48 protein-coding genes, 1 tRNA gene and 3 pseudogenes are annotated in these 57,454 nt (G+C 69.9%); 24 read left to right on the forward strand and 28 right to left on the reverse strand.

Annotated features, from left to right (window positions below; genetic code table 11):
- The 4 genes from efeB to ABT245_RS09145 all read left to right on the forward strand — a co-directional run.
- Positions 1-1,161, forward strand: a 1,161-nt coding sequence (gene efeB, locus ABT245_RS09130; RefSeq protein ID WP_502982089.1) for an iron uptake transporter deferrochelatase/peroxidase subunit, incomplete at its 5' end; no start/stop codon positions are given.
- 97 nt (positions 1,162-1,258) lie between these two features.
- The gene (gene pheA, locus ABT245_RS09135; protein WP_351730740.1) at positions 1,259-2,191 is read left to right on the forward strand and encodes a prephenate dehydratase; all 933 of its coding nucleotides are present in this window, start codon (positions 1,259-1,261) and stop codon (positions 2,189-2,191) included.
- Positions 2,192-2,731: 540 nt separating this feature from the next.
- Positions 2,732-4,009: a serine--tRNA ligase gene (gene serS, locus ABT245_RS09140; protein ID WP_351730743.1), complete on the forward strand. Its 1,278-nt coding sequence runs from the start codon at positions 2,732-2,734 to the stop codon at positions 4,007-4,009.
- Complete coding sequence (locus ABT245_RS09145) at positions 4,006-4,809, forward strand: HAD family hydrolase (protein WP_351730746.1); 804 nt, start codon at positions 4,006-4,008, stop codon at positions 4,807-4,809. The genes serS and ABT245_RS09145 overlap by 4 nt, the downstream gene beginning before the upstream one ends.
- 315 nt (positions 4,810-5,124) lie before the next feature.
- Here ABT245_RS09145 and ABT245_RS09150 read toward each other — a convergent pair.
- From ABT245_RS09150 to ABT245_RS09175, 6 genes are all read right to left on the reverse strand, one after another.
- A tRNA-Ser gene (locus ABT245_RS09150) sits at positions 5,125-5,212 on the reverse strand.
- A gap of 284 nt (positions 5,213-5,496) precedes the next feature.
- Positions 5,497-5,739, reverse strand: a complete 243-nt coding sequence (locus ABT245_RS09155) for an SGM_3592 family protein (RefSeq protein ID WP_351730749.1) — start codon at positions 5,737-5,739, stop codon at positions 5,497-5,499.
- Between the two features lie 80 nt (positions 5,740-5,819).
- Complete coding sequence (locus tag ABT245_RS09160; protein WP_351730752.1) at positions 5,820-6,539, reverse strand: ABC transporter permease subunit; 720 nt, start codon at positions 6,537-6,539, stop codon at positions 5,820-5,822.
- Between the two features lie 10 nt (positions 6,540-6,549).
- Positions 6,550-7,461, reverse strand: a complete 912-nt coding sequence (locus ABT245_RS09165) for an ABC transporter ATP-binding protein (protein ID WP_351730755.1) — start codon at positions 7,459-7,461, stop codon at positions 6,550-6,552.
- Complete coding sequence (locus ABT245_RS09170) at positions 7,458-8,366, reverse strand: ABC transporter permease (RefSeq protein WP_351730759.1); 909 nt, start codon at positions 8,364-8,366, stop codon at positions 7,458-7,460. The genes ABT245_RS09165 and ABT245_RS09170 overlap by 4 nt, the downstream gene beginning before the upstream one ends.
- Positions 8,356-9,321, reverse strand: coding sequence for an ABC transporter ATP-binding protein (locus ABT245_RS09175; protein ID WP_351731233.1), 966 nt, complete (start codon positions 9,319-9,321; stop codon positions 8,356-8,358). The genes ABT245_RS09170 and ABT245_RS09175 overlap by 11 nt, the downstream gene beginning before the upstream one ends.
- Before the next feature lie 339 nt (positions 9,322-9,660).
- Here ABT245_RS09175 and ABT245_RS09180 point away from each other — a divergent pair.
- Positions 9,661-10,884, forward strand: a pseudogene (locus ABT245_RS09180) (SDR family oxidoreductase); the annotation flags it as partial.
- A 720-nt stretch (positions 10,885-11,604) separates the two neighbouring features.
- Entirely contained in the window at positions 11,605-12,171 is a 567-nt protein-coding gene (locus tag ABT245_RS09185; protein ID WP_351730762.1) for an RNA 2'-phosphotransferase, read from the forward strand.
- Positions 12,172-12,407: 236 nt separating this feature from the next.
- Here ABT245_RS09185 and ABT245_RS09190 read toward each other — a convergent pair whose 3' ends face one another.
- On the reverse strand, positions 12,408-13,319 hold the full coding sequence (locus ABT245_RS09190) for an LLM class flavin-dependent oxidoreductase (protein WP_351730765.1): 912 nt from the start codon (positions 13,317-13,319) through the stop codon (positions 12,408-12,410).
- A gap of 541 nt (positions 13,320-13,860) precedes the next feature.
- Between ABT245_RS09190 and ABT245_RS09195 the strand changes: the two are divergent.
- Both ABT245_RS09195 and ABT245_RS09200 read left to right on the forward strand, forming a co-directional pair.
- A pseudogene (locus ABT245_RS09195) lies at positions 13,861-14,241 on the forward strand (LLM class flavin-dependent oxidoreductase); the annotation flags it as partial.
- Positions 14,242-14,323: 82 nt separating this feature from the next.
- The gene (locus tag ABT245_RS09200) at positions 14,324-15,211 is read left to right on the forward strand and encodes an HAD hydrolase family protein (protein WP_351730768.1); all 888 of its coding nucleotides are present in this window, start codon (positions 14,324-14,326) and stop codon (positions 15,209-15,211) included.
- Here ABT245_RS09200 and ABT245_RS09205 read toward each other — a convergent pair whose 3' ends face one another.
- From ABT245_RS09205 to hisC, 5 genes are all read right to left on the reverse strand, one after another.
- Positions 15,212-16,282 (reverse strand): M23 family metallopeptidase, encoded by a 1,071-nt coding sequence (locus ABT245_RS09205; protein WP_351730770.1) that lies wholly within the window; start codon positions 16,280-16,282, stop codon positions 15,212-15,214.
- Positions 16,283-16,449: 167 nt separating this feature from the next.
- Positions 16,450-20,004 (reverse strand): thiol reductant ABC exporter subunit CydD, encoded by a 3,555-nt coding sequence (gene cydD / locus ABT245_RS09210; protein WP_351731236.1) that lies wholly within the window; start codon positions 20,002-20,004, stop codon positions 16,450-16,452.
- Positions 20,005-20,075: 71 nt separating this feature from the next.
- A complete protein-coding gene (cydB, locus tag ABT245_RS09215) occupies positions 20,076-21,083 on the reverse strand; it encodes a cytochrome d ubiquinol oxidase subunit II (RefSeq protein WP_351730772.1) in 1,008 nt (335 codons plus the stop codon).
- Between the two features lie 18 nt (positions 21,084-21,101).
- The gene (locus tag ABT245_RS09220) at positions 21,102-22,610 is read right to left on the reverse strand and encodes a cytochrome ubiquinol oxidase subunit I (protein WP_351730775.1); all 1,509 of its coding nucleotides are present in this window, start codon (positions 22,608-22,610) and stop codon (positions 21,102-21,104) included.
- Positions 22,611-22,941: 331 nt separating this feature from the next.
- The gene (gene hisC, locus ABT245_RS09225; RefSeq protein ID WP_351730777.1) at positions 22,942-24,021 is read right to left on the reverse strand and encodes a histidinol-phosphate transaminase; all 1,080 of its coding nucleotides are present in this window, start codon (positions 24,019-24,021) and stop codon (positions 22,942-22,944) included.
- A 439-nt stretch (positions 24,022-24,460) separates the two neighbouring features.
- Here hisC and ABT245_RS09230 point away from each other — a divergent pair, with 439 nt between their 5' ends.
- The 3 genes from ABT245_RS09230 (at position 24,461) to ABT245_RS09240 (ending at position 27,921) form a co-directional block, all read left to right on the forward strand.
- A complete protein-coding gene (locus ABT245_RS09230) occupies positions 24,461-25,576 on the forward strand; it encodes a LacI family DNA-binding transcriptional regulator (protein ID WP_351730780.1) in 1,116 nt (371 codons plus the stop codon).
- Between the two features lie 217 nt (positions 25,577-25,793).
- The gene (locus ABT245_RS09235; RefSeq protein ID WP_351730783.1) at positions 25,794-26,870 is read left to right on the forward strand and encodes a metallophosphoesterase; all 1,077 of its coding nucleotides are present in this window, start codon (positions 25,794-25,796) and stop codon (positions 26,868-26,870) included.
- A 181-nt stretch (positions 26,871-27,051) separates the two neighbouring features.
- On the forward strand, positions 27,052-27,921 hold the full coding sequence (locus ABT245_RS09240; protein ID WP_351730786.1) for a hypothetical protein: 870 nt from the start codon (positions 27,052-27,054) through the stop codon (positions 27,919-27,921).
- 125 nt (positions 27,922-28,046) lie between these two features.
- On the opposite strand, the gene thiC is transcribed toward ABT245_RS09240, so the two are convergent.
- Positions 28,047-29,882, reverse strand: coding sequence for a phosphomethylpyrimidine synthase ThiC (thiC, locus tag ABT245_RS09245; RefSeq protein WP_351730788.1), 1,836 nt, complete (start codon positions 29,880-29,882; stop codon positions 28,047-28,049).
- 250 nt (positions 29,883-30,132) lie between these two features.
- Between thiC and ABT245_RS09250 the strand changes: the two genes are divergently transcribed.
- Positions 30,133-31,566, forward strand: coding sequence for a YibE/F family protein (locus ABT245_RS09250; RefSeq protein WP_351731238.1), 1,434 nt, complete (start codon positions 30,133-30,135; stop codon positions 31,564-31,566).
- 158 nt (positions 31,567-31,724) lie between these two features.
- Here the strand turns inward: ABT245_RS09250 and ABT245_RS09255 are convergent, their stop codons facing one another.
- The 4 genes from ABT245_RS09255 to ABT245_RS09270 form a co-directional block, all read right to left on the reverse strand.
- A complete protein-coding gene (locus ABT245_RS09255) occupies positions 31,725-32,162 on the reverse strand; it encodes an SsgA family sporulation/cell division regulator (protein WP_351730791.1) in 438 nt (145 codons plus the stop codon).
- Positions 32,163-32,261: 99 nt separating this feature from the next.
- A complete protein-coding gene (locus ABT245_RS09260) occupies positions 32,262-33,116 on the reverse strand; it encodes an IclR family transcriptional regulator (RefSeq protein WP_351730794.1) in 855 nt (284 codons plus the stop codon).
- Positions 33,117-33,316: 200 nt separating this feature from the next.
- The gene (locus tag ABT245_RS09265) at positions 33,317-33,529 is read right to left on the reverse strand and encodes a DUF5326 family protein (protein WP_351730797.1); all 213 of its coding nucleotides are present in this window, start codon (positions 33,527-33,529) and stop codon (positions 33,317-33,319) included.
- Between the two features lie 192 nt (positions 33,530-33,721).
- Positions 33,722-34,039 (reverse strand): cupin domain-containing protein, encoded by a 318-nt coding sequence (locus ABT245_RS09270; protein ID WP_351730800.1) that lies wholly within the window; start codon positions 34,037-34,039, stop codon positions 33,722-33,724.
- A 59-nt stretch (positions 34,040-34,098) separates the two neighbouring features.
- On the opposite strand from ABT245_RS09270, the gene ABT245_RS09275 reads away from it, so the two are divergent.
- The 5 genes from ABT245_RS09275 (at position 34,099) to ABT245_RS09295 (ending at position 37,797) form a co-directional block, all read left to right on the forward strand.
- Positions 34,099-34,479 (forward strand): phage holin family protein, encoded by a 381-nt coding sequence (locus ABT245_RS09275; RefSeq protein WP_351730803.1) that lies wholly within the window; start codon positions 34,099-34,101, stop codon positions 34,477-34,479.
- 7 nt (positions 34,480-34,486) lie between these two features.
- Positions 34,487-34,978 carry a low molecular weight protein-tyrosine-phosphatase gene (locus ABT245_RS09280; RefSeq protein ID WP_351730806.1) on the forward strand — a complete coding sequence of 164 codons (492 nt, stop codon included), beginning with the start codon at positions 34,487-34,489 and terminating at the stop codon, positions 34,976-34,978.
- Complete coding sequence (locus ABT245_RS09285; protein ID WP_351730809.1) at positions 34,975-36,123, forward strand: cystathionine gamma-lyase; 1,149 nt, start codon at positions 34,975-34,977, stop codon at positions 36,121-36,123. Before ABT245_RS09280 ends, ABT245_RS09285 begins: the two co-directional genes overlap by 4 nt.
- 199 nt (positions 36,124-36,322) lie before the next feature.
- Positions 36,323-37,228, forward strand: coding sequence for a LysR family transcriptional regulator (locus tag ABT245_RS09290; protein WP_351730812.1), 906 nt, complete (start codon positions 36,323-36,325; stop codon positions 37,226-37,228).
- A gap of 86 nt (positions 37,229-37,314) precedes the next feature.
- The gene (locus ABT245_RS09295; protein ID WP_351730815.1) at positions 37,315-37,797 is read left to right on the forward strand and encodes an NUDIX domain-containing protein; all 483 of its coding nucleotides are present in this window, start codon (positions 37,315-37,317) and stop codon (positions 37,795-37,797) included.
- A 4-nt stretch (positions 37,798-37,801) separates the two neighbouring features.
- Here the strand turns inward: ABT245_RS09295 and ABT245_RS09300 are convergent, their stop codons facing one another.
- Positions 37,802-39,382, reverse strand: a complete 1,581-nt coding sequence (locus ABT245_RS09300; protein ID WP_351730818.1) for a globin domain-containing protein — start codon at positions 39,380-39,382, stop codon at positions 37,802-37,804.
- Between the two features lie 339 nt (positions 39,383-39,721).
- Here ABT245_RS09300 and ABT245_RS09305 point away from each other — a divergent pair, with 339 nt between their 5' ends.
- Complete coding sequence (locus ABT245_RS09305) at positions 39,722-40,588, forward strand: GNAT family N-acetyltransferase (protein WP_351730820.1); 867 nt, start codon at positions 39,722-39,724, stop codon at positions 40,586-40,588.
- Positions 40,589-40,663: 75 nt separating this feature from the next.
- On the opposite strand, the pseudogene ABT245_RS09310 reads toward ABT245_RS09305, so the two are convergent.
- Positions 40,664-40,951: pseudogene (locus ABT245_RS09310) on the reverse strand (GlcG/HbpS family heme-binding protein); the annotation flags it as partial.
- 28 nt (positions 40,952-40,979) lie between these two features.
- Positions 40,980-42,188 carry an MFS transporter gene (locus tag ABT245_RS09315; RefSeq protein ID WP_351730823.1) on the reverse strand — a complete coding sequence of 403 codons (1,209 nt, stop codon included), beginning with the start codon at positions 42,186-42,188 and terminating at the stop codon, positions 40,980-40,982.
- Positions 42,189-42,327: 139 nt separating this feature from the next.
- Here ABT245_RS09315 and ABT245_RS09320 point away from each other — a divergent pair, with 139 nt between their 5' ends.
- A complete protein-coding gene (locus ABT245_RS09320) occupies positions 42,328-42,786 on the forward strand; it encodes a MarR family winged helix-turn-helix transcriptional regulator (protein WP_351730825.1) in 459 nt (152 codons plus the stop codon).
- 9 nt (positions 42,787-42,795) lie between these two features.
- The gene (locus ABT245_RS09325) at positions 42,796-43,248 is read left to right on the forward strand and encodes a GNAT family N-acetyltransferase (RefSeq protein ID WP_351730828.1); all 453 of its coding nucleotides are present in this window, start codon (positions 42,796-42,798) and stop codon (positions 43,246-43,248) included.
- Positions 43,249-43,299: 51 nt separating this feature from the next.
- Here ABT245_RS09325 and ABT245_RS09330 read toward each other — a convergent pair whose 3' ends face one another.
- On the reverse strand, positions 43,300-44,685 hold the full coding sequence (locus ABT245_RS09330; protein WP_351730830.1) for a serine hydrolase domain-containing protein: 1,386 nt from the start codon (positions 44,683-44,685) through the stop codon (positions 43,300-43,302).
- Positions 44,686-44,770: 85 nt separating this feature from the next.
- Positions 44,771-46,249 carry a replicative DNA helicase gene (gene dnaB, locus ABT245_RS09335; RefSeq protein WP_351730833.1) on the reverse strand — a complete coding sequence of 493 codons (1,479 nt, stop codon included), beginning with the start codon at positions 46,247-46,249 and terminating at the stop codon, positions 44,771-44,773.
- A gap of 459 nt (positions 46,250-46,708) precedes the next feature.
- Between dnaB and ABT245_RS09340 the strand changes: the two genes are divergently transcribed.
- Positions 46,709-48,046: an MATE family efflux transporter gene (locus tag ABT245_RS09340; RefSeq protein ID WP_351730836.1), complete on the forward strand. Its 1,338-nt coding sequence runs from the start codon at positions 46,709-46,711 to the stop codon at positions 48,044-48,046.
- 147 nt (positions 48,047-48,193) lie between these two features.
- Here ABT245_RS09340 and rplI read toward each other — a convergent pair whose 3' ends face one another.
- The 4 genes from rplI to rpsF form a co-directional block, all read right to left on the reverse strand.
- Positions 48,194-48,640 carry a 50S ribosomal protein L9 gene (gene rplI / locus ABT245_RS09345; RefSeq protein WP_351730839.1) on the reverse strand — a complete coding sequence of 149 codons (447 nt, stop codon included), beginning with the start codon at positions 48,638-48,640 and terminating at the stop codon, positions 48,194-48,196.
- 18 nt (positions 48,641-48,658) lie between these two features.
- Positions 48,659-48,895: a 30S ribosomal protein S18 gene (gene rpsR / locus ABT245_RS09350; protein ID WP_003949403.1), complete on the reverse strand. Its 237-nt coding sequence runs from the start codon at positions 48,893-48,895 to the stop codon at positions 48,659-48,661.
- A 57-nt stretch (positions 48,896-48,952) separates the two neighbouring features.
- The gene (locus ABT245_RS09355; protein ID WP_351730841.1) at positions 48,953-49,546 is read right to left on the reverse strand and encodes a single-stranded DNA-binding protein; all 594 of its coding nucleotides are present in this window, start codon (positions 49,544-49,546) and stop codon (positions 48,953-48,955) included.
- Between the two features lie 68 nt (positions 49,547-49,614).
- Entirely contained in the window at positions 49,615-49,905 is a 291-nt protein-coding gene (gene rpsF / locus ABT245_RS09360) for a 30S ribosomal protein S6 (RefSeq protein ID WP_077798159.1), read from the reverse strand.
- Between the two features lie 266 nt (positions 49,906-50,171).
- Here rpsF and ABT245_RS09365 point away from each other — a divergent pair, with 266 nt between their 5' ends.
- From ABT245_RS09365 to ABT245_RS09375, 3 genes are all read left to right on the forward strand, one after another.
- On the forward strand, positions 50,172-50,483 hold the full coding sequence (locus ABT245_RS09365) for a hypothetical protein (protein WP_351730843.1): 312 nt from the start codon (positions 50,172-50,174) through the stop codon (positions 50,481-50,483).
- A 178-nt stretch (positions 50,484-50,661) separates the two neighbouring features.
- Positions 50,662-51,783, forward strand: coding sequence for a peptidoglycan bridge formation glycyltransferase FemX (gene femX, locus ABT245_RS09370; protein WP_351730845.1), 1,122 nt, complete (start codon positions 50,662-50,664; stop codon positions 51,781-51,783).
- A gap of 83 nt (positions 51,784-51,866) precedes the next feature.
- Positions 51,867-52,898: an alanine racemase gene (locus ABT245_RS09375; protein WP_351730847.1), complete on the forward strand. Its 1,032-nt coding sequence runs from the start codon at positions 51,867-51,869 to the stop codon at positions 52,896-52,898.
- Between the two features lie 118 nt (positions 52,899-53,016).
- On the opposite strand, the gene ABT245_RS09380 is transcribed toward ABT245_RS09375, so the two are convergent.
- Positions 53,017-54,525 carry a glycosyltransferase family 87 protein gene (locus ABT245_RS09380; RefSeq protein ID WP_351730850.1) on the reverse strand — a complete coding sequence of 503 codons (1,509 nt, stop codon included), beginning with the start codon at positions 54,523-54,525 and terminating at the stop codon, positions 53,017-53,019.
- Between the two features lie 128 nt (positions 54,526-54,653).
- Entirely contained in the window at positions 54,654-57,308 is a 2,655-nt protein-coding gene (locus ABT245_RS09385) for a transglycosylase domain-containing protein (RefSeq protein ID WP_502982090.1), read from the reverse strand.
- Positions 57,309-57,454 lie beyond the last annotated feature (146 nt).

The following is a 57,454-nucleotide window of genomic DNA, read 5'->3' on the forward strand; positions in this document are numbered from 1 at the left end:
GGGCGGGGGGGGGGGGGGGGGGGGGTGGCGACCCGGCCCGCCCCCGCCCAGGCCAGGCCGTTGACCTCGCTGGGCGCCGGCCGTGCGATGTTTCACGGGAAACATCAGCCCGGCATCACCGAGGGCCTTCAGGCCCGCGGCCATCTCATCGCCTTCGATCTGGCGGCGGGCGCGGGCCGCCGGGAGGCGGCGGCCCTGCTGCGCCGCTGGTCGGCGACGGCCGAACGGCTGATGGCGGGCGAGCCGGCCGCGCATGACGACACCGATGTGGCCCGCGATGCCGGCCCGTCCTCGCTGACGATCACCTTCGGCTTCGGCCACGACTTCTTCACCCGCACCGGCCTGGAGAAGCAGCGCCCGGCCGCCCTCGATCCGCTGCCCGACTTCTCCTCCGACCGGCTCGACAAGGCGCGCAGCAACGGCGATCTGTGGGTGCAGATCGGCGCCGACGACGCCCTGGTGGCCTTCCACGCCCTGCGCGCGATCCAGAAGGACGCCGGCGCCGCGGCCCGGGTGCGCTGGCAGATGAACGGCTTCAACCGCAGCCCCGGCGCCACCGCACGCCCGATGACGGCCCGCAATCTGATGGGCCAGATCGACGGCACCCGCAATCCGAAGCCGACGGACCCGGACTTCGACAAGCGGATCTTCGTGCCCGCGTCGGGCGAGCCCGCCTGGATGGCGAACGGCTCGTACGCCGTCGTACGCCGTATCCGCATGCTCCTCGACGACTGGGAGAAGCTGACGGTCACCGCCCAAGAGGGCGTCATAGGACGCCGCAAGTCCGACGGGGCACCGCTGTCCGGGGGCACCGAGACCACCGAGATGGACCTGGAGAAGGCCGACGACCAGGGCACCTACATCGTCCCCGGCAACGCGCACGCCCGTATCACCCGGCCCGACCAGAACGGGGGCGCGGCGATGCTCCGGCGCCCGTTCTCGTACCACGACGGCCTCGATACGGACGGGACGCCGGACGCGGGGCTGCTGTTCGTCTGCTGGCAGGCGGACCCGCTGCGCGGTTTTGTGCCGGTGCAGCGCAAGCTGGACCGGGGCGACGCCCTGTCGAAGTTCATCCGGCACGAGACGAGTGGCCTGTTCGCCGTCCCGGGCGGAGCGGCGCGGGGGGAGTATGTGGGGCAGCGACTGCTGGAGGGCTGAGGCCCCCGGTGTCGCGCCGGTTCCCGCCCTTCACTCCCTGGAGGGGCTGTGGTGAGACGCGTGGGCCGGGTTCGCCTGCGCCCATTAGGGTGAGGTCATGCCAGCGAGCTATGCGTATCTGGGTCCCGAGGGCACCTTCACCGAGGTCGCCCTGCGCACACTTCCGGAGGCGGCCACCCGGGAGCTGGTCCCGTATGTGTCCGTGCAGTCCGCGCTGGACGCGGTGCGCACCGGTGAGGCCGAGGCCGCGTTCGTGCCCATCGAGAACTCGGTCGAGGGCGGCATCACGACCACCCTGGACGAGCTGGTCGCGGGCACCCCGTTGATGATCTACCGCGAGGTGCTGCTGTCGATCACCTTCGCGCTGCTGGTGCGGCCCGGCACCCAGCTGTCGGACATCAAGACGGTCACCGCCCACCCGGCCGCCCAGCCGCAGGTCCGCAACTGGCTCAGGGCCAACCTGCCGGACGTCACCTGGGAGTCGGCTGCGTCGAACGCGGACGGCGCCCGCCTGGTCCAGGAGGGCCGGTACGACGCCGCCTTCGCGGGCGAGTTCGCCGCCGCCCGGTACGGCCTCGTCCCGCTGGAGACCGGGATCCATGACGCGGAGAACGCGCAGACGCGGTTCGTGCTGGTCGGCCGGCCCGCCCGGCCCGCCGCTCCGACCGGCGCGGACAAGACCTCCGTCGTGCTGTGGCAGCGCGACGACCACCCGGGCGGACTGCGCGACCTCCTCGGCGAGTTCGCCACCCGCGGCATCAACCTCATGCTGCTCCAGTCCCGGCCCACCGGTGCCGGCATCGGCAACTACTGCTTCTGCGTGGACGCCGAGGGGCACATCACCGACCGCCGGATGGCGGAGGCCCTGATGGGGCTGAAGCGGATCTGTCTTCAGGTGCGGTACCTCGGCTCGTACCCGCGGGCGGACATCGGGCCCGACGGGGTGCGGCCCACACCGCCCGGTACGTCGGACGCGGAGTTCGTGGCGGCGGCCGACTGGGTGGCGCGGTGCCAGGACGGTCGTTTCTAGCCAGTCCTACCTGCATATCTTCGTTGTCCACAGGAGTTATCCACAGGCGCTCTTCTCGACCTGGGGACAAGTCGACAAGCGGGCGCCGACCGGTCGACAAATCGTCCTCGGCGGCCCAGGCGGGGCCACCGCCACGCCGGTCACCCTTCGTCCACCCGTTTCTCCTGGTTCATCTTCAGGGGCGACCTGTTTCCACCCGTACGTGGATGTCGCCCCGGTTTGCACCGGGAGTTCTCCGGCTCCAGCGGGAGTTCCGGAGTGATCCATTCCGAAATCCACAGTTCTTCCACACAGCCTGTGGATAACTCTCGGCGGGAGGCGGATCCCTGTGGACAACCGAGCGCCCAAGTCCCGCTTCCCACAAGGGATTCGAGTCAACCCGACGCCTTGCGCCTGCCTCGTCCCGGGGAGTGAGACGGTGCTCATTGACATACTTCGCCACACCCGGCAATTGCCGCACAACGGAACGTAGGTGGCGATCCGGAACGTGCCGGGATAGTGATTCGTGGGCGGCAACCCCGCACCGGTAGCCTTGAGCGCGTGATTGACCTTCGCCTGCTCCGTGAGGACCCCGACCGTGTGCGCGCCTCCCAGCGCGCCCGTGGAGAGGATGTCGCGCTCGTCGACTCCCTCCTGTCCGCCGACGAGCGGCGCAGGTCGTCCGGCGTCCGCTTCGACGAGCTGCGCGCCGAGCAGAAGCAGCTCGGCAAGCTCATCCCCAAGGCGTCCGGCGACGAGAAGGGCGAACTGCTCAAGCGCGCCGAGCAGCTCAAGGCCGACGTGAAGGCCGCCGACGCGGAGCGCGACGCGGCCGACACCGAGACCCAGGAACTGCTGGTCCGGCTCGGCAACCTCGTCCACCCCGACGTGCCCGTCGGCGGCGAGGAGGACTTCGTCACGCTGGAGACGCACGGCACGATCCGCGACTTCGACACCGAGGGCTTCACGCCCAGGGACCATCTGGAACTGGGCCAGCTGCTCGGCGCGATCGACGTCGAGCGCGGCGCCAAGGTCTCCGGTTCGCGCTTCTACTTCCTCACCGGCGTCGGCGCCCTGCTGGAGCTGGCCCTGGTGAACGCGGCGATGGCCCAGGCCACGGCGGCCGGTTTCACGCCGATGCTGACCCCGGCGCTGGTCCGGCCGCAGTCCATGGCCGGCACCGGCTTCCTCGGCCAGGCGGCCCAGGACGTCTACCACCTCGACAAGGACGACCTGTACCTGGTGGGCACCTCCGAGGTGGCGCTGGCGGCCTACCACATGGACGAGATCCTGGACGCCGACCGGCTGCCGCTGCGCTACGCGGGCTTCTCGCCCTGCTTCCGCCGCGAGGCCGGCTCGCACGGCAAGGACACCCGGGGCATCTTCCGGGTGCACCAGTTCGACAAGGTCGAGATGTTCTCCTACGTCGCCCCCGAGGACTCGCAGGAGGAGCACCGGCGGCTGCTGGAGTGGGAGAAGCAGTGGCTGACGTCGCTGGAGCTGCCGTACCGCGTCATCGACGTCGCCTCCGGTGACCTCGGCGCCTCGGCCTCCCGCAAGTTCGACTGCGAGGCGTGGATCCCCACCCAGGGCAAGTACCGCGAGCTGACCTCCACCTCCGACTGCACCGAGTTCCAGTCCCGCCGGCTGGCCATCCGGGTCCGCGACGGCAAGCAGGTCAAGCCGCTCGCCACGCTCAACGGCACGCTGTGCGCCGTGCCGCGCACCATCGTGGCGATACTGGAGAACCACCAGCAGGCCGACGGTTCCGTGCGCGTTCCCGAGGTGCTGCGCCCGTACCTGGGCGGCCGGGAGGTCCTGGAGCCGGTGGCCAAGTGACCTCCCCTTTCCCCTACGCACTCGTCGCCACCGACCTCGACGGCACGCTGCTGCGCGACGACGGATCGGTTTCGCGGCGCACCCGTGACGCGCTCGCCGCGGCCACCGCGGCGGGCGCCGCGCACATCGTCGTCACGGGCCGCGCGGTCCCCTGGACCCGGCACATCCTCGACGACCTCGGCTATCAGGGCCTCGCGGTGTGCGGGCAGGGCGCGCAGGTGTACGACGCCGGGGAGCACCGCCTGCTGACGTCCGTGACCCTGGACCGTCAGCTGGCGGGGGTGGCCCTGGCCAAGATCGAGGCGGAGGTCGGCCCGCTGTTCCTGGCGGCGAGCCGGGCCGGTCTGGACGGCGAGGTGCTGGTCGGCCCCGGGTACGCGCTGACCGGGGCGCTGCCTGCGACACCGTTCACGGACGCGGCCGATCTGTGGGCCGCCCCGCTGAACAAGATCTATGTGCAGCACCCGGAGCTGTCGGACGACGAGTTGGCCGAGGCGGCGCGGGGCGCCGCGGGCGGCTTCGTCACCGTCGCGATGGCCGGCGAGGGCATCGTCGAGCTGCTGCCGCTCGGTCTGTCCAAGGCGACAGGGCTCTCCCTGGCGGCCCGCAGGCTCGGTCTGAAGGCGGCCGACACGATCGCCTTCGGCGACATGCCCAACGACATCCCGATGTTCGGCTGGGCGGCCCACGGGGTGGCGATGGCCAACGCCCACGCGGAACTGAAGGCCGTGGCGGACGAGATGACGACCTCGAACGAGGAGGACGGCATCGCCCGGGTCCTGGAACACCTCCTGCCCTGAGCCACCTGCCGCCCTGCCCAGGTGGAGCAGGGCGGCAGGTGGGCAAGGCGGCAGCGCCATACCCCGGGGCGTGCCCCAGGCCAGCCCTGCTCCCCCGGTGACCGTGGTGCCGGCGGGCGGCGGCGCCCACGGCGTGCGCGGGCGTTCCGGCCCTCGCGTCCGGGTGCGCCGCCGCGCATGCGGGCGAGGTGACAGAGGCGGCCCCCGCCGTCCGACTCGATACCGCGATGGGCAGTCGGCCTCGGCCGGGCCGCCGGGGCCTTCTGACCCCGCCCCGGGCCAAGAAGCCGGCCAAGTCGCAGTGACAACGTCTCGCGGAGGATGCACGGATCGAACGTGCGCGGGCTTTCCAGGCCCGACCACGGCTCAGCAAGCCGGTGCCTTACCACTCGGCCAATCCTCCGGGTGGGCGGCCCACGCGAGAACGGCATCGCGTGCTCGAAGCGGCCGCCCCGGGCAGCTCCCCGTGTGGGGCGGGCTCATACGGAGCGGGTAGTCACTCCGGAGCCAGCCGCGGGCTGCCCTGTCGGGAACCAGACGAACTGTCGTGCATGGACATCGCCCGGCTCCTCTCCCAGAACGCGGCGCCGGGTCCCTCCCGGCGGTGCGGGCACAACCACTGTGCCGGGCTCCCGAATCGGACGCCACCGAATTAACCGGCCGCCGCCACGCCGGACGTGCGCTCGGCTACCGGCGGCGCCATCTGCGTCGCCGGGCCTTGCTGAAGAACCATCCCGCCGGCGGGTCGTCCGACCGCCACGGCTGGGGTTCGGGCTCCTGCGAACGCCAGCGGGCCGCGAGCATACGGGCCCGCGCGGACGGCTCGGAGCGGTCGGCGGCCCGTATGAAGTCGTCGTCCAGGACGACCCCGTCCCACGCCTCGTCCCCGGACCGCCCGCCCCCGTCGTACCGCGGTGCCTCGTCGGTCATCCCCGCGCCTCCCAGCCGTTCGTCCCCTTTGTCACAAGTGTGCCGGGGCCGAGGTGAAGCCCCCGTCAAGAAGGCGGCGCCTACTCCTCGCCGGCCAGCGTCAGCGAGCGCAGCTTCTGCCCCGCGTACCAGGTGGCCAGCACGGTGACCGCGACCAGCAGCACCGTTGCCGTGGTCAGTCCCACGTCCGAGGTGACCAGGTCTCCGCCCGCGACCTTGTGGGCCACGGCCAGCGACCACTGCTGGACGCTGAGGGTGCGCGCACCGGGCACCAGGGAGCCGAACAGCGCCTCCCAGACGAGCGCGTAGACCAGCCCGAAGACCACCGCGTGCCGGGAGACCGTACCGAGGAGGAGGAAGAGGGCCGCGTACGCGATCGAGGCGACCAGCGCGGCCACCGTGTAGGCGACGGCGATCTGCTGCCCGTTGCCGTTCAGGATCAGGCCCGCGATCAGTGTCGGCACCGCGGAGAACACCATGGTCACCGCGATCGCCACGATCAGCTTGGTGAAGATGATCGCCGGCCGCTTGATCGGCTTGGACAGCAGATACACCACGGAGCCGTCGTCGATCTCCGGACCGATCGCTCCGGTGCCCGCGATGACGCCGATGATCGGCACCATGGTGGCGAGCGCGAAGCCGCCCAGCACGTCCGAGGCCGTCTGGTCGTCGGCTCCGGCGAGGGCCCGCACGGCCAGCGAGATCACGATCAGCAGCAGCGGCAGCGCGCCGAGGATGAGGGCCCGGCGGCGGCCGAGCAGGGCCCGGTAGGTGAGCCGGGCGACTGTGGGGTCGTACATATTCGGCCTCCTACGCCGCGACCAGATACGAGAACACGGACTCCAGGGACTCGTCGGACGGCGAGACCGTGAGCAGCCGGATGCCGTGGTCGCGAGCGACCTTCGGCAGCAGGGTGGTGAAGCGGCCGAAGTCGACGGCCTGGATGCGCAGCGCGCCCTCGGTGACGTCCACCTCGATGCCGGCCGTCGACGGGTCGGCGATCAGCGCCGCCGCGAGCGCCCGGTCGTCGCTGGAGCGCACCAGGTAGCGGTGCGGGCGGTCGGTCATCAGGCGGCGGATCCGGCGGAAGTCGCCGCTGGCGGCGTGCCGTCCGGCGACGACGACCTCGATGTGCCAGGCCAGTTGCTCGACCTCTTCGAGGATGTGCGAGGAGAACAGCACCGTGCGGCCCTCGTCGCCCATGCGCCGCAGCAGTTCCATGAGCTGCATGCGCTGGCGCGGGTCCATGCCGTTGAACGGCTCGTCGAGCAGCAGCAGCGACGGGTCGTGGACCAGCGCGGAGGCCATCTTCACCCGCTGGCGCATGCCCTTGGAGTACGTGGAGATCTTCCGGTCCTGCGCGTACTCCATCTCGACCGTGGCCAGGGCACGGCTCGCGGCCTTGTCGCCCAGGCCGTGCAACTCGGCGTTGGCGACGACGAATTCACGGCCGGTGAGGAAGTCGTACATCGCCTCGCGCTCGGGGACGATGCCGATGTGCTTGTAGATCTCCTCGTTGCGCCACACCGGCTGTCCGTCGAGGGTGACCGAACCGGTGGAGGGGGCGAGGAAGCCGCCCATCATGTTGATGAGGGTGGACTTTCCGGCGCCGTTGGGGCCGAGCAGGCCGGTGACGCCGGGCCCGATGGTCATGGTGATGTCGTTGACGGCGACCACGTTGCCGAACCAGCGGGAGACGTGGTCGATGGAGAGCGTGGTCACAGTCCCACCTTCTGGTAGCGGCGCACGAGGAGGCCGTAGGCGGCGGCGATCAGGCCCACCGCGAGGAGCACATGGACCACGCCCTCCCCGCTGGTCGGGCCGACCCCGCCCGGGTAGGCGGAGGTGGCCCCCAGGAAGGCGGACTGCACGCCGTCGATGAGGGTGATCGGCGAGAACAGTCCGATCCAGGGGATCGCACCGGTGCTGCCCTGCGCGTCGGCGATGGCCTGGAGGGTGGAGACCGCGCCGTAGGAGATGGTCAGCACGGCGATCACGGCGGCGATGCCGAAACCGCGGCGCGGGGTGATGGCCGCGATGACCAGTCCGATGCCGGCGAACAGCAGCGAGAGCAGTGCCACGGAGACCAGCCCCTGTGCGTATTCCTTCGTCTGGTGGGCGAACCCGAGCTTGGCCAGCAGCGCGCCCACATAGAGCACGGTCAGCGGGGCCGCGGTCAGGATGAACAGCGCCGAGGCGAGCGCCGCGTACTTCGCGCGGACGTAGTCGGCGGTCTCAATCGGCCGTGAGAAGTACAGCGGCACGGTCTTGAAGCGCAGGTCCCGGGAGACGGACTGGGGTGCCTGCGAGGCGACGTACAGGCTGATGACCGCCTGCATGACGATCGCGTACCGCGTGTAGTCCAGCGGCAGGTCCTTCGCCTTGGTGGCGACGGCGACCGCGACCATGATGGCGGCGGGCACGCACATCACCACGAACAGCAGCATCGGCAGCACCTTGGACTTCACCGAGCGGCCGAGGCCGTAGGCGCCGCGCAGCGACTGCGAGTACAGGGAGCGGCGGGCGTAGGAGCGGCCCAGACGGGGGCCGTCGTAGGTGCGGTAGCCGATGTTGTGGATACGGGTCTGGTTACCCGAGGGCGCGGCTGCCGGGTGCTCAACTGCCATGGCCGACCGCCTCCTTCCGCTGCTCTTCGCCGTCCCGGAACACCTCCGAGATGTGGTGCCTGCGCTGCTCCATGCGCACCAGGCCGAGGCCGAGGTCGGCGACGACGTCGCGGACCAGGTCGTAGGTGTCCTCGCCGGACGCGGTGAGCAGCAGGATGTGTCCGGCGCCTGGCAGGCCGCCGCCCTCTTCCTGGATGTCCACCCCGCGCGCGTGGAGCGCGTCGCGCACCGCGCGGGTGCCGTCGGGGTGGGTGTCGGTGTCGGTGACCTCGATCGCGAGGGTGGTGGTGCTCTGCGTGAAGTCCCGGGTGGAGCTGGAGCGCAGGAGCTTGCCTCCGTCGACCACGACGACGTGGTCGCAGGTGCGTTCCAGTTCGCCCAGCAGGTGGGAGGTGACCAGGACCGAGATGCCGAAGTCCGTGTGGACGCGGCGGATCAGACCGAGCATCTCGTCGCGGCCGACCGGGTCGAGGCCGTTGGTCGGCTCGTCGAGGAAGACCAGCTGCGGGTCGTGGACCAGTGCCTGGGCGAGCTTCACCCGCTGCTTCATGCCGGTCGAGTAGCCGCCGATGGGGCGGTAGCGCTCCTCGTACAGGCCGACGTGGCGCAGGGTGTCCGCGGTGCGCTCGCGCGCGGCGGCCGGCGGGAGTCCGGACATGCGGGCCATGTGGACGACGAACTCGGTGGCCGAGACGTCGGGCGGCAGGCAGTCGTGCTCCGGCATGTACCCGACCCGCTCGCGGATGGCCGCGCCCTCGGTGGCGACGTCGAGGCCGAGCACCTCGGCGCGGCCCTCGGTGGCGGGGGACAGACCCAGCAGGATCTTGATCAGGGTGGACTTGCCGGCCCCGTTGGCGCCCACGAGACCCGTCACACCGGGTCCCACGTCCACGGAGAGCCGGTCAAGAGCGGTCACCCGGGGGAACCGCTTGCTCAGGCTTTCGGTCGCGATCACAGTCACGCTTCGACGGTAGTGACGCGGACCACGGCGGTCGTCAGACCGGAGAGCCGTCTTGGGGTCAGCCTGGAGTAGGACGGGTCCTTAGGGGATGCCCCTCCTGAGAGCTACGCAGAGTTGTCCACAGGCCGCCGCCCTTCTGTTGACGCCGACTCTGACGACTGTCACATTCACCCGTGTCACGTTACGGACGAGTAGCACGACCGGCGACCGGGGTACCCGGAGTCCGCACACGGCCGGGAACACGGGGTACCCGGAGTCCACACCCGGCCGGGATCGCGGGAAAGGCGCGAGCCGGTGCGTGCGTGGGAGGCCGGGGTGCTGGGCGGAGGACAGGTGACGGTGCTGAAGGGCGCGCGGGAGCGCTGGGTGCGCACGGGCGGGGTCGAGCTGTGCGTGGCGGAGCTGGGCGACCCGGACCAGCCGACGGTGGTGCTGGTGCACGGCTATCCGGACAGCAAGGAGGTCTGGTCCGAGGTCGCCGCCCGGCTCGCCGACCGCTTCCACGTCGTGCTGTACGACGTGCGCGGCCACGGCCGCTCGACGGCCCCGCGGCCGCTGCGCGGCGGTTTCACCCTGGCCAAGCTCACGGACGACTTCCTGGCCGTCGTGGACGCGGTCAGCCCCGGCCGTCCGGTGCATCTGGTGGGGCACGACTGGGGCTCGGTGCAGTCCTGGGAGTTCGTCACGGTCCGGCGCACCGAAGGCCGCATCGCGTCCTTCACCTCGATGTCCGGCCCGTCCCTCGACCACTTCGGACACTGGATCAACGCGCGCGTGAAGCGGCCCACGCCCCGCCGGGTGGGCCAACTCCTCGGCCAGGGCGCCAAGTCCTGGTACGTCTGTCTGCTGCACACGCCCGTCCTGCCCGAGCTGGCCTGGCGCGGCCCGCTCGGCAGGCGCTGGCCGAGGATCCTGGAGCGGGCCGAGCGGGTCCCCTGCGGCGACTATCCGACCAGGTCCCTGCCCACGGACGCCGCGCACGGCGCCTGGCTGTACCGGGACAACGTGCGCTCCCGGCTGCGCCGTCCGCGCACGGACGCGTACGCGCACGCGCACGTGCACGTGCAGCTCATCACGCCCTTGGAAGACGCGTTCCTGTCCGAGAGGCTCTACGACGAACTGGAGCGGTGGGCTCCGCAGTCGACCCGTCACACACTCCCGGCCAAGCACTGGATCCCGCGCACACGCCCCGACCAACTGGCCGCCTGGATCACCGAGTTCGTCACCCGGATCGAGGGCGGACGCCCGGAGCCGGCGCGGCACACCGGCCGGTACGCGGACCGCTTCGGCGGGCAGTTGATGCTGGTCACCGGCGCGGGCAGCGGCATCGGGCGGGCGACGGCGCTCGCGTTCGCGCAGTCCGGCGCGCGCGTGGTGGCCGTCGACCGGGACACCGAGTCCGCCGCCCGCACCGCCGAGTCGGCCCGGCTGCTCGGCGCCCCGGCCGCCTGGGCGGAGACCGCCGACGTCTCCGACGAGCAGGCCATGGAGAAGCTCGCCGAGAAGGTCACCACCGAGTACGGCGTGGTGGACGTGCTGGTCAACAACGCCGGCATCTGCGGTCGGTGGTGCGCAACGAGGCGGTGGTCCCGGTCACCCCGGAGGCGCGCGTCATGCGCCTCATATCCCGTTTTGCTCCAGGGGTGTTGCACCGGATCGCCCGGGTGCAGCCGAGGGTATGAGGACGGGTGACGGACGGCCTCGGGCTGATGCCGTGCTGCGAAATCGCGTGCCGGATAGGGGAGTTGGGGATCGGGATGGGGCATACCGCCGTCGGCTTCCTGGAGTTCACGACCGAGTACGCCCACGCCAGGCGTCTGGTGGATCCACGGTCACCCCAGGGATGGGACGGCGGCGGAAGCGGACTCGTCGGCGCGCGGGCATGGCCAGATCGCGATGCCGAACTGGGCTGTGCGCCAAGGCCGTTCGTAGCCCGATCAGCTGGACCGGGGAAGGCGCCGGATGCCGCGCGGGAATCGCGTTGTGTGCCGCTTTTGGCCGAGCCGATCCGGGCCGTGGGGTGGCTCGTTGGCGCCGCATATGTGGTGACGTTCATCTCCTTTTCCGCCGAACGCGAGGTAGTGAGCGGTGACTTGGCTGCCTGACGCCAAGTCACCGCTCGGTCAATGACCTTGGCGAATCACTCTGAAGCGCCCACCAGTTGTCCACAGTTTCGCCAAATTGCCTGTGGATAACCGGACTTGGCTGTGGATCAAACCTCGCGCTGAAAAATGCCAGCGTGATCCACGTCTCCCCCGGCACTCTGGGGGAGTGAACATGAGAGACAGAAGACCAGAAGACGAGAGGCGCACCGTGAAGGTGTCGAAGTACCTCTCAAAGCACCTGCGCCACCAGCCCGAGCGGATCGGCATCACGCTGGACGAGGGCGGCTGGGTAGAGATCGACACGCTGGTCGCCGCGGCGGCGGCGCACGGGTTCCGGTTCACCCGCGAGGAACTCGACCACGTCGTGGCCACCAACGACAAGCGGCGGTTCGCGATCGAGGGCACCCGGATCCGCGCCAGCCAGGGCCACAGCATCGAGGTCGACCTCGGCCTGCCACCGGCGACCCCGCCGGCGTACCTCTACCACGGCACCGTCGCCCGGAATCTGGACGCGATCCGCGCCGATGGCCTCAGGCCCATGAACCGGCACGACGTGCATCTGTCGGCGGACCGCGAGACCGCTGCCCGCGTCGGCGCCCGCCGCGGACGTCCCGTCGTGCTGTCGGTCGACGCCGCGGCCATGCACCGCGACGGCCATGTCTTCCACGTCAGCGCGAACGGCGTGTGGCTCACCAAGGCCGTACCGCCCCGGTATCTGCGCTTCCCCGAGCCGCACTGACGGACCCGGCCCCTCCCCTGTGCGGCCCTCCGCTTCCGGGGCCGCAGCGACGGACCCCCGCCCGCACATGGCCGGACGACCGAGCACCGTGACCGTTCGCCCGCTGTCAGTGGCGCCCTTCAGTCTCGGCCGAGCCCACCGAGGCCACCGACCGGATGCGCCTGGGCACCCTGGCGACCTCAGTCAGGCCTTTGTCGCCCATCGCAGGCTGCCAGGAGAAATACGCTCCTCCAACGTCAGCGGAGCTGTGCCTGCGCCTCCATGGCGATCTGCTCGAAGACCTTCTCGTCCGCGGCGAAGTCCGAGTGGGGGATCGGCCAGTGGACGACGACCTCCGTGAAGCCCAACTCCTGGTGCCTGCCCGCGAAGTCCACGAACGCGTCGAGCGACTGAAGCGGCCGGCCGCGGTCCGGGGTGAATCCGGTGAGGAGGATCTTGTCGATCCCGGTCACGTCACGGCCGATCTCCGCGCAGGCGTCGGCGAGCTTGTCCACCTGTCCGCGAATGGCTTGAATCGACTGTTCAGGAGTGCCGTTCTCATACAGCTTGGGATCGCCGGTGGTCACCCACGCCTGCCCGTACCGTGCGGCGAGCCGCAGCCCCCGCGGACCGGTGGCGGCCACCGCGAAGGGCAGCCGGGGCAGCTGCACACAGCCCGGGATGGTGCGCGCCTCCTGCGCCGCGTAGAAGTCGCCCTGGTACGACACACCGCTGGGTCCGCCCTCGGTCAGCAGCCGGTCCAGCAGTTGTACGAACTCCCCGAACCGGTCGGCACGCTCGCGCGGCGTCCACGGCTCCTGGCCGAGGGCCGTGGCGTCGAAGCCGGTGCCGCCCGCTCCGATGCCGAGGGTGACCCGGCCGCCGGAGATGTCGTCGAGGGAGATCACTTCCTTGGCGAGGGTCACCGGGTGCCGGAAATTAGGTGACGTGACGAGCGTTCCCAAACGCATGCGTTCAGTCACCGCAGCTGCGGCGGTCAGCGTCGGCACGGCACCGAACCACGGGCCGTCCCGGAAGCTGCGCCAGGACAGATGGTCGTAGGTGTACGCGGTGTGGAAACCGAGGTCCTCCGCACGCTGCCATGCGGCACGGCTCCCCTCCTGCCAGCGGCGGTAGGGAAGGATCACGGTGCTCAGGCGCAGGCTCATGGCTGGTGAGCCTACGTGCTGCTCGACGGGTCCCGGTTCGACCTGCCGTCGGCGCCAGCGGCGGCTCGGCCTGCATGCCGCACAATCCCGTGCGTGTCCCAGCTCCCCGCCCCGATACCGTCGGCCGGCCCGCCCGCGAGGGCCGGGTCCGCGAAGAGGTCCCGTAGCATCCGTGACGGTCCGCCGCCGGCCCTGATGCCGCCCTGTACGGCGTCAGCCACGTTCAGTCCTCCCGGCCAAGCCGGTTACGCGTGCGGTGTGAGGTGCCCGACCTCAACCGGGCCGGTGACGCTACGCCTCGATCCACCTCCGCGCCCTCGGGCGCCGGGCCGGGCAACGGCAGCTCCAGGATCCCAGTCGACTGCCGTATGCCGCCGCGAGAGCACCGGGCGACGATCCGGCCGTCCGACGTGAGGCCGACACCGACCTCATCGCCGCACTCCGGCCTGGACGTGACGCCTCAGTCGCCGACCTGAACAAGATATGACCACCACCGTGAGTCCCGGGTGAATCGTCCACACCAGGGAGCCGGAACAAGTTCACGTCGCCCGCCTTCCGGCGTCCGGTGACCCTCGCCAAGGAGCCGATCTCACTCGCCGACATCTCCGACGGCCGGATCACCCTCGATATCGGCGCGGGCGGTACCGGCTTCGACGCCACCGCGCTCGGACAGGAACCCTGGACCCCGTGCAAGCGAGGCCGACCGGTTCGCCGAGTTCGTGCCGTTGCTCGACCACCTCCGGACCGAGGACTCGGTGTCCTACGAACCGGCCGCTGGAGTCCCTGGACGCCTTCGTCGCCTTCGCCGGCCGCCACCGGGACCGGGGTTCACCGAGATCGTGATCCACTGGCCCATCCCGGCTCGCACTTCGCCGCGGACGAGAAGGTCTTCGAGCAGATCGCCCTGGAGGCCGTGGCACAACCGGGACCTCGGTGCGCGGCGCCGCCCGGCCGACGTCGTGTGCGTCTCATCCGTGCGCACCGGCGCACGACCGTGCGGGCATATGCGCGAGAATGACCCGGTGACCTCAGCGACCCGACAGCCCGAGACCCCGACTGCCGCCGTTCCGCCCCGACTGATCGCCACCGATCTGGACGGCACGCTGCTGCGTGACGACAAGTCGGTCTCCCCACGCACGGTCGCCGCGCTGGCCGCCGCCGAGGATGCGGGCATCGAGGTCTTCTTCGTGACCGGCCGCCCGGCCCGCTGGATGGACGTCGTCAGCGACCATGTGCACGGCCACGGCCTGGCGATCTGCGGCAACGGCGCCGCGGTGGTCGACCTGCACGGCGGGCCGGGCGCCCACCGGTTCGTGAAGGTGCGGGAACTGGCCCGGGAGAACGCGCTGGACGCCGTACGGCTGCTGCGCCAGGCGGCGCCCGGCACGGTGTACGCGGTCGAGCAGACCTACGGATTCCACCAGGAACCGGCCTACCCCAAGCTGCACATGGAGAGGCCCGACAACCTCCTGTCCGCCGAACGGCTCCTCGCGGCCGACGGACCCGGCGGCGACGAGCCGGTGCTCAAGATCCTCGCCTACCACCCCAGCCTCGACCCTGACGCCTTCCTCACGCTGGCCCGGCTCGCCGTGGGCGAGCGCGCCACCGTCACCCGCTCCAGCCCCAGCGCCCTGCTGGAGCTGAGCGGCCCCGGCGTCTCCAAGGCCAGCACGCTCGCCCTGTGCTGCGCCGAGCGCGGCATCTCGCCCGCCGAGGTCGTCGCCTTCGGGGACATGCCCAACGATGTCGAGATGCTGACCTGGGCGGGCCGGTCGTACGCCATGGGCAACGCCCACCCGACCGTGGTGGCGGCCGCGTCGGGGCGGACGGAGGCCAACAACGAGGACGGTGTGGCCGCCGTCATCGAGCGGCTGCTGGCCGAGCGGGTGTAGTCACCCGAGCCGCACCCCGTGCCCGGCCAGCCACGACACCGGGTCCACCGCCGATCCCGCCTCCGGCGTGACTCGCACCTCGAAGTGCAGATGCGGACCGGTCGAATTGCCGGTGGTGCCCGACTGGCCGATCCCCTGCCCCGTGTCCACCCGGTCCCCCTCCTCGACGGCGACGGCGGCCAGGTGTGCGTACTGGGTGCAGTAGCCGTCGGGGTGCCGGATCACGATCTGGATGCCGAAGGGGCCCCCGCACGACACCTGCGCCACGTGGCCGGCGCCGACCGCCCGCACCGGCGTCCCGATGGGCACCGCGAAGTCCTGACCGGTGTGCCGGTGCGCCCACCGGTCGCCCCCGCGGCCGAATCCCGCGGACAGCTCGTACGTCCGCACAGGCGCGACCCACGCGCCCTCGACGCGCGGGAGGGGCAGGTCCAGCCGTACGGCGGCGCGACACCGGCTCGCCGCGGCCGAGTCGTCCGCACGGTGCTGCAACTGCCCGCGTGCCGCCTCCAGCTTGCGGTCGATGTCCCGCCGCAGCTCGGCGAGTTCACCGGTCCGTCGGCGTACCGCCCGCCAGGCGGACCTGGCCCTGGCCTCCTCCGCGGCGAGCCGTGCCTCGGCCCGGCGGCTCTTGTCGACGGCGTTGCTCACCGCGAGACTCGTCTGCGAGAAGACGCGCTGACCGCGCATCAGCTGCTCCGGACCGCTCGCGAGCAGGAGCTGCGCGGTGAACGGCAGCCCCCCGCCCGTCCGGTACTGGGCACGGGCGATCCGGCCGAGGTCCGCGTGCAGCACCGACATCTGCCGCCGCTCCCGGCCGAGCAGCCGCTCCGCGCGCAGCGCCCCGGCACGCTGCCGCTCCGCCTCGCGCCGCCCCGCCTCGTACTGCCGTGCCGCCTCGGCCGCCTCCCGATACAGCCGCGCCACCTTGAGGCTGAGCCCCGGCACGTCGCCGGAGCGGGGCACGGCGTCGGATCCGTCCGGGGCCGCGTGCGCGGGCGGCGGCGCGACGACGGTGAGCGCGCACAGCAGCGCCGGGGCGAACAGCGGATGACAGCGGTATGAGCGCATGCGGGCGATGGTGGCGCGCCCGGACGGCCCCGGTCACCTCGACGCGTAGGCCCGGGGCCCCGGTTGCCGCCAATGGCCCAGCGGACCGCGGGCGAGGAAGCCGCGCATCGGCGGGTGGTGCCCCGGGGAGCCTCAGGACCGCGGGTCCGCGGCCAGTCGGAGCCGGGTCAGGGCGCCCCGACCGGCAGTTCCGCCGCCGCCTCCCGCTCGGCCATCGCCCGCAGCGGCCCGTCCACGGCGGCCAGTTCGGCGTACGTCCCGCGCTGCGCCACCCGGCCCCCGTCCAGCACGACCACCTCGTCCACGGCGTCGAGTCCGGCCAGCCGGTGCGTGATCAGCAGTGTGGTACGGCCCTCGGTGGCGGCCAGCAGATCGGCCGTGAGCGCGTCGGCCGTCGGCAGGTCCAGGTGCTCGGCGGGCTCGTCGAGCACGAGCACCGGGAAGTCGGCGAGCAGCGCGCGGGCGAGCGCCAGCCGCTGCCGCTGCCCGCCGGACAGCCGGGCCCCGTGCTCCCCCACGAGCGTGTCCAGACCATCGGGCAGCCCGTCCACCCAGGCCAGCAGCCGGGCCCGGGCGAGCGCGTCCCGCAGATCGGCCTCGGTGGCGTCCTTCCGCGCGAGCAGCAGATTCTCCCGGACGGTGCTGTCGAAGAGGTGCGCGTCCTGGGCACACAGCCCGACGAGGCGCCGCACCTCGTCCCCGTCCAGCGCGCGGGCGTCCACACCGGCCAGCGTGTAGGAGCCCGCGTCCGGGTCGAGGAACCTCAGCAGTACCTGGCCGAGGGTCGTCTTGCCGGACCCGGACGGGCCCACCAGGGCCACCCTGCGCCCTCGCTCCAGCGTCAGATCCAGCCCGGCGAGCGCCTCCCGGTGCTGCCCGGGATGGCGGGCGGCGAGCCCCTTCACGACCAGCGGGAACGGGGAGACGGGCGCCTGCCGGGGCCGTAGCGGCTCCCGCACGGGCTCGGCAGCGTCCAGCACCTCGTACACGCGCTCCGCGCTGCGCCGCACCCGCTGCCGGTAACGCACGGCGATCGGCAGTCCGAGCACCGCCTCGAAGGCGGCGAGCGGGGTCAGGACGACCACGGCCATGGCCACGCCGTCCAGCCGTCCCCCGGTGACCGCCTGGGCGCCCAGCAGTGCGGTCGCCGCCACGGTCAGCCCGGAGATCAGGGCGGTGAGACCGTCGCCGAGCGCGGTGGCGGTGGCGGCGCGCGAGGCGATCCGGGTGAGCGTGCCGTCGGCCCCTCGCGCCGCGCCGGTACGGGCGGGCAGCGCACCGGCGACGGTGAGTTCGGCGGTGCCGGTGAGCAGGTCGGTCACGCGCGTGGCGAGCAGCCCCCGGGCGGGCGCCAGCCGTCGCTCGGCGTGCCGTGCCACGGCGCCGGTCAGCAGCGGTACGCCGGCACCGGCCGCGATCAGGCCCACCGCGAGCGCGGCCCCCGCCTCGGGCAGCAGCCACGCCGTGAACGCCACGGACCCGGCGGAGACGGCGAACGCGACACCGGCGGGCAGCAGCCAGCGCAGCCAGTAGTCCTGCAGCGCGTCCACATCGGAGACCAGCCGGGACAGCAGGTCGCCCCGGCGGGCGGTGCGCAGCCCGGCGGGCGCGAGCCGTTCCAGCCGCCGGTACACCGCGACCCTCGTGTCGGCCAGCATCCGCAGCACGGCGTCGTGCGAGACCAGCCGCTCCGCGTAGCGGAACACCGCCCGCCCGATGCCGAAGGCCCGGGTCGCGGTCACGGCCACCATCAGATACAGCACCGGCGGCTGCTGCGAGGCGCGTGAGATCAGCCAGCCGGAGGTGGCCATGAGTCCGACGGCGCTGCCGAACGCCAGGCTCCCCAGCAGCAGTGCGAGCGCGAGGCGGCCACGGCGGGGGCCCGACATGGCCCGCACCCGGGCGAGGACACCGGACGCCGGGCGGCCGGACCGGTCACCGTCGGCGGCGGAGCCGCTGCCCGGAGCGCCCGAGCCCGGACCGCCGGTGCCCGGGACGCCCGTGGCCGGGACACCTGCGGCCGACGGGCTGTCGTTCGCGGTGGGCCCGAGGGCGCCGAGCGGTTCTGCCCCCCAGGGCGAGCGGACGGGCTCGGCCTCGGACAGCCGCACCACCCGGTCCGCCACGCCCAGCAGTGCGGGACGGTGCACGACCAGCAGGACCGTGCGTCCCACGGCCAGCCGGCGCACCGCCGCCACGACCTCGGCCTCGGTCGCCCCGTCGAGCGCGGCCGTCGGCTCGTCCAGCAGCAGCACGGGCCGGTCCGCCAGGAACGCACGGGCCAGGGCCAGCCGCTGCCGCTGACCGGCGGACAGCCCGGCCCCGTCCTCACCGAGCACGGTCGCGGCACCGTCGGGCAACGCGTCCACGAACTCCAGCGCGCCCGCGTCGCGCAGCGCCCGGCGCACGGTCTCGTCGTCCGCGTCGGGCCGCGCCAGCCGTATGTTCTCCGCGATCGTCCCGGCGTACAGGTGCGGCCGCTGCGGCACCCAGGCGATCCGTGACCGCCACTGTTCCGGGTCGATGTCCGCGAGGTCCGCTCCCCCGATCCGCACCCGGCCCCCGGTGGGCCGCACAAAGCCCAGCAGCACACTGAGCAGCGTCGTCTTGCCCGCTCCGCTCGGTCCGACGAGGGCGACGGTCTCACCGGGCTCGACCGTGAAGGACACATCCGTCACGGCGTCCGTGGCTCGCCCGGGGTAGCGGACGGTGATCTCTTCGAAGGCCAGCACACCGGACGGCACCGCGCCCTTCCCGGCCTCGGGAAGGGGTGTCTCCAGCACGGTGAAGATCTCCTCGGCCGCCGCCAGACCCTCCGCCGCGGCATGGAACTGGGCGCCCACCTGGCGCAGCGGCAGATAGGCCTCCGGCGCCAGCACCAGGATGACGAGTCCGATGTACAGGTCCATGTCGCCGTGGACGAGCCGCATGCCGATCGTCACGGCGACCAGTGCGACGGACAGGGTGGCGAGCAGTTCCAGGGCGAAGGAGGAAAGGAAGGCGATCCGCAGGGTCCGCATGGTCGCCTGGCGGTACTCGCCGGTGATGCGCCGGATGGACTCGGCCTGCGCCTTGGCCCGTCCGAAGACCTTCAGCGTCGGCAGCCCCGCGACCACGTCCAGGAAGTGACCGGACAGCCGGGACAGCAGCCGCCACTGGCGGTCCGTCCGGGACTGCGTGGCCCAGCCGATCAGCACCATGAAGACGGGTATGAGCGGCAGGGTGCCGACGATGATCGCCGCCGACACCCAGTCCTCGGTGACGATCCGGGCGAGCACAGCGGCCGGCACGACCACCGCAAGCCCCAACTGCGGCAGATAGCGGGAGAAGTAGTCATCGAGGGCATCCACCCCGCGGGTGGCGAGGGTGACCAGCGACCCGGTCCGCTGCCCGCCGAGCCAGCCGGGTCCCAGCGCCGCCGCCCGTTCCAGGAGCCGTCCGCGCAGCTCCGACTTCACCGATGCGCTGGCCCGGTGCGCGGCGAGTTCGGTGAGCCAGGAGACGACCGCGCGACCGGCCGCTACAGCCACCAACAGCAGCAGGGGAGTGCGCAGTTCGGTGACCGACAGATGGTGCTGGAAGGCACCGACGACCACCTCGGCGATGAGCATGGCCTGGGCGATGAGCAGGCCGGCCCCCAGTGCGCCCAGGCCGACCACCGCCGCCAGGAAGAGGCGGGTGGCCCGGGCGTACCGGAGAAGACGAGGATCGATCGGTTTCACGTGAAACATGCCCTTCGGTCCGGGGAGGGCCGTTTCACGTGAAACACCGTGAAACAGCCCTCCCGTCAGACTCAGTGACCGGCTTCGGGAGCGAGGTGCTGCGTCCCTATCCGCTTGCGGAACACCCAGTAGGTCCATCCCTGGTAGAGCAGCACGATCGGCGTGGCGATCACCGCACACCAGGTCATGATCTTCAGGGTGTACGGGCTCGACGAGGCGTTGGTGACCGTGAGGCTCCAGTCCGCGTTGAGCGAGGACGGCATGACGTCGGGGAAGAGCGAGAGGAAGAGCATCGCCACGGCCGCCACGATGGTGACGCCCGAGAGCGCGAACGACCATCCCTCGCGCCCCGTCTGGTTCGCCGCGAGGGCGGCCAGCAGCGCGACCACCGCCACGGCCATCGCCACCAGGCTCTTGCCGTCACCATGGTCGATCTGTGTCCACAGCAGGAAGACCAGCGCCAGTACGGCCGTGACAAGACCGACCCGCAGTGCCAGCTTACGGGCCCGGGCCCGGATGTCCCCGACCGTCTTGAGCGCCGTGAACACCGCACCGTGGAAGGTGAACAGCGTCAGCGTGACCAGGCCGCCGAGCAGCGCATACGGATTGAGCAGATCACCGACGCTGCCGACGTACTCGAAGTGCTGGTCGATCTTCACGCCCCGGACGATGTTGCCGAAGGCGACGCCCCAGAGGAACGCCGGGATCAGCGAGGTCCAGAAGATCGCCGTCTCCCAGTTCCGCTGCCAGTGCTCCTCGGGGCGCTTCGCCCGGTACTCGAAGGCGACGCCCCGGACGATCAGGCACAGCAGGATCGCCAGCAGGGGCAGATAGAAACCGGAGAACAGCGTGGCGTACCACTCGGGGAAGGCGGCGAAGGTCGCACCGCCCGCGGTGAGCAGCCACACCTCGTTGCCGTCCCAGACCGGGCCGATCGTGTTGATCAGCACCCGGCGCTCGGGCCGGTCACGGGCGAGCAGCTTGGTGAGGATGCCGACCCCGAAGTCGAAGCCCTCCAGGAAGAAGTAGCCGGTCCACAGGACGGCGATCAGGACGAACCAGACGTCGTGAAGTTCCATGACTGCAGCTCCCTCGGCCTAGTACGAGAAGGCCATCGGCTTGTCGGCGTCACGGGAGTCGCCGCCGATCTTCGTGGGCGGGTTGAGGTCGGCCTCGGTCAGCTCGGGCGGGCCTGCCTTGACGTACTTCACCAGCAGCTTGACCTCGATGACGGCGAGGACGGCGTAGAGCGCGGTGAAGATGATCATCGAGGTGAGGACCTCGCCCTGGGACACCCCGGGGGAGACCGCGTTCCGCGTCTGCAGGACGCCGTAGACGACCCACGGCTGGCGGCCCATCTCCGTGAAGATCCAGCCCCATGAGTTGGCGATCAGCGGGAAGGCCAGGGTCCAGATCGCGATGCGCCAGTACCAGGGGGTGAGCTTCGGCCCGAGCGCCTTGTTCTTGAACAGGACCAGATGCGGCACCTCGTCCTCGCCCACCCGCAGATGCTGCGGCAGCATGAACTTCTTGCGGGTCAGCCAGAGACCGACGATGCCGATGGCGAAGGACGCCATGCCGAAGCCGATCATCCAGCGGAACGCCCAGAAGGTGACGGGGATGATGGGCCGGTAGTCGCCCGGACCGTGCTGGGCCTGCTCGGCCTTGTTGGTGTCGTTGATCCCGGGGACATAGGAGTTGAAGTCGTCGTCGGCGAGGAACGACAGCACCCCCGGAACGGACAGTTCGACGGTGTTGTGCCCCTTGCTGACGTCGCCGTAGGCGAACACCGAGAACGGCGCGCCGTTCTGGCCGTCCCACAGGGCCTCGGCGGCGGCCATCTTCATCGGCTGCTGCTTGAACATGACCTTGCCGAGAGTGTCACCGCTCACCGCGGTGAGCAGGCCGGCGATGACGACGGTGATGAGCCCCAGCCGCAGCGAGGTCTTCATCTCGCGCACATGCTTCTTGCGGGCCAGGTGGAAGGCCGCGATGCCGACCATGAAAGCGCCGCCGGTCAGGAAGGCCGCCGTGAGGGTGTGGAACGCCTGGCTGAGCGCGGTGTTCTGGGTGAGCACCGCCCAGAAGTCCGTCAACTGGGCGCGCCCCCGCGCCTTGTCCATCGTGTAGCCGACGGGGTGCTGCATCCACGAGTTGGCGGCGAGGATGAAGTACGCCGACAGGATCGTGCCGATCGCGACCATCCAGATGCAGGCCAGGTGGATCTTCTTGGGCAGCTTGTCCCAGCCGAAGATCCACAGCCCGATGAAGGTGGACTCGAAGAAGAACGCGATCAGCGCCTCGAAGGCGAGTGGCGCGCCGAAGATGTCACCGACGAAGCGCGAGTAGTCCGACCAGTTCATGCCGAACTGGAACTCCTGCACGATGCCGGTGACGACACCCATCGCGATGTTGATCAGAAAGAGCTTCCCCCAGAACTTCGTCGCTCTCAGATACTTCTCGTTCTCCGTGCGGACCCAGGCGGTCTGCAGTCCGGCCGTGAGAGCAGCCAGGGAGATCGTCAGGGGGACGAAGAGGAAGTGGTAGACGGTGGTGATACCGAACTGCCATCGCGCCAGGGTCTCCGGCGCCAGTGCCAATTCCACGTCGTCAGCTCCTTACATCGCCGTGGTACTGCGGCAGCTTTGCCCCTTTTGCCACACCCATCGGGGGAGCAAACGGGACCACGCTTGTGAACGCGTTCACATTCACAAGCAATTATGACGCATGGCCGTTCGACTCCGGAGGGGTGGGGGGTCGCTAACGCGAACCGGCCGGATACGACGGAATCGGATCGATGGCCCGGTGGCGAGGCCCGCCTGCGGAAACACGCCCGAGACGGGCGGGCCGGGCGAATGGCTCCTCTACACACATGTGGCCCGTTTCACGTGAAACGGGCCACATGCAGGACCATCGCGCCCCGAGGGACGGACGAACCTACAGCTCCTTACGGAACGCCTCGGTCACCTTCAGGAAGATGTCGTTCGCCTCGTTCTCGCCGACCGTCACCCGCACTCCCTCCCCAGCGAACGGCCGGACCACCACCCCGTGCCGCTCACAGGTCTCCGCGAAGTCGTTGGTGCGCTCCCCCAGCCGCAGCCAGACGAAGTTGGCCTGCGTCTCGGCAACGGTCCAGCCCTGGGCCCGCAGCGCGTCGACCACCCGCGTCCGCTCGCACACCAGCGAGCCGACCCGGCCGAACAGCTCGTCCTCGGCGCGCAGCGAGGCGATGGCCGCCTCCTGCGCGAGCTGGCTCACCCCGAACGGCACCGCCGTCTTGCGCAGCGCTGCCGCCACCGGCTCATGGGCGATGGCGAAGCCGACGCGCAGCCCGGCAAGGCCGTACGCCTTGGAGAAGGTCCGCAGGACGCACACGTTCGGCCGGTCCCGGTACAGCTCCACCCCGTCCGGCACCTCGGGGTCGCGGATGAACTCCCGGTAGGCCTCGTCGAGCACCACCAGCACGTCGGCGGGCACCCGGTCCAGGAACCGCTCCAGCTCGGCCCGCCGCACGACCGTGCCCGTCGGGTTGTTCGGGTTGCACACAAAGACCAGGCGCGTCCGGTCGGTGATCGCGTCGGCCATTGCGTCCAGGTCGTGCACCTCGCCCGGGGTGAGCGGGACCTGCACGGACCGGGCACCGCTGATCTGCGTGATGATCGGATACGCCTCGAAGGACCGCCAGGCGTAGACGACCTCGTCGCCCGGGCCGCTGGTGGCCTGGAGCAGCTGCTGGGCCACGCCGACGGAACCGGTGCCGGTGGCCAGATGCGCGAGCGGGACGGCGAACCGCTCCGACAGTTCGTTCATCAGCCCGGTGCACGCCATGTCCGGGTAGCGGTTGAAGGACGAGACGGCGGCGGTCACGCTCTCCATGACACCGGGCAGCGGCGGATACGGGTTCTCGTTCGAGGAGAGCTTGTAGGCGGCCGGGCCGCCCGCCGCCGCGGGCTTGCCCGGCTTGTAGGTGGGGATACCCTCCAGCTCGGCGCGCAGCTTGGGGCTCGTCTCGCTCACCGCAGTCCTCCTCGCGACCACCGGCGGACCATCAACGCCGCCGGCATCCAATACTCCTCACCATATGAGGATTCGGCGTCCGTGCGTACAGGCCGGAACGCAAGGGAAGCGATGAGGGGCAAACCTCACGAACCCCACCGGCATCAAGGGCATCACGGTATGAATCAGCACGAAACAGGGGGCGCGTCACACATATATCTACGCGCCGGTGGCTTACGCCCTAGCGCGCATCCCTCGTGCAGGTGAGTTGAGACCTCTTCGAAACATCGGACACTTGGCAGGCCCATGTGCGTCGGCACGTCACGTCCTGCCATTGGATCGTTCAACCGGCTTGTATTCCAAGGAAGTTGACCCATTTTGACCATGCAGAAACGTGCCTGTCACTGGAGGCATATGCGTCCGCACTACCCCACCGCATGAGCCCTACTATCGGCTCGCCATGACAGCAGCAGGGAAGCACCAGGTGAGCCGCACGGAAACCTCACGTCGAGGCAGCCGGCCGGGTCGGGCGGGCATCAGGGACGTGGCCGCCGCCGCCGGAGTCTCCATCACGACCGTCTCCGATGCCCTGAACGGCAAGGGCAGACTCCCGGACGCCACCCGCCGTCATGTCCGCGAGGTCGCCGACCGGTTGGGCTACCGCCCGTCGGCCGCGGCACGCACGCTCCGCACGGGCAAATCGGGCCTCATCGGCCTCACGGTGACGACGTACGGGGATGAACCTTTCACCTTCACCGAGTTCGCGTATTTCGCCGAGATGGCCCGGGCCGCGACCTCCGCCGCGCTCGCCCGCGGCTACGCGCTGGTGATCCTGCCCGCGACCTCACGCCACGACGTGTGGTCCAACGTCGCCCTGGACGGCACCGTCGTCATCGACCCCTCCGACCAGGATCCGGTGGTCAGCGAGCTGGTCCGGCAGGGCTTACCGGTCGTCTCCGACGGCCGCCCCGTGGGCCGGCTCCCGGTCACGGCATGGGTCGACAACGACCACGAGGCCGCCGTCCTCGGCATCCTCGACCATCTCGCCGAGGCGGGCGCCCGCCGCATCGGCCTGCTCACCGGGACGACGACGGACACCTACACCCATCTGTCGACCACCGCCTACCTGCACTGGTGCGAGCGCGTCGGCCAGGACCCGGTGTACGAGGCCTACCCGGCGCACGACCCCTGCGCCGGCGCCGTCGCCGCGGACCGGCTGCTGGCCCGCCCGGACCGCCCCGACGCCGTCTACGGTCTGTTCGACCCCAACGGCACCGATCTGCTCGCCGCCGCCCGCCGCTACGGCCTGCGAGTCCCGGACGACCTGCTCCTGGTGTGCTGCAGCGAGTCGACCGTGTACGCGAACACCGAGCCGCCCATCACCACGCTCTCGCTGAAGCCGCGCCGCATCGGCACGGCCGTGGTCCAGCTCCTCATCGACGCCATCGAGGGGGTCGAGTCGGACCGACCGGTCGAGCAGGTGATACCGACCGAACTGATGGTGCGCACCTCGTCCCAGCGGCGGCCGCCGCGCACGACGGTCAGCCCGCCCCGGGTGCCGGAAGAGAACCAGTGATCCGGGGCCGACGGCGCGCGCGCCGCGGCCCCCGGTGGTGACAGCAGCGACCAATCGGGGCGAAAGCCGCGTTGATCCGAGCTCCTGCCCCGATTGACCACCCCTGGGTCATCACATGGCGCGATCCGCATTCCTATGATGGGCCCACGACACCGCGGACCGCTGCGACCAGGCAGTCCGATGTGGTGCAGATGCGGCGCGATGGTGGAGGGGTCGGATGACTCAGGGGGCCGGTCAGGGACCCGAAGCGGAGCGGACGGCGACGTTGCGCGACTTCCGGGTGCCCGCGTACGTCAACGAAACCGGTCCGTACGCCCATAGCGCCCACCCCGGCGGCACCGTCACGCCCGCCGAGGAGGGCTATCCGGAGGGCTACACCCCCACCGAACGCGACCTGCCCGTCATCACCCGCGGCGACACGCTCCAGGTGCCCGTCGAACCGGCGCCCGCCCCGGCCGCGCAGCCCACGGCCGGCCCCGGCGCGCTGTTCGTGGTCGGCGATGTGCACGGGTATCTCGACGAACTGGTCGCCGCCCTCCAGCACAAGGGCCTGATCGACACCGCGGGCCACTGGTGCGCGGGCACCGCCCGGCTCTGGTTCCTCGGCGACTTCACCGACCGCGGCCCCGACGGCATCGGCGTCATCGACCTCGTGATGCGGCTGTCCGCCGAGGCCGCCGCGGCCGGCGGCTACTGCAAGGCCCTCATGGGCAACCATGAACTGCTCCTGCTGGGCGCCAAGCGGTTCGGCGACACCCCCGTCAACTCCGGCGCGGGTACCGCCACTTTCCAGGCCGCCTGGCTCCTCAACGGCGGCCAGAAGACCGACATGGACCGGCTCCAGGACCACCATCTGCAGTGGATGGCCCGCCTCGACGCCGTGGAGGAGGTCGACGGCTATCTGCTCGTGCACTCCGACACCACCGCCTACCTCGACTACGGCGACTCGATCGAGGCCGTCAACGACACCGTCCGCGAGACCCTCACCCGCAATGACGCGGACGAGTGCTGGGATCTGTTCCGCAAGTTCACCAAACGCTTCTCCTTCCGCGACGAGGGCGGCGCCGACGCCGTCCGCTCGCTGCTCGATACGTACGGCGGCACCCGGATCGTTCACGGCCACAGCCCGATTCCCTATCTGCTCGGGCAAGTCGGTTCCGAGGACGGCGAGGAGGGCACCGGGCCCGTGGTCGAGGGCCCGCACGTCTACGCCGACGGGCTCGCCATCGCGATGGACGGCGGCGTGACCATGGCCGGAAAGCTGCTGGTCCAGCAACTCCCCCTGGATATCTGAGGGTTCTCAGGGCAGGCGCCCCGCCACGACGTCCGCGCCGGCCGGCTGCCAATTTCCGGCAACCCCCTGTCACCGCGTACCGTCACGGCTCTACCATCGGCTTATCCGTAGCAGGCTCCCCTCCGTTTCTGCCCGACGGCTCGCCGGCGTGCGAGCCCCAAGCCCTACGGAGCATCGGGGGATGCACATGAACAGCGTTCCGCAGCACCTGCTGAACGAGGACCGCCAGGACTACGAGCGGATCCTCGATGAGGCGCTGCGCTCCGCACCACACCGCCCTGACCTGGCCACTGTCGGACAGCGGCTGAACTCCGAACAGCTGCGCACGATGGCGCTGAACGCCACCGCACTCATCACGGCGACCGCGGCGACCGAGTACCAGCACTATGTGAAGGTCCGCGAGGAACTGCGCCAGCCGGCGCCGTCCACCCTGTCCTCGTCCACCCCGGAATCCGGTTCCACGGACCCGGGCTCGGGCGCGGTGGGGCTCGCCGCCACCCTGGGCGAGGCCGCCGAGACCACCGGCGCGGGCGCCATCGCCGTCGTCGCGGTCCTGGCCCCCGTCCTCGCCGGAACCGCCGCGGCGATATTCCTGCTCGTCGGCTACGTCCTGAAGTTGCTCGACCCCGAGCCCGCGTTCGCCCAGACCATGCTCACCGCGGGCTGGGTGTTCGGGGCGGTGACCGCTGCCGCGATCCTCGTCGCCGCCGTCGGCCTGCTGCTCACCGCCCTGCGCAACCGCCCCTCGCTGGAGGTGGGAGCGTACGCGGCGGCGAACACGGAGCTGGTCCGGGCCCGGGAAGCCTGGCAGGAGGCCCTGCTGGAACGGGGCATCCTGCCGTTCCTGCGGGACGCACTGGCGGAACCCGGCATGACGGCGAACCTGCGTACGCATCCGCCTGCGCCGACCAGCCGCATGCCGCGCCTCGGCTACGGCCGCCCGGGCTTCAGCAGCCCCGAGGACGGCTCCGCACCGGGCTCACGTCCGAGCTTCAGCAGCCCGGACTACACGAGCCCGGACTTCGGCGGCCCGGACCACCAGCCGGAGTGATCCCGGCTTGCGCCCCCGAGGGGGCGCAAGCCGGGCACCCGGTGCCACCCGTCGACTCCCGAGAAGCCCGGCGCCAAGGACGCCGTATTCCGGCCACATTCCTGGTGTTCGGGACGACGCCGCGTTCAGTCGGCGATCGGCAGGTACACCCGGTTGCCGCCGGCGGCGAACTCCTTCGATTTCTGGAACATTCCCTCGGCGATGTCCTCCGGTGAGGCCCCGTCGGCCGCGTCGCCGCCGAACCGTTCCGTGATGCTGTGGCTGATCTTCATCGAGCAGAACTTCGGTCCGCACATGGAGCAGAAGTGGGCTGTCTTGGCGGGTTCGGCCGGGAGCGTCTCGTCATGGAACTCCCGTGCCGTGTCCGGGTCCAGGGCGAGATTGAACTGGTCTTCCCACCGGAACTCGAAGCGGGCGTCGGACAGCGCGTCGTCCCACTCCTGCGCGCCCGGGTGTCCCTTGGCGAGGTCGGCCGCATGGGCGGCGATCTTGTAGGTGATGACGCCGGTCTTGACATCGTCCCGGTTGGGCAGGCCCAGGTGCTCCTTGGGCGTGACGTAGCAGAGCATGGCCGTGCCCCACCAGGCGATCATCGCGGCACCGATGCCGGAGGTGATGTGGTCGTAGGCCGGAGCGACGTCCGTGGTCAGCGGGCCGAGCGTATAGAACGGAGCTTCATCGCAGATCTCCTGCTGAAGGTCGATGTTCTCCTTGATCTTGTGCATCGGGACGTGTCCCGGGCCCTCGATCATCGTCTGTACTTGGAAACGCCTCGCGATCCGGTTGAGTTCCCCGAGCGTGCGCAGTTCCGCGAACTGCGCCTCGTCGTTGGCGTCCGCGATCGAACCGGGGCGCAGGCCGTCGCCGAGCGAGTACGTGACGTCGTAGGCGGCGAGGATCTCGCACAGTTCCTCGAAGTTCTCGTACAGGAACGACTCCTTGTGGTGCGCCAGGCACCAGGCGGCCATGATCGATCCGCCGCGCGAGACGATGCCGGTCTTGCGGTTCGCGGTCAGCGGCACGAACGGCAGCCGCACCCCGGCGTGGACGGTCATATAGTCCACGCCCTGCTCGGCCTGCTCGATGACCGTGTCCTTGTAGATCTCCCAGGTCAGTTCCTCGGCCCTGCCGTCGACCTTCTCCAGGGCCTGGTACAGCGGCACCGTGCCGATGGGCACGGGGGAGTTGCGCAGCACCCACTCGCGGGTGGTGTGGATATTGCGGCCGGTGGACAGGTCCATGACCGTATCGGCGCCCCAGCGGGTCGCCCAGGTCATCTTCTCGACCTCCTCCTCGATGGAGGACGTCACCGCCGAGTTGCCGATGTTGGCGTTGACCTTGACCAGGAACCGCTTGCCGATGATCATCGGCTCTGTCTCCGGGTGGTTGACATTGGCGGGCAGCACGGCCCGTCCTGCGGCGATCTCCTCCCGGACCACCTCGGGAGAAACGTTCTCCCTGACCGCCACGAACTCCATCTCCGCAGTGATCTCGCCCCGCCGCGCATAGGCGAGTTGGGTGACCGCTCCGCCCTCGCGGCTCCGGCGCGGCTGGCGCGGGCGGCCCGGGAAGACCGCGTCCAGGTTGCGCAGACCGCCGCGCGGCGAGGTGTGCTTGATCCCGTCGTCCTCGGGACGGACGGGGCGGCCCGCGTACTCCTCCGTGTCACCACGGGCGATGATCCAGTTATCGCGCAGCGGCGGCAGACCCCTGCGGACGTCGGTCTCGACAAGCGGATCGGTGTACGGGCCCGAGGTGTCGTAGAGCGTCACCGACCCCCCGTTGGTGAGGTGCACCTGACGGACCGGCACCCGCAGATCGGGGCGCGAGCCCTCGACATACCCCTTGTGCCAGCCGATGGATCGTCCCGCCCCCGCGTCATCGGCGTCATCGGACCCGTTGACGGATCCGTTCACCGCGTGCTGTGTGGAGACAGGCGTGCGTACGTCCTTGTTGGTCATGAGACCTACTCCCTACGCCGGCATTACCCGGTAACAGGTTCGGCGGTCGACGCAGCGGTGTCCGTCCATCGGTGCTTCCTGTGAAACATCACTCGTTCCACGTGAAACATCGCGAAGACGGAGGTCAGCGCCCTCTCAGCCCGGTGCTCCGAGCTCCCGCGTGTGCAAAGGTGCCTCCACGCTAGCGTCAATTCGGGCGCGGTGAACAGAGGGCCCCTGTCGTTCTTGCGATGATCGGTCGGTGACCACGATGCAGCAGTCCCCCCACCCCCCGTCCGGGCCGCAGCGCAGCCACGGCTCCGCGCAGGGCGGCGGACACGGCCACGAGGGCCACGATTCCGGTGACGGCCACGAGCACGGCCACGCCCACAGTCACGGTCATGGTCCCGCGGCGCCCGTCTCCAAGCATCTGCGCAAGGTCATCGCGGCCGTTCTCATCCCGTTCGCCGCGGCGGTCGTCGTCGGGCTTGTGGTGCTCTGGCCCGGTAGCGCTCCGTCCCACGAGCGCACCGGGGTCGGCTTCGACCGGCAGACGCAGCAGGCCACGGTCACCCAGGTCGTCGCGGTGAGCTGCAAGTCGGTGAACGCCTCGGGAGACACCCCGACCGGGGACACGTCCACCGCCGAGGGCAACTCCGCACAGCAGCAGGCAACCGGCACCTGCAAAAAGGCCACAATCCGGGTCGACACCGGCAAGGACAAGGGCCGTACATTCACGGAGATCGTCCAGCCGGACCAGTCACGGCAGTTGCACCAGGGCGAGAACGTCGTCGTCGCATACGAGCTGTCGGCCCCGAAGGACCTGCAGTACTCGGTCACCGATGTGAACCGGAAGTTCCCCCTGGTGCTGCTCGCCGGGGTCTTCGCGCTCGCCGTCGTGGTGGTGGGCCGGCTGCGTGGCGTGATGGCGCTGGTCGCCCTGGCCATCAGCTTCATGGTGCTGACCCTCTTCATCCTGCCCGCCATTCTCCAGGGCTCGAACCCGCTGGTCGTGGCGGTGGTCGGAGCGAGCGCCATCATGCTGATCGCCCTGTACACCTGTCATGGGCTGTCGGCCCGGACCTCGGTGGCGGTGCTCGGCACACTGGTCTCGCTCCTGCTGATCGGCGTCCTCGGCTCGGGGTTCATCGGCTGGGCGGCGCTGACGGGCAACACGGACGACAACACCGGCCTCATCCACGGTCTGTATCCTGCGATCGACATGAGCGGTCTGCTCCTGGCCGGCGTCATCATCGGCTCGCTGGGCGTCCTGGACGATGTGACGGTGACGCAGACGTCGGCCGTCTGGGAGCTGCACGAGGCCAATCCCTCGATGGGCTGGCGCGGGCTGTACCGGGCGGGCATCCGCATCGGCCGCGACCACATCGCATCCGTCGTCAACACACTCGTCCTCGCCTATGCCGGTGCGGCGCTGCCCCTGCTGCTGCTCTTCTCGATCGCGCAGAGCAGTGTCGGCACGGTCGCCAACAGCGAACTGGTGGCGGAGGAGATCGTCCGCACCCTGGTGGGCTCGATCGGCCTCGTCGCCTCGGTGCCCGTCACCACGGCGCTGGCGGCACTGGTGGTGTCGGCCGACCGGCCGGGGCGGCAGGCAGCGGCGACCGCAGCGGCGGGACAGGCCCCCGCTGGGACGGGGCAGCCCGCCGTGGCGCGTGGCGGACGGGGCAGGCGCCGCAAGCGCTGACATCCCGCGGGCAAGCACGGTGGAGCGCCCGGCATGGCGCTGTCCCGCGCGGTGCGGCGGACGCGGGGGAGCCGGTGCAAGGCCGAAAGGGACAAGGAGAAGCGTTCCTGCGCAATCCGGTGCGGCACGGTCGGGCGGGCTCTGCGACGCGGGACGCCTCAGCCGGCGCTCTGCTCCTCGGCCAGGATGCGGTCCAGGGCCTCGTCGAGATGGGCGTCGAAGTCGGCCAGCGCCCCCTCCTGGCCCAGCGGCACCAGCTTGTCCGTACGGTCGAGGAACGTCACCAGCGGTGGCGCCGAGGAGCGGAAGACGGCCTGGTCGCCGCCGACCTGAAGCCGGATCAGCACCTCGCCCAGAACCTCGGCATCGGTGGGCGCGATATGCACATCCCCGTCCCCGCACGGCCTGCCCACGCCGTCGACCAGCAACTCCCGCCCGAAGGCCCAGGTCACCGGGGCGTCCCCGGGCAGATGGAAGGTCAGCCGTACGGCATAGGGATCACAGGTCTCGTACCGCAGCTCCACCGGAATGCGGAAAGAGAGCTCCTCGGAGACGAGAAAGCTCATCATGACCTCTGCCTGTACGGACTCGCGCATCGCCTACCCCGTCGTGTAACGCCGACCGGCCTCGAATGACCCCACTGCAACTGAGGGCATCTTGCTGAACGTATGCGACAGATCACAAGGAGTGAGTTTTCAGATACTGATAGAGAGCGCGAGTGCCCCGAGATGCCGTCCGATCCCGGCCTGCAGTTGCTCCACCGTGGGCAGCAGCCGATCGGCCTGGCGGGCGGGCATCGAGATGGCCATCGTGGCCGCCGTGCTGCCGATCGTGATCGGCACGGCGGCGCAGACCGTACCCAGGGCGTACTCCTGCCGTTCCATCACCGGTTCCATCCGCCGCGTCCGCTCCAGACGCCTCAGCAGGCTGTGGTCGTCACGCACGGTGTACGGGGTGAGGGACTGCACCGGGTAGCGGTCGAGGTGGTCGCGGCGCGCCGCGTCGTCCAGCTGGGACAGCAGGCACTGGCCGATCGCGTGCGCGTGCCCGGTCTCGCGGAAGTCGGCCCACTCCTCGACCGCCGGATTGCCCGGGGTGTCGGAGACGCACACGACGTCGATCTCACCCTCCCGGTACACGGCGTAGTACACGGGGACGCCGATGGCGTCGCGCCAGCGCGCGAGCGTGGCGGCCACCGTGCTGCGACGTTTCTGCTTCGCACCGCTGCCACTCAGCCGCACGGCCGCCTCACCGAGGAAGAACAGCCCCTTCTCACGCCGCAGATAGCCCTCGTGCACGAGGGTGCGCAGCAGGTGGTAAGCCGTGGGGAGCGCCAGCCTGGTCTCGCGGGCCAGCTGCTTGGCGGGCGCTCCGTACTCGTGCCCGGCGACACACTCCAGCAGGCGCATCGCGCGCTGCACAGATCCGATGAGGGTCGCGGCGGGCGGCCGCTCGGGGATGGCCGCGGCGGGCGGCCGCGGCACGGGAGGCGCAGCGGTGGATGTCGGCAAGGGAGACGTGTGTGTCTCCGCGGGTGCGGTGTCAACCATGGCCGAAGTCACTCCCGAAGCGCGAGGGGCAGCCCGTGCGGGGGAACCCGGGTGGGGCCTGCGCCGCCCGGAGGGGCTGGACCCCGCGTGGAGTTCCGGACTCTAACCGTCGGCCACGGCTGTGGGCCGGTCTGCCCGGAAACTTCCCTCGCGCGAGGGAACCGGTGATTCCTGTTACCGTCACCGTGCTCCCAAGGTGCTCACCAGTCGCCGCGCGACGAGGAGCTGGACATGAACTTCCGCACCACATAGATGAGTCCGCCGACCAGCGCCACGAAGATCAGCGCCTTGAAGAGCAGGCCGATCACGAAGCCGACCACGGTCGCGATCAGGCCGCCGAACACGACCAGGGCGATGACCGGCACCGCGACCCACTTCACCCACCACGGCAGTCCCGCGAAGATCTCTCGCATTGCCCTCGTCCTTCTCTGCGTCGCAAGCGTTCCCGGACACGCTCCACGCGTCCGAGGGTCCTCGACGCCTGTCGATGCCTCGATGGTCGTCGATGTCCCGCTCTCGATGCTAGGGCCGCGGGGCGCCGCCGCGGGGGCCTCGCACCCCTTGTCCGCCCCTGACCGTTCCCCTAGGGACCCGGCAGGCCACGGTCACGCCTCGGGCGGAGAGAAGACCACCAGGACCCGCAGATCCTCGCTGATGTGATGGAACTTGTGGGCCACGCCGGCCGGCACGTACACCACGCTGCCGCGCGCCACCTGCGTCGTCTCCGTGCCGACGGTGATCGAGGCACGACCGCTCACGACGAAGTACACCTCGTCCTGGCGATGCGGCTGCTGCGGGTCGTGCTCGCCCGCATTGAGCGCGTACAGACCGACCGACATGTTCCGTTCACGCAGAAACTGCAGGTAAGCGCCCTCGTTGGCGGCGCGCTCCGCCTCCAGTTCGTCCAGCCGGAATGCCTTCATCGCCCTTGCCGCCCTCGCCCCACTGCTCGTCGCCGGTCTCGTCTGCCACGATCAGACACATGAAGAATTTCGTAGTCAAGACGCTCGCCAATGCGGGTGCCCTGGCCGTCGCCGTGTGGCTGCTCGACAAGATCACCCTGACAGGTGACAGCACCGCCAAGAAGATCGGTACGCTGATCGTCGTCGCCCTGATCTTCGGCCTGGTGAACTTCCTGGTCAAGCCGGTCGTGAAGGTGCTGACCTTCCCCTTGTTCATCCTGACGCTCGGCCTGATCACCCTGGTGGTCAACGCGCTGATGCTGCTGCTGACCTCATGGCTGTGCGACAAGCTCCAGTTGAGCTTCCACGTGGAGGGGTTCTGGACCGCCGTTCTCGGCGGTCTGATCATCTCGATCGTGTCCTGGGCGCTGAACCTCGTCCTGCCCGAAGGCAAGGACTGAACCCACGATGGTCTACCGCGTCTGCTTCGTCTGTACCGGCAACATCTGCCGCTCCCCGATGGCCGAATCCGTCTTCCGCGCCCGCACGGCGGAGGCGGAACTCGCGGATCTCGTCGAGGTCGACAGCGCCGGCACCGGCGGCTGGCACGAGGGCGATGGCGCCGATCCGCGCACCGTCGCCGTCCTGGACGAACACGGCTATGACATCGATCACAGGGCCCGGCGGTTCCAGCCGTCGTGGTTCTCCCGGCTCGACCTGGTGATCGCCCTGGACTCCGGACACCTCAAGGCCCTGCGCCGCCTGGCACCCACGGAGGAGGACGCGCGCAAGGTGCGGCTGCTGCGCTCGTACGACCCCGGGGCCGGGGACGATCTCGACGTGCCCGACCCGTACTACGGGGGGCTGGACGGCTTCGCGGAGTGCCTTGAGATGGTGGAGGCGGCGAGCACCGGGCTGCTCACCGCCGTACGCGAACATCTGGAGGGACGGGCCGCATGAGCGACACCACCGAGGACGGCGGCCGGCCCGGCGACGGCACACGCGCGGTCCGCGCCGGGCTGCCCGAGCCGGTCAAGCACGAGCCGACACTGCCCGGACCTGTCTTCGCCGCCCATTTCCACCTGCCCGGCGAGGTGACGGGCCCCTACGCCTACGGCCGTGACGACAACCCGACCTGGACGCTGCTGGAAGGCGCCATCGGCGAGCTGGAGGCGCCCGGGCGGGACGGTGTCGAGACGCTGGTGTTCGCCTCCGGCATGGCGGCCATCGCGTCGGTGCTCTTCTCCCAGCTGCGCGCCGGGGACACGGTCGTACTGCCCTTTGACGGCTACCAGGTGCTGCCGCTGGTGCGCGCCCAGCTGGAGGCGTACGGCATCGAGGTGCGCACCGCGCCGACCGCGGGCGACGCCCAGCTCGACGCGCTGGACGGAGCGAAGCTGCTGTGGATCGAGACGCCGTCGAACCCCGGGCTCGACGTGTGCGACATCCGGCGCCTGGCCGAGGCGGCACACACGCGTGGCGCCCTGGTCGCCGTCGACAACACCCTGGCCACGCCGCTGGGGCAGCGCCCCCTGGAGCTGGGCGCGGACTTCTCGGTGGCCAGCGGCACCAAGCAGCTCACCGGCCATGGGGACCTGCTCCTGGGCTATGTCGCCGGGCGCGATCCGCAGGCGATGGCCGCCGTGCGCCGCTGGCGCAAGATCGTCGGGGCGATCTCGGGGCCCATGGAGGCCTGGCTCGCGCACCGTTCCATCGCCACGCTCCAGCTGCGCGTGGACCGGCAGGACGCCACGGCACTCACCGTCGCCCTGGCGCTGCGGGACAGGCCCGAGGTGGCCGGGCTGCGCTATCCGGGGCTGCCCGACGACCCCTCGCACAAGGTCGCCGCGCGGCAGATGCGGCGCTATGGGTCCGTGGTCTCCTTCACGCTGCCCACGCGCGGGCGTGCCGAGCGTTTCCTGGAGGCGCTGCGGCTCGTCGAGGACGCGACGAGCTTCGGCGGCATCCGGTCCACGGCCGAACGCCGTGGCCGCTGGGGCGGGGATCCGGTCCCGGAGGGGTTCATCCGGCTGTCGGTCGGCGCCGAGGACCCCGAGGACCTGGTGGCCGACCTGCTGCGCGCGCTGGACGAGTCGGCTCCGTGACCGGCTGACGGACGGTCCGAGCCTCCCCCCCCTCGTGGCTCGGACCGCCGCGGTTCCGTGCGCGAAGAACCGCGCCAACAAGGCTAGTTGACTCTCTGTCAGTGTCCAATCACAGTAGCGGCAGAGACCTATCGACTTATTTATCGTTGGGCCCTGCCCGGGGGGCCGCGCAAGGAGCAGGGGAAGGGGAGGGCATGCCATGGATCTGGCCTTGCTGCGCACCTTCGTGACCGTGCACCGGGCCGGTTCCTTCACTCGCGCCGCCGCGCTGCTGGGTCTGTCCCAGCCGGCGGTCACCTCCCAGATCCGGACGCTGGAGCGGCAGCTGGGCCGCCCGCTGTTTCTGCGGAAGGCCCGAGGGGTGACCCCGACGACCATCGGCGACGAACTCGCCCATAAGGCCGCCCCGCATCTCGACGCCCTGGTGGAGATCACCGAGACCGGCCTGGACGACGAGTCCTCCCCGCGCACCCTGCATCTGGCCGGCCCGCCCGAGTTCACCGCCTTACGTGCGCTCCCGGCGCTCACGGAACTCACCGGCGACGACGGTCAGGGATTCGCCCTCCGTGCCTCCTTCGGCAACCCCGAGGAGATCCTGGAGGGGCTGGCCGCCGGACATCACGACCTGGCCATCAGCACGGCCCGCCCCCGCGGTGCCCTGCTCACCGCGACCCCGCTGTGCGACGAGGAGCATGTCCTGGTCGCCGCCCCACGCTGGGCCGAGGAGATCGACCCCGGGCGGTTGTGCGGCAAAGGGGCGCCCGCCCTGGAGAACCTGCCCGTCGTCGAGGTCCACGAGTCGCTGCCCTTCGTCTCCCGGTACTGGGCCTCCGTCTTCGGCTGCCGCCCGGCCGCCTCGGGCACCGTAATCGTCCCCGATCTGCGAGCGGTCCTCGCGTGTACGACGGCGGGCGCGGGCCTCGCCGTCCTGCCCCGCTATCTGTGTGCCTGCGCCCTCGACCGCGGCGAGGTGATCGCGCTGCACGAGCCCCCGGTGCCGCCGCTGCGCACGTACTTCCTGGTGGTGCGCACCGGCACCCTCGCCATGCCGCATATCGCCCGGGCGCACGAATGGCTCCGGCGGGCGGCCACGGACTGGGACTGAGCGGCCCAGGGCCGGGTCACACCGTGCGGTCGGGTCGTGGCCCTTTGCGATGTTTCACGTGGAACCAGCCGGGCCACATTTCCTCCATGACCGTCCGACCCGTGGTCAAGCGCACCGCACGCGCCGTCCTCCTGGACGGCGACGACCTGATTCTGATCAAGCGCACCAAACCCGGAATCGATCCCTACTGGGTCACCCCCGGTGGCGGGGTCGAGCCGAAGGACACAACCGTCGTCGACGCCCTGCACCGCGAGGTGTACGAGGAACTCGGCGCCAAGATCACCGATGTGGTGCCCTGTTTCGTGGACACCGTGGAGCACATCGGCGAGGACGGCGGCGCGACCGGTGTGAAGGTGCAGCACTTCTTCGTCTGCCGACTGGAGTCCATGGACCCGGCCCTGCGCCATGGCCCCGAAGTGGACCAGCCCATGGGCGAGTACGAGATCGTGCGGGTGCCGTTCACCCGCGTCGGCATCGCCTCCGTCCATCTCGTGCCGCTGTCGCTGCGGCACTATCTGGACGGCAATATCGAAGGTGTGCGCGCCATGCACGCCCCCGACCTCGGCTGACGGTTCAGTCCCCGACGGTGACGAGTTCCTCGACCGAGTCATGCCGTATGCGCTCCGCCTGGACGCCTGCGTTCCGCAGCATGGTGACCCCGCTGCGGATCATCCCGGGCGGCCCCGAGAGATAGGCGTCGTACTCGTTCCAGGGGCCGTACTCCCGGATGGCGTCGGGGAGCCGGAGATGCGCCTGCTGGTCGATGACCGCCCGGACCGAGAGCCAGGGGTGGGCCTGCTGGAGCCGGAGCATCGTGTCGATGTCGTACAGGTCGTGGTCGGTGCGGGCGCCGTAGAACACCTCGACCGTGCGGCGCTCGCCGTGTTCGGCGATGTCCTCGACCAGCGCCTTGATGGGCGCTATGCCCGTGCCGCCGCCGAGGCAGAGCAGACCGCTGTCCGTGGTGTGGTCGACGGTCATCGAGCCGGCCGGCGGGCCGAGCCGGATGGTGTCACCGGGGCGGGCGCGGTGCACCAGGGCGTTGGAGACCCAGCCCGCGGGGACCGCCTTCACATGGAACGTCAGCAGCCCGTCCGAACGGGGCGCGGAGGCGAAGGAGTAGTGCCGCCAGATCCGCGGCCACCAGGGGGTCTCCAGGCTGGTGTACTGCCCGGCGAGGAAGGGATAGGGCTGGTTCGGGCGCACGGAGACGACCGCCACGTCGGGCGTCCTGAGTTCATGGCTGACGATCTCCGCGTGCCACCAGGCCGGGGAGCGCATTTCGTCCAGGGCCGCCGCGTCGATCATCACCTGCGACATCGTCGTGTACGCCCGCACCCATGCCGCCTCCGTCTCCGCGTCCCAGACGGCGGAGGCGTACTTGCTCAGCGCGCCGATGAGGCACTCGCCGACGGCCGGGTAGTGCTCGGCCCGGGTGCCGTACTTACGGTGGCCACGGCCGAGGTTCTGCAGATAGTCGATGAGGACGGGGGTGTCGTCGATGTGTTCGGCCGCGGTGAGCAGAGCCTTCAGGAGCCGGTCCCGCTGGGTGTCCATCGCGGCCGGGAACAGCGGCCGCAGATCGGGATGGCGCACGAAGAGGAGCGCATAGAAGTACGAGGTGACCTTGTCGGCGACCGGACCGACCTCGGCCATGGTGCGACGGATGAGAAGGGCGTCCGGTGATGCCTGCGGGGAGACGGGCGCGGAACGCTGCGCGGGCACACGCTGGTCGCGTTGCGGCGGGTCGGACGGGGTGGCCGGCGCCTCGAAGGGTGAGGAGCCGGGCCCCGGTATTCGCTCGGCGGCCGGTGGAGTTTTACCCCCGGCCTCCGGGGCCTCGCCTGTGGTCGTCGTCGGGCCTGGGGTCGGCGAGTCGGCTGGCAGAGAGCTTGGGGACGATGATTCGGAAGGCGACGAGCCGGGGGCGGGGGCGGCAGGGGCGGTCGCGGACGGGTGCTCGTGGGTCTCCGGCGTGCGGCGGCCCACCGGTCGCAGCACGGCCGGGCGGTGGCCCTCCCGCGACTCCTGATCGCTGTCCGACGGCGCGACCGGCGGCGTTCGGTGGGGCGTGAACCAGCCGCCCCCGTCGGACGTGCGGTTGTCCGCCGACGTGGTGGTCGGAGCGTCCATGGTGTGCCTCGCCTCGAACATCTTTCGGTCCGTCCGCGCACTTCCTCGATCGGAAGGTGCCTGCTTTCCCTGCGGACGGCTTGCCTTCTCGCTGCGCCCCGGCGGCCGGTGAGGCCACCACGGCGTCGCGTTCCGAGCGGTGTGAACCCCACCCCGGACATGAACCGGAGTCGACCATACCGGCAGCCGCCACGCACACAAGTCCCTCCTTGCGTGGGCCTCGGCCGGATTCCGATCCCGGTTTCACGTGAAACATCCGCATCGGCACACCGTGGTGACGACCACCCCATGACCAAAAGAACGGTGTGTCTACCCGAAACAGGTAGACGTCAGGGGTGCAGTTCGGACAGCCTGACCTGCGTGCCAACACCTTCCCTCGCCTCCTTGCCCATCCGTCGCCTGACGCCCCGCGATCTCAGCGCCTGCGCCGACTTGTCAGAGGATCGGGGGTGGCCCCGCGAGGAACACAAGTGGGGTTTCCTCCTCACGGCAGGAAGGGGGCACGGTATCGACGACCCCGACGGCGGTCTCGTCGCCGCCTGTGTCGTCACGGAGTACGGCCCCCGGGAACACCCCGACCTGGCTGCCGTCGGCATGGTCCTGGTCGCCGAGCGGCACGCCCGCCAGGGCGTGGGACGCCGGCTGATGCACCATGTCGTGTCGACGATGGGGACCACACCCCTGACGCTGTACGCGACGCCGTACGGCCGCCCGCTGTACGAGGAGTTGGGCTTCAAGGTCATCGGTCGCGCGGAGATGGTGCGCGGGCGCTTCAGCCCTCAGGGGCCGCCGTCAGCGGTCGCGACCCGTGCGGCCACCGCCGAGGACCTGACCTCGATCCTCCGGCTCGACGAGGAGGTGTTCGGCGTCGACCGCACCCCCGTCATCACCCGGCTCCCCGCCTTCGCCGACCGGCTGTATGTCGCCGAGGACAACGGCCGGATCATCGGCTATGCGGGCGCCTGGCCCAATATGGACACCCATGTCGTCGGGCCGCTGATCGCCCGCGACACGGAGACCGCGAAGGCCCTGATCACCGCCCTCGCCGCCCATACCGAGCGCCCGCTGCGCACCGACATCGATGTACGGCACGAGGAACTGCTGGCCTGGGCGAGGGAACGCGGGCTGGCGTCCGTGGCCTTCAACGCGGTGATGACATACGGCAGTACGGATCTGCCCGGCGACTGGACCCGACGGTTCGCGCCGCTGACCGTGGCGGCGGGCTGAGGAACGCTCGCGGACGACGGACGCCGGCTTCCGCTGCGAGGCGGGAGCCGGCGTTGTCCGGTACGGGAGAAGCGTTCAGACGAGCGCGCTGACGGCCGTGAGGGCGAAGCCGTGGTCCTGCTCGGGCGCGCCGCCGCTCACGCCGATCGCGCCGATCAGCCGACCGTCGCGGTGCACCGGGATGCGCCCGCGATACAGCAGGGGCCAGTCGAGCGCGGTGGGCAGGGTGTGGAAGCGTCCGCCGGGCTGTACGGCGTCCATCAGACCGGCGGTGGGCGCGTTCAGTTGGAGCGCGGTGTACGCCTTGCGGGTGCTGGTCTTTCCGGAGACCAGCACCGCCCGGTCGTCCCGGCCGAACGCCAGACGGTTTCGTTCCCGGGCCGGGGTCGGCTCAGTGGTGGACGGCCGTCCGTTGGGTGGTGGGCGTGCCGCCCGCCATCACGGTGCCGACGGCGGAGCCCCGGCGCTCCAGGGCGGCCGAGAGGAAGGCGAGCAGCAGTGCGCCCGCGGCCAGAGCGGCGCCGACCCAGTTGGGGGCGGTGTAGCCGAAGCCTGCCGAGATCACGATGCCGCCGAGCCAGGCAGAGAGGGCGTTGCCCAGGTTGAAGGCCCCGATGTTCACGGCCGAGGCCAGCGTGGGAGCACCGTGTGCCTGGTCGAGGACACGCTTCTGCAGGGGCGGCACGGTGGCGAAGCCCAGGGCGCCGATCAGCGCGATGGTCACGGCCGCCGCGATCTTGTGGTGTGCGGTGGCCGTGAAGAGGGCGAGCACGACAGCCAGGGCGCCCAGGGAGACGTACAGCATGGGCATCAGGGCGCGGTCGGCGAACCTGCCACCGATGAGGTTGCCGGCGACCATGCCGAGGCCGAAGAGCACCAGCAGCCAGGTGACGGAGCCGTCGGCGAAGCCGGCGATATGGGTCATCATCGGCGCGATGTAGGTGATGGCCGCGAAGACTCCGCCGAAGCCGAGGACGGTCATCGCCATGGCGAGCAGCACCTGGGCGTTCTTGAAGGCGGCCAGTTCATGGCGCAGGTGCACCCCCTCGGGCCTGGGCATCTCGGGGACCAGCCGGGCGATGCCGACCAGACCGACGACACCGAGGGCCGCGACGACACCGAAGGTCACCCGCCAGCCGACGTGCTGGCCGATGAGCGTGCCCAGCGGGACACCGACCACGTTGGCGACGGTCAGCCCGGTGAACATCATCGCGATGGCCCCGGCCTTCTTGTTCGGGGCGACCAGTTCAGCGGCGACGACCGATCCGATGCCGAAGAACGCACCGTGGGCCAGGGAGGCGATCACCCGCCCGGCCAGCATGACCGCGAAGGCGGGAGCGAGGGCGGACAACAGGTTCCCGACGATGAACAGGCCCATCAGCAGCATCAGCATCCGCTTGCGCGGAACCTTGGTGCCGAGCACGGTCATCAGCGGGGCGCCGATCACCACGCCGAGCGCGTAGCCGATCACGAGCAGGCCCGCGGCGGGGATGGAGACGCCGAACTCGCCAGCCACCTCGGGCAGTAGGCCCATGATCACGAATTCGGTCGTGCCGATTCCGAAGGCCCCGATCGCGAGGGCCAGAAGCGCGAGAGGCATGAGGACAACCCTTCCCTGGTGATTGCAGATGCGTCTTGCCTGCGCTTACAATAGTTGCAGACGCGGGCTATATGCAACCGCAGGCAATTGCGGGGCTGCTCTATCCTGGTCTCAGCCGCTCCGGGACGGAGGAACCGCCATGACAGCGACCGACCCCTCGCTCACCGCCCTTACCCAGGGCTGGTGCGCCCTCTCCCTGCTGCACGGGAGGATCGAGGCGCATATCGAGCGCGCCCTGCAGGCCGGGCACGGCCTGAGCGTGCGCGAGTACTCGCTGCTCGACGTGCTCAGCAGGCAGCACGACGGCGACGGGGGTCATCTGCAGATGAAGCAGGTCGCCGACGCGGTGGTCCTGAGCCAGAGCGCCACCACCCGGCTGGTCACCCGGCTTGAGGACCGTGGCCTGCTGGAGCGCTATCTGTGTCCGACGGATCGCCGTGGCATCTACACGAACGTCACGGAGGCGGGACTCGCCCTGCTCACGGCAGCACGGCCGACCAATGACGCCGCGTTGCGCGAAGCCCTTGACGAGGCGGCCGCCCATCCGGAACTGGCCCCGCTCGTACGGGTCGTCGAGTCACTGAACGTGCCCACATAGGGTGCCGGTATGGCAGATCTCGCTATACGTGCCGCCGTCGCCGACGACGTCCCCGCCATCGTCGGCATGCTCGCCGACGACCCGCTGGGGGATCAACGGGAGTCCCCGGACGATCTCGCCCCGTATCTGGCCGCGCTGAAGCGACTCGACGCAGATCCGAACCAGCACCAGGTCGTCGCGGTGCGGGAAGGCCGCGTCGTGGGCACGCTCCAGCTCACGATCATTCCGGGACTGTCGCGGCATGGCGCCACCCGGTCGATCATCGAGGCCGTACGCATCCACGCCGACGCGCGCGGCAGCGGCCTGGGCACACGGCTCATCGAGTGGGCGATCGAGGAATCCCGGTGCCAGAACTGCCAGTTGGTCCAGCTGACCTCCGACAACAGCCGCACCGATGCGCACCGTTTCTACGAGCGGCTTGGATTCGCTGCCTCACACACGGGCTTCAAGCTTCAGCTCTGAGCCACCAGGTGGCCTGTTTCACGTGAAACAGGCCACCCCGGACAAGGCCGACTAACCGATCCCCCGCCATCCCTCGGGATCCACCCCGCCGGGCACGGTGGCGCCGTCGTCGTACGGCTGCCGCGTAAACACGAACGAGCCGAGGTCCAGATGGCTCACCGACCCGTCCGGGCGCCGTACGGCCCGCAGAAGCTCCCCGTGGTAGTAGCCCTCCAGCCCGGTCCAGGTGCCGTCACCGTTGGCCCGGAAGCGTGAACTGCGGCCATTGCCGGACAGCGGGCCGAGTGAGAGGCGCCCATCGGCCGTCACCCGCAGGCCATAGCCATGTGTGCCCCAGTACCACTGTCCCGCCAACTCCAGTACGGACGGGTCGACTTCACGCAACGGCCGCCATGGCTCGGGGATCCTCGGCTCGGCCTCGGCGACGATCCGCACGAGATCGGCGCCCACCGCGCCGAGCAGCGGTCCGGAGGTGCAGTTGGCCAGCACCACGGCGGCCACGTCGTCCCCGACGCTGATCGTGAGATTCGCCAGGAAGCCGGGAAGCGACCCGGAGTGCCCGACCAGCAGCCGACCATGACGGTGCTGGATCTGCAGGCCGAGACCATAGGTGGCGCCGTCCATGACATCGGCCGCCTCGGCCGGCGCCGCGGGCGTCCGCATCTCCCGCACGGAGTCCGCGCTCAGCACCCGGTCGTCCCCCCGGGCGAGGAAGGCCGCGAACCGCGCCAGATCCCCGGTGGTGGACCACAGTTGACCGGCCGGTGCCATCCGGCCGAGATCCTCGACCGGCTCGGGCAGGAGGACATCGGCCCAGGGGTGGACGGCCCAGCCGCCCGCGTGCGGGGCCCGGGGCTGGGCGCCGGTCCGGTCCAGGCCCAGGGGTTCGAGCACCTCCCGGTGCAGCACCTCCTCCCAGGGGGCGCCGCGCACCTCCTCCACCAGGGCGCCGAGCAGTGTGTAGCCGGGGTTCGAGTAGTGGTGCCGCCGGCCGACCGGATGCACGAGGGGCCTTTCACCGAGCACATCGCTCAGCTCGGGGCGCAGCGCGCCGGGGGTCCGTTCCCACCAGGGGGCCGGCGACTCGGCCGCCAACCCGCCCGTGTGGGCGAGCAGTTCGGCGATGGTGGCCTCCCCCGCGCCGGTGCCCGGCAGATGCTTCTCCAGCGGATCGCCCAGGTCCAGCACGCCCTCGTCACGCAGCCGCAGCACGAGAACGGCCGTGAACGCCTTGGTGATGGACCCGATCCGGTACTGCACGTTCTCGTCCGGTGCGTGCCCGTCCATCGAGCTGCGGGACCCGTGCCACACGGCCCGGCCGTCCCGCACGACCGCCGCCACCAGCGAGGGCGCCCGCCCCTCGGCCTGCGCCACGGCAATCCGGTGCAGCAGCGCCCGCCGCGTGGCGGGGAGCAGTTCTTCTGGAGATGTCGTCATGCCCCCAGTCCATCCGCTCGGGGCACACGCGTCGAGCCCATTTCCGCGCCGTCCCACGGCGTCCACGACGGGCCCGCCGCCGGGGTCAGGTCTGGGCCATGTCCACGAAACGTGAGTAGTGGCCCTGGAAGGCGACCGTGATGGTCGCCGTGGGGCCGTTTCGGTGCTTGGCGACGATCAGGTCCGCCTCGCCCGCGCGGGGTGACTCCTTCTCGTAGGCGTCCTCGCGGTGTAGCAGGATGACCATGTCGGCGTCCTGCTCGATGGAGCCGGACTCACGCAGGTCGGAGACCATCGGCTTCTTGTCGGTGCGCTGCTCGGGGCCGCGGTTGAGCTGGGAGAGCGCGATGACGGGAAGCTCCAGTTCCTTGGCGAGCAGCTTGAGGTTACGGGACATGTCCGAGACCTCCTGCTGACGGCTCTCGGCCCGCTTGGAGCCACCGGACTGCATCAGCTGGAGGTAGTCGATGACGACCAGCCTGAGGTCATTGCGCTGTTTCAGCCGACGGCACTTGGCGCGGATCTCCATCATCGACAGGTTCGGGGAGTCGTCGATGTAAAGAGGGGCGGCCGAGACGTCCGGCATACGGCGGGCCAGCCGGGTCCAGTCCTCGTCGGTCATCGTCCCGGACCGCATGTGGTGCAGGGCGACACGCGCCTCGGCTGACAGCAGACGCATCGCGATCTCGTTGCGGCCCATTTCGAGCGAGAAGACGACACTCGGCAGGTTGTGCTTGATCGAGGCGGCCCGCGCGAAGTCCAGCGCCAGCGTCGACTTGCCCATGGCGGGTCGCGCCGCGATGACGATCATCTGGCCCGGGTGCAGACCGTTCGTCAGGGAGTCGAAGTCCGTGAACCCGGTGGGCACCCCGGTCATCTCGCCGCTGCGCGAGCCGATCGCCTCGATCTCGTCGAGGGCGCCCTCCATGATGTCGCCGAGCGGCAGGTAGTCCTCGCTGGTGCGCTGCTCGGTGACCGCGTAGATCTCGGCCTGGGCGCGGTTGACGATCTCGTCGACATCGCCGTCGGCCGCGTATCCCATCTGGGTGATACGAGTGCCCGCCTCGACCAGCCTGCGCAGGACCGCCCGCTCGTGGACGATCTCCGCGTAGTACTCGGCGTTCGCCGCCGTCGGCACGGTCTGGACGAGGGTGTGCAGATAGGACGCGCCGCCGACCTTGTTGATCTCGCCGCGTTTGGTGAGTTCCGCGGCGATGGTGATGGGGTCGGCCGGTTCGCCCTTCGCATAGACGTCGAGGATCGCCTGGTAGATCGTCTCGTGCGCGGGCTTGTAGAAGTCGTGGCCCTTGAGGACCTCGATGACATCGGCGATGGCGTCCTTGGACAGCAGCATGCCGCCGAGGACGGACTGCTCGGCGTCGAGGTCCTGCGGCGGCACCCGCTCGAACGACGAACCACCGCCGTCCCAGCCGCCGTTCTCCCGACCCCGTTCGTGCTGCTCGTCCCGGCTCGGGCCGGCGTCCCCGCGACGGCGGGAAGCGGGCAGACGATCGCTGGGTCCGCTGTCGGCCCACGGGTCGTCCAAGGGCTCGGAAATGCTCACCGAGCCACCTCCTCCCGTCCGCCGCGCGGACCTCGCCGTGCCCCTCATTTCTACGGCACGGCACTGACAAATAGGACGCCCAACTCCGGTTCTGCCGCGTCGGTTTTGTGAGGGTTCCGAGGTCGGTGAGGCAAGCGGGCGCCGGACCACGTTAGGCCCCTCAGCAGCGTCAGCCAATCTGGTTATCCACAGGCCATGTGGACGACGGCCCCGATGCTGTGGAGAACTCGGCAAAACCTGTGTACGACGCGGTGGACAGCCCTGTGAACAAGCCTCCACACCCCTCGTGGAAATGGCTCTGACCTGCGGCTTTCCCATCCACCGGCTGTGCGTAAGAAAAACTTCCCCCGTCGGATCAAGATCGCCTCGAACCGTACACGAGAGCACACTCCGTAACATCAAAAGTAAGGACCACAAACCGTTTGCATCTCTTACCTGTGGACGATTAGATTAGCGCCCATGCCACAGGCTTCCGCCATACCCGGGGACCCCCGTCGACAGCACGACCGAGAGATCGTCGCACTGGCCGTTCCGGCCTTCGGCGCACTGGTCGCCGAGCCCCTGTTCGTCATGGCGGACAGTGCGATCGTCGGCCATCTGGGCACGGCCCAGCTCGCCGGCCTCGGCGTCGCCTCGGCGCTCCTGACGACCGCCGTGAGCATCTTCGTCTTCCTCGCCTACGCCACCACGGCGGCGGTTGCTCGAAGGGTCGGCGCGGGCGACCTCCAAGCCGCCATCCGCCAGGGCGTGGACGGCATCTGGCTTGCACTGCTGCTGGGACTCGCCGTCATCGCCGTCGTCCTGCCCCTGGCCCCGGCCATCGTGGACCTCCTCGGCGCCTCGGCCACCGCAGCGCCGTATGCGACCACCTACCTCCGTATCTCCTCCTTCGGTATCCCGGCCATGCTGATCGTGCTCGCCGCCACCGGTGTCCTGCGCGGCCTCCAGGACACAAGGACCCCGCTCTATGTCGCCGTCGCGGGCTTTGTCGCCAACGCGGCCCTCAACGCCGGACTGGTCTACGGCGCCGGGCTCGGCATCGCGGGATCCGCCTGGGGCACGGTCATCGCCCAGTGCGGGATGGCAGCGGTCTACCTCGTCGTGGTCGTCCGGGGCGCACGTGAACACGGCGCACCACTACGGCCCGACGCCGCCGGCATCAGAGCCTCCGCCCAAGCCGGCCTCCCACTGCTCGTCCGTACGCTCTCGCTGCGGGCGATTCTCATGATCGCCACGGCCGTCGCGGCCCACCTCGGAGATGCCGACATCGCCGCCCACCAGATCGTCCTGTCGCTCTGGAGCCTGCTGGCCTTCGCGCTTGACGCCATAGCGATCGCCGGCCAGGCCATCATCGGTCGCTACCTGGGCGCGGACGATCCCCAAGGAGCCCGGGATGCCTGTCGCCGGATGGTGCAGTGGGGTATAGCGGTCGGCCTGGCCCTCGGACTGCTGGTGGTCGTGGCGCGCCCGCTCTTTCTGCCCCTGTTCACCGGTGACTCCGTCGTCCGGGACGCCGCGCTGCCCGCGCTGCTCGTCGTGGCGCTGTCCCAGCCGATCTGCGGAGTGGTCTTCGTTCTGGACGGCGTTCTGATGGGCGCGGGGGACGGCCCCTACCTCGCCGGGGCCATGGTGCTCACTCTCGCGGTCTTCACCCCGGTCGCCCTGCTCGTTCCCGTACTCGACGGTGGGCTCACCGCGATCTGGGCCGCCATGACGCTGATGATGACGGTGCGGATGCTGACGCTCTGGCTGCGTTCCCGTTCGGGCCGTTGGATCATCACGGGTGCCACCCGCTGACCGTTTCACGTGAAACACCGCGGGTGGCCGTGTTTCACGTGAAACGCGTCCGTCCCGCCCTCGATCGACCAGAGCGGACCACATGGAAGGGACCGCACCCCTGATGGGTGCGGTCCCTTCCATGACTGCTCAAGCAGAACGCAGCGATCAGGCCGCGACAACCTCGATGCTGACTTTGGCGGCCACCTCGGGGTGCAGACGCACGGACGTCTCGTGGGCGCCCAGGGTCTTGATCGGGGCGGCCAGCTCGATGCGGCGCTTGTCGACCTCGGGGCCACCGGAAGCCTTGATCGCGGAAGCGATGTCGGCCGGGGTGACGGAACCGAAGAGGCGGCCTGCGTCGCCGGAGCGGACGGGCAGACGGACCTTCACGCCTTCGAGCTGGGCCTTGACCTGGTTGGCCTGCTCGATGGTCTGGATCTCGTGGATCTTGCGAGCGCGACGGATCTGCTCGACGTCCTTCTCGCCGCCCTTGGTCCAGCGGATCGCGAACTTCCGCGGGATCAGGTAGTTGCGAGCGTAACCGTCCTTGACCTCGACGACGTCGCCCGCGGCACCGAGGCCGGAGACCTCGTGGGTGAGGATGATCTTCATGAGTCGGTCACCCTTCCCTTAGCGCGCGGTGGAGGTGTAGGGCAGCAGCGCCATCTCACGGCTGTTCTTGACTGCCGTGGCGACATCACGCTGGTGCTGCGTGCAGTTGCCGGTCACGCGGCGGGCACGGATCTTGCCGCGGTCGGAAATGAACTTCCGCAGCATGTTCGTGTCCTTGTAGTCCACGTACGTGACCTTGTCCTTGCAGAAAGCGCAGACCTTCTTCTTAGGCTTGCGCACAGGCGGCTTCGCCATGGTGTTTCTCCTGTGTGATCAAGAAGTGTGGGTACGGCCCGTCCCTGGTCCAAAGACCTAGAAGGGGGGCTCGTCCGAGTAGCCGCCTCCGCCGCCGGAGCCTCCGCCCCAGCCGCCGCCACCGCCGCCGCCCTGCTGGCCGCCACCGGCGGGAGCGCCGGTCGCCCACGGGTCGTCGGCGGGAGCGCCGCCGCCCTGCTGGCCGCCGCCGGGGCCGCCGCCCCAGCCGCCGCCACCCTGGCCGCCGCCACCGCCGCCGTAACCACCCTGGCCGCCGCGGCCGCCACCGGAGGTCTTGGTCACCTTGGCCGTGGCGCTGCGGAGACTGGCGCCGACTTCCTCGACGTCCAGCTCGTAGACCGTGCGCTTGACGCCCTCACGGTCCTCGTAGGACCGCTGCTTCAGTCGGCCCTGCACGATGACGCGCATGCCTCGCTGGAGCGACTCGGCGACGTTCTCCGCCGCCTGACGCCAGACCGAGCAGGTCAGGAAGAGGCTCTCGCCGTCCTTCCACTCGTTCGTCTGACGGTCGAAGGTGCGAGGAGTGGACGCGACGCGGAACTTCGCGACCGCCGCACCGGACGGGGTGAAGCGCAGCTCGGGGTCATCGACAAGATTGCCGACGACCGTGATGACGGTCTCGCCTGCCATGGGGAACCTCTCGGCGGGTTTGCTCTGGCTGCTTGCTACTCGAATCCCGAGGTCGACTGAGCCGAAGCTCAGTGCATCTCGGGGCGGAGGACCTTGGTCCGGAGGACCGACTCGTTCAGGTTCATCTGGCGGTCGAGCTCCTTGACGACCGCAGGCTCGGCCTGCAGGTCGATGACCGAGTAGATGCCCTCGGGCTTCTTCTTGATCTCGTACGAGAGACGACGACGACCCCAGGTGTCGACCTTCTCGACCTTGCCGCCGCCGTCACGGACGACGGACAGGAAGTTCTCGATCAGCGGGGAGACAGCACGCTCCTCAAGATCGGGGTCGAGGATGACCATCACCTCGTAGTGACGCATGTGGAACCCACCTCCTTCGGACTCAGCGGCCACGGTCGTTCCGTGGCAGGAGGGTTGTGATGCGTACGCAACGGTATCGGCCGCCACTGACAATCAGGGGGTCCCGCCGGGATTCCCCCCACCGCGGTCCGGGCAGACACCGATGCAGACGGTACACACTACCCGCCCACCGGCTTCCGGTTGAAATCCGGTCGCGGGGGCCGTCAATCTGTACACATCGGGTGTGTAAGGCGCTACGATGCGCCGCCTTCCGCAGGAGGTGCCCCATGGCACAGGCATTGCGACCCAACACCGCCGGATCTCTCTTCGCCACCGACGACAAGCTTCATCCGATCCAGGACGCCCTGCTCGGGCTGACGCTGGTGCTCGGACTGACGGCCTTCATCACGTCCTTCTTCCACAGCCTGCACCTGCTCAGTTCCTGGACCGGCCTGGTGGGCATCCTGACCGGTGCCTTCGGACAGTGGATCTCGGAGACCACACGTGAGCGGTTCGGTCTGATCCTGGGTCTCGGTGCCGCGGGCATCGGCTTCTTCATCAGCATGGCGCACGGTGGCCTGTTCGGCGGTCTCCTCTGACCCTGCCGACACCACCGGCCGAACTTCATGTGAAGCAACTCCCAACGCACCGGCGTCCACAGGCCGGTGCGAAGGTCCCGTACGGCCAGCCGGGGCGCCGGGAAGGCGCAGTAGGCTTCGGCGCGAGAGCCGGAGCCCCTGTACCCAGGGGGACACACCAGCCCGAGGAGCGCCCCGAATGACCCTGACCCTGAGGACCATCAGTCGTGAGCAGCATCTGGCCTACATCCAGAGCCTGCCGGCGGCGAGTCACATGCAGGTCCCGGCCTGGGCCGACGTCAAGGCGGAGTGGCGCTCCGAGAACCTGGGCTGGTTCGACGACCGCACGGGCGAAATGGTCGGCGCGGGCCTGGTCCTCTACCGCCAGTTGCCCAAGATCAAGCGCTATCTCGCCTATCTCCCCGAGGGCCCGGTGATCAACTGGTTCGCGCCGAACCTGGACGACTGGATCCAGCCGATGCTCGCCCATCTCAAGCGGCAGGGCGCGTTCTCCGTGAAGATGGGCCCGCCGGTGATCATCCGGCGCTGGGAGGCCAACTCCATCAAGCAGGGCATCCAGAACCCGGACGTCAAGCGTCTGCGTGACATCGAGGCCGACTTCATCGAACCCCGCGCCTTCGAGGTGGCCGACAAGCTGCGCCGCATGGGCTGGCAGCAGGGCGAGGACGGCGGCGCCGGCTTCGGCGATGTCCAGCCCCGCTATGTCTACCAGGTGCCGCTGGCCAACCGCTCCCTGGAAGAGGTCCACAAGAACTTCAACCAGCTGTGGCGGCGCAACATCAAGAAGGCCGAGAAGGCTGGTGTCGAGGTCGTCCAGGGCGGCTATCACGACCTGGAGGAGTGGCAGCGGCTGTACGAGATCACCGCGGTACGCGACCACTTCCGGCCCCGCCCGCTGTCGTACTTCCAGCGCATGTGGACCGCCCTCAACACCGAGGACCCCAACCGCATGCGGCTGTACTTCGCCCGGCACAACGGGGTGAACCTGTCGGCGGCGACGATGCTGATCGTCGGCGGACACGTCTGGTACTCCTACGGCGCCTCCGACAACATCGGCCGCGAGGTCCGGCCCTCGAACGCGATGCAGTGGCGGATGCTGCGCGATGCCTATGCGCTCGGCGCGACCGTCTACGACCTGCGCGGGATCTCCGACTCGCTGGACGAGACCGACCACCTCTTCGGCCTGATCCAGTTCAAGGTGGGCACCGGCGGCCAGGCCGCCGAGTACATCGGCGAGTGGGACTTCCCGCTGAACAAGCTGCTCCACAAGGCGCTGGACATCTATATGTCGCGCCGCTGACCGCGCGCCGGGGGCTTCGATACCGTCGATAGCTCTCATACCTCTGACACACCGCAGCCACGAGAAAGGTTCCAGGTCCGGCCATGGCGCTCACGCTCTACGTCGACACCGCGCGCTGGCGGGCGCATCACAAGCACGTGCAGGAGCAGTTCCCGGGTCTCGTCCCGGTCTGCAAGGGCAACGGCTACGGCTTCGGGCACGAGCGTCTGGCGGAGGAGGCCACACGGCTGGGCTCCGACGTCCTCGCCGTGGGCACGACGTACGAGGCCGCACGGATCAAGGACTGGTTCGGCGGTGATCTGCTGGTGCTGACGCCCTACCGGCGCGGCGAGGAGCCCGTACCGCTGCCCGACCGGGTCATCCGCTCGGTGTCGTCCGTGGACGGCGTGTACGGCCTCGTGGGCGCCCGCGTGGTCATCGAGGTGATGTCCTCGATGAAGCGGCATGGGATCACCGAGCAGGAGCTGCCGCAGCTGCACGCCGCCATAGAGAACGTCCGGCTGGAGGGCTTCGCCATCCATCTGCCGCTGGACCGCACCGACGGCTCGGACGCCGTCGAGGAGGTCATCGGCTGGATGGACCGGCTGCGCGCGGCGCGGCTGCCCCTGCACACGATGTTCGTCAGCCATCTGAAGGCCGATGAACTGGCCCGGCTGCAGCAGCAGTTCCCGCAGACCCGTTTCCGTGCCCGCATCGGCACCCGGCTGTGGCTGGGCGACCACGAGGCCACCGAGTACCGCGGCGCGGTCCTGGACGTGACGCGCGTGGCCAAGGGCGAGCGCTTCGGCTACCGCCAGCAGAAGGCCGCCTCCGACGGCTTCCTGGTGGTCGTGGCGGGCGGTACGTCGCACGGGGTGGGGCTGGAGGCCCCCAAGGCGCTGCACGGTGTCATGCCACGCGCCAAGGGCGTGGCACGGGCCGGCCTCGCCACCGTCAACCGGAACCTCTCCCCGTTCGTGTGGGGCGGCAAGCAGCGCTGGTTCGCCGAGCCGCCGCACATGCAGGTGTCGATCCTGTTCGTGCCGTCGGACGCACCCGAGCCGAAGGTCGGCGAGGAACTGGTGGCCCATCTGCGGCACACCACCACGCAGTTCGACCGGCTGATGGACCGCTGAGCCGGCCTCCGCGCCGCCCCCGGACAGCCGACGGGCCGTACACGGACTTCCGTGTACGGCCCTTGCCACGCACCGGTGCCGTTCTGTGGCTCGGCGGCTCTTCAGGGACGGTGTTCGCTCAGAGCGAACGGTCCGTCGAGGCCGGCGGTCCCTGGCTTCCCCATTCCACCTGCGGCGCGCCGAAGTGGGTGGCGTGCCGCGGCGGGCGGGCCGCGCCGCCGAGGACGAAGACGTCCTCGGCCCCGTCGAGCACTCCGCCCGAGGGGTCGTCGTCACCGGCCCGGCGCACCACGTCCCGCTCCGGCATGAGGATGTCCCGCACGACCATGACGCACAGGAACAGCGTGCCCAGCAGATGCACCGCGATCGCCCAGTGGTACCCCTGGGTGGGCAGGCCCTTGTGGGCGTCTCCGCTGGTCGTGTAGGCGAGGTACATCCAGATCCCCAGGAAGTACGCCACCTCGCAGGCCTGCCAGATCAGGAAGTCCCGCCACTTGGGCCGGGCCAGTACGGCGAGCGGCACCAGCCACAGGACGTACTGCGGCGAGTAGACCTTGTTGGTGAGGATGAACGCGGCCACGATCAGGAAGGCGAGCTGCGCGAAACGGGGCCGGCGCGGGGCGACGAAGGTGAGCGCCGCGAGGCCGCCGCAGCACAGCAGCATCAGCACCATGGCGAGCGTGTTGACCGTCTCGGTGGTGGGCGGGTGGGTCGAGTTCTGGGCCCAGATCAGCCAGAAGGAACCGAAGTCCACGCCTCGTTCCTGGCTGAACCTGTAGAACTTCGACCAGCCCTCGAAGGCGAAGAGCATCACCGGCAGGTTCACGACGAGCCAGGCGACCACCGCACCGCCCAGGGCCGTGCCGAAGCCCCGCCACTTGCCCGCGCGCCAGCACAGCAGGAACAGCGGGCCGAGCAGCAGCAAGGGATAGAGCTTCGCGGCCGTGGCGAGCCCCAGGAGGACGCCGAAGGCGAGGGAGCGGCCGCGGGACCACATCAGCATCGCCGCGGCCGTCAGAGCGACCGCCAGCAGGTCCCAGTTGATGGTGGCGGTCAGCGCGAAGGCGGGTGCCAGGGCGACCAGCAGTCCGTCCCAGGGGCGCCGGGCGTGGGTGCGGGTCACACAGACGGCGATGACGGCCGTGCACACCATGAGCATCCCGGCGTTGACGAACCAGTACCACTGCTCCTGGTGCTGGATGCTGCCGCTGCCGGGCGTGAGCCAGGCGGCCACCTCCATGAACACACCGGTGAGTACCGGGTACTCCAGGTAGTCCATGTCGCCCGGGAGCCTGTCGAAGTAGGGCACGAGCCCGTCGGCGAAGCCACGCCCCTGGTAGAGGTGCGGAATGTCCGAGTAGCACGCATGCGTGTACTGCGAACTGGCACCGAAGAACCAGGCGCCGTTGTAGCAGGGTGCCTTCTGGACCAGGCCGAGGGCGAACATGCCGATCGCCACCAGCGCGACCACCCGTACGGGGGTCCACCAGGACGTGCCGAGCAGGGCACGCCGTCCGATGGGGCCGCCGATCAGCTCACTGCCGGCCGCGGCGACCTCGTCCTGCCTGGTCGGCCGCACCGGCTCCGGCTCATGCACGCGTGTGGGCGTCGTTTCTGCACTGGGCATGGGGCACATCCTGCCGTACGCGCCCTGGAACACGCCGAGGGCCGCCGCACCTCGTGGTGCGGCGGCCCATGTTTCACGTGAAACGCCCTTGGCGGGCGATATGAGCGCCAACCGGTCAGGCTCCGGCCCTAGCCCGTCGGTCCGGTGAAGAAGCCTCCATTGCCATTGCCATTGCCTCTGCTGTTGCCGGTTCCTGTTCCGGACGTGTCCGTGGCCGTTGGCGACGAGGTCACGCCTCCGTCGGTGCCGCCTGTGTCGGTGCCTCCGTCCGTCGGGCAGTTCAGGTTGAGCCGGCAGGATTCCGTGGGGGACGGCGAGGGCTCTTCGAGCGTCTCGCTCGGCGTCGGACTGGGCGTCGTCTCGCTCGGGGTCTCGCTCGGCGTGATGCTGGGCGTCGGGGTCGGGGTCGGGGCGCCTTCCTCGTCCTGGATCTCACCGATCTTCTCGGCGTCCGGGAAGCCGACGTCGTTCGTCCCCTTCAGCGCGGCCTTCATGTACTCGGTCCACACCAGCGTCGGGATGTCACCACCGTGGATGGAGTCCACACCCGCCGTGCCGTTCATGGACAGCAGCTTGTGGTCCTTCGGGTTCTCACGGAACATCGCGACCGAGGTCGACAGCTGCTGGGTGTAGCCGACGAACCACGCCGACTTGTTCTTGTCGGTGGTACCGGTCTTGCCCGCCGCCGCACGGCCGAGGGCCTTGGCGTTGTAACCCGTACCGTTCTGGATGACGTTCTCCAGGACGTCCGTGACGTTGTCCGCGACCTTGGCCGGCATCGCCTGCGAGGGCTTCGGCTTGGTGAAGCCCTCCAGTTCCTTGCCGTCCTTCTTGACCTCGGTCACCGAGTAGGGGTCCGTCTGCTTTCCGGAGGCGGCGAACGTCGCGTAGGCGTCGGCCATGCGGATCGCGCTGGGGGTCGAGGTACCGATGGCGAAGGACGGGTTGAGGTCCGGCGCCATGCTGTCCTGCAGAATGCCGGACGACTTGGCGACATCCCGCACCTTCGTCATCCCCACGTCGACGCCCAGCTGCACGAACGGTGTGTTGACGGACTGCTCCATCGCCTTGCGCAGGGAGATGTAGCCCCAGGCCTTTGCACTCTCGTTCTTCTGGAGGAAGACCTGGTTGTCCTTGTCCAGGAAGTAGCTGCCGTCCGGCCGCTTGACCTTGAGCTTGTCGTTGCCGTTGTACTTGCTCAGCGGCGACAGGCCCGTGCCGTCGGTCCGATAGGTGCCGTATTCCATGGCCGCGGCCAGCACGAACGGCTTCCATGTCGAACCGACGGGGACACCCGAGGTGTCGGCGTTGTTGGTGAAGTGGCCGTTCTCGTAGCCCGCGCCGCCGTAGAGCGCGACGATCGCGCCGTCGTTGGGCACCACCGACGCCGCGCCGAACTGGACGTACTTGTCCTCCTCGCGGTTCTTCGGGTCGATCTTCTTCTTCTCGATCTTCTTGACGGCCTTGCTGAGGGCGTCGACCTTGTCCTTCCGGAAGGTCGTGTGGATCTGATAGCCGCCCTGGTCGAACTGTGCCTCCGTGATGTCGGAGTGGTTCAGGACGTACTTCTTCGCGGTGTCGGCCAGGTAGCTGATCTGGCCCGTCATGCCCTTGGTCGCCTTGCGGTCCTGGGGCGTCGGGTACTTCTTGATCGCCTCTTGGTACTCGGCGTCGGTGATGCGCTTGTCCTTGTGCATCTCGCCGAGGATCCAGCCCCAGCGGTCCTCGGAACGCTTGAGGTTGGCCTCGGCCGTCGCCGTCTTGTCGATGCTGTCGTTGCCCGCCGGGTCGTAGTACGTAGGACCCTTGAGCAGTGCGGCGAGGAAGGCGCACTCGCTCGGCTTGAGATCGACCGCGTCCTTGCCGTAGTAGGTCTGCGCGGCGGCCTGGATGCCATAGGCGCCCCGGCCGTAGTACGACGTGTTCAGGTAGCCCTGGAGAATCTGCGGCTTGGTCAGCCTCGTGCCCACCTTGATGGAGATGAACATCTCCTTGAACTTACGGGTGACCGTCTGTTCCTGGGTCAGGTAGGTGTTCTTCACGTACTGCTGGGTGATCGTCGAACCACCCTGCGTATCGCCGCCCTGGGCCATCTTGACCAGGGCGCGCGCGATGCCCATGTAGTCCAGGCCCGAGTCCTTGTAGAAGCTCTTGTTCTCCGCCGAGATCACGGCCCACTGCATGGCCTCGGGGATCTGGTCGATGGTGACGTTCTGCCGGTTGGCACCCGAGCCCGTGGCGACCATCTGAGTGCCGTCGGCCCAGTAGTAGACGTTGTTCTGCGACTTGGCCGCGACGTTCTCGTTGGGGATGGAGACCATGGCGTAGCCGGCGCCGACCATGGCCACCAGGCTGCCGAGAAAGCCGATGCACAGCCCGGAGACGAGCTTCCAGGAGGGCATCCAGCGCTGCCATCCGTACTTCCCCGCCCGGGGGTAGTCGATGAGCCGCTTCTTGTCGGGGATGTTCGCCCGGCCCCTGCCGCGCCCGGGAGGGCCGTCACGCCGGCCGCCCGGACCGGTGTTGTCGGCCGCTCTGCGTCGGCCGCCTGCGCTTCTCTGGGCTGCCCGGCGGGCCTCGGCCCGCCCGCCGTAGGGGCGCTCCTGGCCTCCGGTGTCCTCGGGTCCCGACCCATAGGAACTGGACCCATAGGAGTCGGAAGGAGACCCGGTGGCGCCTCGCGGTGCCGCGCGGCGGCCGGATGACGAGCCGGACTGGCCGCGTCGGGCCGCGGCACGTCCGCCTCCCTGCGGCTGCGGCGGTTTGCGACGGTGCTCGCTCATCGAACGATTACTCCTCGGGCAGGCGCACCCTTGCGCGCCTGGAAACGGCAGCTGGTTTCCGGTCCCCCCGAAGTACGGATGCGGTCGTTCCCGCACTCACCCGTACTGCACCGGGGACGAGGACGCCCCCAGGCGTCACATGGTTC

The sequence above is a fragment of the Streptomyces sp. NPDC001508 genome (assembly GCF_040298665.1).
Lineage (GTDB): Bacteria > Actinomycetota > Actinomycetes > Streptomycetales > Streptomycetaceae > Streptomyces.

Bases quoted from the DNA above. Each gene is read 5' to 3' on its own strand.
- pheA (WP_351730740.1), top strand. From the start codon at position 1,259: ATGCCAGCGAGCTATGCGTATCTGGGTCCCGAGGGCACCTTCACCGAG.
- ABT245_RS09155 (WP_351730749.1), bottom strand. From the start codon at position 5,739: ATGACCGACGAGGCACCGCGGTACGACGGGGGCGGGCGGTCCGGGGAC.
- ABT245_RS09160 (WP_351730752.1), bottom strand. From the start codon at position 6,539: ATGTACGACCCCACAGTCGCCCGGCTCACCTACCGGGCCCTGCTCGGC.
- ABT245_RS09170 (WP_351730759.1), bottom strand. From the start codon at position 8,366: ATGGCAGTTGAGCACCCGGCAGCCGCGCCCTCGGGTAACCAGACCCGT.
- ABT245_RS09185 (WP_351730762.1), top strand. From the start codon at position 11,605: ATGAGAGACAGAAGACCAGAAGACGAGAGGCGCACCGTGAAGGTGTCG.
- ABT245_RS09190 (WP_351730765.1), bottom strand. From the start codon at position 13,319: ATGAGCCTGCGCCTGAGCACCGTGATCCTTCCCTACCGCCGCTGGCAG.
- ABT245_RS09200 (WP_351730768.1), top strand. From the start codon at position 14,324: ATGCGCGAGAATGACCCGGTGACCTCAGCGACCCGACAGCCCGAGACC.
- ABT245_RS09205 (WP_351730770.1), bottom strand. From the start codon at position 16,282: ATGCGCTCATACCGCTGTCATCCGCTGTTCGCCCCGGCGCTGCTGTGC.
- cydB (WP_351730772.1), bottom strand. From the start codon at position 21,083: ATGGAACTTCACGACGTCTGGTTCGTCCTGATCGCCGTCCTGTGGACC.
- ABT245_RS09230 (WP_351730780.1), top strand. From the start codon at position 24,461: ATGACAGCAGCAGGGAAGCACCAGGTGAGCCGCACGGAAACCTCACGT.
- ABT245_RS09235 (WP_351730783.1), top strand. From the start codon at position 25,794: ATGACTCAGGGGGCCGGTCAGGGACCCGAAGCGGAGCGGACGGCGACG.
- ABT245_RS09240 (WP_351730786.1), top strand. From the start codon at position 27,052: ATGCACATGAACAGCGTTCCGCAGCACCTGCTGAACGAGGACCGCCAG.
- thiC (WP_351730788.1), bottom strand. From the start codon at position 29,882: ATGACCAACAAGGACGTACGCACGCCTGTCTCCACACAGCACGCGGTG.
- ABT245_RS09250 (WP_351731238.1), top strand. From the start codon at position 30,133: ATGCAGCAGTCCCCCCACCCCCCGTCCGGGCCGCAGCGCAGCCACGGC.
- ABT245_RS09255 (WP_351730791.1), bottom strand. From the start codon at position 32,162: ATGCGCGAGTCCGTACAGGCAGAGGTCATGATGAGCTTTCTCGTCTCC.
- ABT245_RS09260 (WP_351730794.1), bottom strand. From the start codon at position 33,116: ATGGTTGACACCGCACCCGCGGAGACACACACGTCTCCCTTGCCGACA.
- ABT245_RS09265 (WP_351730797.1), bottom strand. From the start codon at position 33,529: ATGCGAGAGATCTTCGCGGGACTGCCGTGGTGGGTGAAGTGGGTCGCG.
- ABT245_RS09270 (WP_351730800.1), bottom strand. From the start codon at position 34,039: ATGAAGGCATTCCGGCTGGACGAACTGGAGGCGGAGCGCGCCGCCAAC.
- ABT245_RS09275 (WP_351730803.1), top strand. From the start codon at position 34,099: ATGAAGAATTTCGTAGTCAAGACGCTCGCCAATGCGGGTGCCCTGGCC.
- ABT245_RS09280 (WP_351730806.1), top strand. From the start codon at position 34,487: ATGGTCTACCGCGTCTGCTTCGTCTGTACCGGCAACATCTGCCGCTCC.
- ABT245_RS09285 (WP_351730809.1), top strand. From the start codon at position 34,975: ATGAGCGACACCACCGAGGACGGCGGCCGGCCCGGCGACGGCACACGC.
- ABT245_RS09290 (WP_351730812.1), top strand. From the start codon at position 36,323: ATGGATCTGGCCTTGCTGCGCACCTTCGTGACCGTGCACCGGGCCGGT.
- ABT245_RS09295 (WP_351730815.1), top strand. From the start codon at position 37,315: ATGACCGTCCGACCCGTGGTCAAGCGCACCGCACGCGCCGTCCTCCTG.
- ABT245_RS09300 (WP_351730818.1), bottom strand. From the start codon at position 39,382: ATGTTCGAGGCGAGGCACACCATGGACGCTCCGACCACCACGTCGGCG.
- ABT245_RS09315 (WP_351730823.1), bottom strand. From the start codon at position 42,188: ATGCCTCTCGCGCTTCTGGCCCTCGCGATCGGGGCCTTCGGAATCGGC.
- ABT245_RS09320 (WP_351730825.1), top strand. From the start codon at position 42,328: ATGACAGCGACCGACCCCTCGCTCACCGCCCTTACCCAGGGCTGGTGC.
- ABT245_RS09325 (WP_351730828.1), top strand. From the start codon at position 42,796: ATGGCAGATCTCGCTATACGTGCCGCCGTCGCCGACGACGTCCCCGCC.
- ABT245_RS09330 (WP_351730830.1), bottom strand. From the start codon at position 44,685: ATGACGACATCTCCAGAAGAACTGCTCCCCGCCACGCGGCGGGCGCTG.
- ABT245_RS09340 (WP_351730836.1), top strand. From the start codon at position 46,709: ATGCCACAGGCTTCCGCCATACCCGGGGACCCCCGTCGACAGCACGAC.
- rplI (WP_351730839.1), bottom strand. From the start codon at position 48,640: ATGAAGATCATCCTCACCCACGAGGTCTCCGGCCTCGGTGCCGCGGGC.
- rpsR (WP_003949403.1), bottom strand. From the start codon at position 48,895: ATGGCGAAGCCGCCTGTGCGCAAGCCTAAGAAGAAGGTCTGCGCTTTC.
- ABT245_RS09355 (WP_351730841.1), bottom strand. From the start codon at position 49,546: ATGGCAGGCGAGACCGTCATCACGGTCGTCGGCAATCTTGTCGATGAC.
- rpsF (WP_077798159.1), bottom strand. From the start codon at position 49,905: ATGCGTCACTACGAGGTGATGGTCATCCTCGACCCCGATCTTGAGGAG.
- ABT245_RS09365 (WP_351730843.1), top strand. From the start codon at position 50,172: ATGGCACAGGCATTGCGACCCAACACCGCCGGATCTCTCTTCGCCACC.
- femX (WP_351730845.1), top strand. From the start codon at position 50,662: ATGACCCTGACCCTGAGGACCATCAGTCGTGAGCAGCATCTGGCCTAC.
- ABT245_RS09375 (WP_351730847.1), top strand. From the start codon at position 51,867: ATGGCGCTCACGCTCTACGTCGACACCGCGCGCTGGCGGGCGCATCAC.
- ABT245_RS09380 (WP_351730850.1), bottom strand. From the start codon at position 54,525: ATGCCCAGTGCAGAAACGACGCCCACACGCGTGCATGAGCCGGAGCCG.
- ABT245_RS09385 (WP_502982090.1), bottom strand. From the start codon at position 57,308: ATGAGCGAGCACCGTCGCAAACCGCCGCAGCCGCAGGGAGGCGGACGT.